Raw genomic sequence first — 54,685 nt, 5'->3', positions numbered from 1 at the left:
ATCGAGGTCGGCGGGCTGGTGGCCAAGCCGCAGGTGATCGACATCGAAACGATCATGCGCGACTACACGATGGAAGAGCGGGTCTACCGGATGCGCTGCGTCGAGGCCTGGTCGATGGTGATCCCATGGGCCGGTTTTCCGCTGTCTGCCCTTCTCGACAAGGTCGAGCCGCTCGGCTCGGCGAAATATGTCGCCTTCGAAACGCTGGTCCGGCCGGAGGAAATGCAGGGCCAGGCCGGCATTTTCCAGGCGCTCAACTGGCCCTATGTCGAGGGGCTTCGTCTTGACGAGGCCCGGCATCCGCTGACGCTCATGGCGACCGGCCTCTATGGCGAAACCCTGCCGAACCAGAACGGCGCGCCGATCCGGCTGGTGGTGCCGTGGAAATACGGCTTCAAGGGGATCAAGTCGATCGTCAAGATCACTCTGACCGAGCAAGAGCCACCGTCGACCTGGAACCAGTTGCAGGCTTCGGAATACGGGTTTTATGCCAACGTCAATCCGGCGGTCGACCATCCGCGCTGGAGCCAGGCGACCGAGCGGCGGATCGGCGAGGCCGATGGCCTGTTCGGCGGCGCGCGCGTCGATACCCTGCCCTTCAACGGCTATGCCGACGAGGTCGCCAGCCTCTATGCCGGCATGGACCTAACGAAGTTCTACTGACCATGGCAAGCCTTGCACTTCCGGCCCGTTACAAGCCGGCTTCGCTCTGGGCGCTCTATGCGCTCGGGCTGATGCCCGGTCTCTACGCCTTCTATCTCGGCATTTTCGGCGGCCTTGGCGCCGACCCGGTGCGCAGCTTCGAGCACCTGCTTGGGCTCTGGGCGCTCAGGTTCCTCTGTCTCGGACTGGCGGTCACGCCGATCCGCGACCTGTTAGGCTATAACCTTATTAGCTACAGGCGCGCGCTCGGACTTCTCGCCTTCTACTATGTGCTGGCGCATTTCACCGTCTACCTGACGCTGGACCGCGGCCTGATCCTCTCGTCGATCGCCGGCGACATCCTCAAGCGGCCGTATATCATGCTGGGCATGGCCGGACTGATCATGCTGATCCCGCTGGCAGCGACCTCGAACAAATGGTCGATCAAGCGGCTCGGGCCACGCTGGAACCAGCTGCATAAGCTTGCCTATGCGATCCTGTTCGTGGCAGTGCTGCACTATGCGCTATCGCTGAAGGCAATCACCGGCGAGCCGGCGTTTTATATTGCGGTGGTGACGATCTTGTTGGGTTATAGGTTGGTGCGGCCGAAGCTGATGGAGCGCAGGCGGGCGAAGCGGATGGCTGAGGCAGTTGAGGGCAGCCGGTAACGGACCCTGCAAGCCCCCCCCCGGCACCGCGCATCGGCGCGCAAGCATCACTCAGCGCGTTGCCTAAGTGTCAGCAGTTGCCGTTCGATCAGCGCGGCGGCGGCAATGCCGATCAGATAGGCCAGGATATTCCAGACCGAAAAAATCCGGCCAAGCAGCAGCGCACCCGCCAATGTCAGGCGGAATTCGTCGAGCCATGGCGCATGATAGAGGCGGCTGAATTCAGTGGCTGCGGCAATCACAGAGGCAATCATGGCAACCCGACCGAGCGGCTGACCGACGAACAGCACCGCGAGGAGCCAGAAGACCATCATGCCCCAGAGCAGCGAACCGCCGTATTTGACCAGCAGGAACGGCAGGCCGATCTCGTAGCCGGCAAGCCGCAGCACCAGGCCACAGACGATGACGAAAGCCGAGATCGCCAATCGGCGCCAGCGTATGGTTGTGCTTGCCTTGATTTTGTCCATGCCGTCTCTGTAGTTAAGCCGGACCAGAAGGCAACCGGAATCAGGCGGCGCAATCATGACGACAGCTTTCGACGGACAGGCCGGCTTTCTCGAAGCTCTCGACCGACGACTGATGGACAATGCGGCCTCACCCGCCCTGACCGGCATCCGGCGTTTCCTTGTCGAATTCCTGTTCTTCGGTATCAAGGAGGCGCGGGCCTGCCTATTTGCAGGCCTGTTCTTCATCTCGATCTTCGTGGTTCCGCGCGAAGGCCTTTTCGGCCTACCACGCTACGACATGCTGCTGGTGATCGCCATCATCATTCAGACGGCCATGGTCTGGACCAGGCTGGAGACCCTGGACGAATTGAAGGCGATCTGCCTCTTCCATCTGGTCGGTTTCGCGCTCGAGGTGTTCAAGACCTCGGGTAGCATACAGTCATGGTCCTACCCGGATTTCGCCTATACCAAACTTCTCGGCGTACCCCTGTTTTCCGGCTTCATGTACGCGGCCGTCGGCAGCTATATCATCCAGGCATGGCGTCTCTTCGATCTCAGGATCCGCCACCATCCGCCCTACTGGATGGCGACGGCGGTTGCGCTCGCCATCTATGTCAATTTCTTCACGCATCACTATATCGGCGACTATCGCTGGTATGTGGCGGCACTCGCCGTCGGCCTCTACGCCCGCACCACGGTAATCTTCCGTCCCTACGACCGCGACCGGCAGATGCCGATGCTACTCGCCTTCATCCTGATCGGCTTCTTCATCTGGATTGCCGAGAACATCAGCACCTTCTTTGCCATCTGGCACTATCCCAACCAGCTCGGCGCCTGGTCGACCGTGCATCTGGGGAAATGGAGCTCCTGGACGCTTCTGGTGATCATGACCTTCACCATCGTTGCGTCGCTCAAACACATTCGCGAAAAGATCCATATTCCGCAGTGAAGCTCAGCCAAGCAAAAGCCCGGATGATCGCTCACCCGGGCTTTTGCATCGTGAACCTATCTAGAACTGCTTCTTGAACAGCAGTCGATCAAGCGATACGCAGCCGCCGCCGAAAGCAGCAAACAGGAAGGCACCGCCGGTCCAGAAGAGCGAAGCGAGCTCTGCCTTTCCCTGAACCTGATGCAGGAACTTGGTACCGCCGTCGCCAAGCCTCGCCAGCGCTTCCGGCGTGAACAACTCGCCTCCTGCCTTCAGCGCATCGATACCGGCCTGGGTCAAGAAAGCATCCGGATAGGGGTTGCTGAAGTGATACCAGAGGGTAATCGCCAGCATAACGCCATTGGCGAGTGCGGCCGGCCGCGTGAAAAGGCCAAGCGCGATCAACAGGCCACCAAAGACCTGCAGGACGGCGAGCATCGGCGACCAGAGCCAGCCGGGATAGAAACCGAGATTCTCGACAAATCCGACCTGGGCCATCGGCGCCATGATCTTTGGCCACCCCTCGACGAGCAGCATCCCGCCGACAGCCAGACGGAAGAGGCTCCAGGCCATGGGCTGGGCGAGCCGGTCGTAAAAGCCGCTGAGCGGTGGAATGATGAGACGATCTTTATCGTTGCTGAAAATGGCTGCGTAAAACATGTGATGCCTCGTATTCATCGATATTGCGATGGATCGGAGGCTAGTGTCAGCGCGGTGAAACTGCTTGACGCAGGTCAAGCGAGCCAGCCTGCAGTCGCTGATTTCAGGATCGTTTCGTTCAACTTTTTGTGTGAGACGGAACAGGGCGAGAATTTGACGGTCCAACGCAAAAGAGCCGGGTGATCGCTCACCCGGCTCTTTTGTCATCCATCCCTTGCGGGAGATAAATATTATGCGGCTTCAGCAGCAGCTTCGGCGGCGACGCGGGCCTTGTCGGCTGCGCCCTTGGCATCGACGTCGCGCTCAACGAACTCGACAACGGCCATGGCGGCGTTGTCGCCGAGACGGTAGCCGGCCTTCATGATGCGCAGGTAGCCGCCGTTGCGGGTAGCGTAGCGGGTTGCGATCGCGTCGAACAGCTTGGCAACAACGGCCACGTCACGGATCTGCGAGATTGCCTGGCGGCGAGCGTGCAGGTCGCCCTTCTTGCCGAGGGTCACGAGCTTTTCTACGATCGGGCGAATTTCCTTCGCCTTCGGCAGAGTGGTGACGATCTGCTCATGCAGGATGAGCGAAGCAGCCATGTTGGCGAACATCGCCTTACGGTGGCTGGCGGTACGGTTCAGCTTGCGGCCGGCTTTCTGGTGGCGCATTGCTATTCTCCTTTAAGTGCAGGCTCTGTCTCAGAGGCTGCCGTTTCCTGACACATACAGGCATGCGCCTGCAGTTTGACGGGGAAAGGCAGATTTAGAGGCTGCCTTCACTGTTATTAATATTGGTCTTCGTAACGCTTTGCGAGATCTTCGATGTTCTCTGGCGGCCAGGCCGGTACTTCCATACCGAGGTGCAGGCCCATGGAAGCGAGAACTTCCTTGATTTCGTTCAGCGACTTGCGGCCAAAGTTCGGCGTGCGCAGCATTTCAGCCTCGGTCTTCTGGATCAGATCGCCGATGTACACGATGTTGTCGTTCTTCAGGCAGTTTGCCGAGCGGACAGACAGTTCGAGTTCATCGACCTTCTTGAGAAGAGCCGGGTTGAATGCCAGTTCGGTAACCGATTCCTCTTCGACTTCCTTCTGCGGTTCGTCGAAGTTGACGAAGACGCCGAGCTGGTCCTGAAGGATACGGGCGGCGAAGGCGACTGCGTCTTCACCGGTAACCGAACCGTCGGTCTCGATGGTCATGGACAGCTTGTCGTAGTCGAGAACCTGGCCTTCACGGGTGTTTTCCACCTTGTAGGACACTTTCTTGACCGGCGAGTAGAGGCTGTCGACCGGGATAAGGCCGATCGGTGCATCTTCTGCGCGGTTACGATCAGCCGGGACATAACCCTTGCCGTTGTTGACCGTGAACTCCATACGGATCTCGGCGCCCTCGTCGAGCGTGCAGATCACGTGGTTCGGGTTCAGGATCTCGATGTCGCCAACAGTCTGAATGTCACCGGCGGTAACGACGCCCGGACCCTGCTTGCGAACGACCATGCGCTTGGCATCGTCGCCGTCCATCTTGATGGCGATTTCCTTGATGTTCAAAACGATATCGGTCACGTCTTCGCGGACGCCCGGGATCGAAGAGAACTCATGCAGAACGCCGTCGATCTGAACAGCCGTAACAGCAGCACCGCGCAGCGACGACAAGAGAACGCGACGCAGAGCGTTGCCGAGCGTCAGGCCGAAGCCACGCTCGAGCGGTTCTGCAACCAGCGTTGCCTTGGTGCGGCCAGACGAGGTGAACTCCACCTTGTTCGGCTTGATCAGTTCCTGCCAATTCTTCTGGATCATGATTTTACCTTCCGTTCGTCGTCACCATCCAATCGTGACGACCGAGCATGAGAAGCACCGGGAACGCGGATGAAACGCGTTCCCGGCAAACGAATAATGATCAGACGCGACGCTTCTTGCGCGGACGGCAACCATTGTGCGGGATCGGCGTCACGTCGCGGATGGACGTGATCATGAAGCCGGCAGCCTGGAGGGCGCGCAGAGCGGATTCACGACCGGAACCCGGGCCGCAAACTTCCACTTCGAGAGACTTCATGCCGTGTTCCTGAGCCTTCTTGGCGCAGTCTTCAGCAGCGATCTGAGCAGCAAACGGGGTCGACTTGCGCGAACCCTTGAAGCCCTTCGCACCAGCAGACGACCAGGCAATTGCATTGCCCTGCGCGTCGGTGATGGTGATCATGGTGTTGTTGAAGGTCGAGTTGACGTGTGCGACACCCGACGAGATATTCTTGCGTTCGCGACGGCGAATGCGTGCGACTTCCTTGGCCATGGTATTCCTTTCGTTGATCTTAGCACCGCCGTAATTCCAGCGGCTCCACCAATCGAGCCAATAGGCCAAAGGCCTTCGGCAATAGAGATCTATCGCCCAAGGCCTTCAAACCGATCGGCTCGAAAATTACTTCTTCTTACCAGCGATCGCCTTCGCCGGACCCTTGCGGGTGCGGGCGTTGGTGTGCGTACGCTGACCGCGGACCGGAAGGCCGCGGCGATGACGCAGACCGCGGTAGCAGCCCAGGTCCATCAGACGCTTGATGTTCATCGAGTTTTCGCGACGCAGGTCACCTTCGACCTGGTAATCGCGGTCGATGGTTTCGCGGATTGCCAAAACTTCAGCATCCGTGAGCTGGTGAACGCGACGTTCAGCCGGAATACCGACCTTCTCGACGATCTCCTGTGCGAATTTCGTGCCGATCCCGTGAATATACGTCAGCGCAATAACTACGCGCTTCGCGGTCGGGATGTTGACGCCAGCGATACGTGCCACGCCTATTCTCCTTGCGTTCCAGTTGCCATCCGGCAAGTGGTGTCTCGTTACACGGCCCCCACGGAGCCGCAATTACAAATCCGGTTCTCAACAGTCAAAACGATCGAACCCGGTCTTCCGTCTTCTGGAAGAACGCGCCGATCGCTTCAATGTCGCGAGTTGGCGCGGTCTTTAGCGGAATCGGTCGACAAAAGCAACCGGCCCCGCGAAGATTCTTAATCTCTCAGGCCTTACAGGCCCGCGAGAATGGCGTCGATTTCCGCAGTCACGGTATCGATCTCAGCCATGCCGTCCACCGAATGCAGCTTGCCCTTGGCATAATAGTAACCAAGCAGCGGTGCCGTTTCCTTGTAATAGGCCGACATGCGCGTGCGCACGGTTTCGGCGTTATCGTCCGGACGACGCTTGAAGTGGGTGGAGCCGCACTTGTCGCAGACCCCCTCAACCTTCGGCTTCAGATTGGTGTCGTGGTAACCGGCGCCACAATTGGCACAGGTATAACGACCGGCAACGCGATCGGCCAGAACGACGTCATCCACCTTGATCTCGATGACCGCCGACAGGTCGAGGCCCTTGGCGCTCAGCATCGATTCGGTGGCATCGGCCTGCACCAGAGTGCGGGGAAAGCCATCGAGGATGAAACCCTTCGAACAATCCGGGGCGTCGATGCGCTCAGAGACGATCGCGATCACGATATCGTCGGAGACCAGCTTGCCGGCATCCATGACGGCCTTGGCGCGCTTTCCGACTTCCGTGCCTGCGGACACCGCCGCCCGCAGCATATCGCCCGTGGAGAGCTGCGGAATGCCATGCTTCTCCACGATCCGCTGGGCTTGGGTCCCCTTACCTGCGCCCGGCGGTCCTAATAGAATCAGTCTCATCGTCCCCTCTTTCCTCCACGCAACTTCGACTTCTTGATCAGGCCTTCATATTGCTGCGCGATCAGATGTCCCTGAATCTGTGCTACAGTATCAAGGGTGACGCTGACAACAATCAAAAGCGATGTACCACCAAGGGCTAATGGCACGCCGGTCTGCGCGACGAGGATTTCGGGAAGAATACAAACCACGACGAGGTAAAGCGCACCGACCACGGTGATCCGGGTCAGAACGTAGTCGATGTACTCAGCCGTACGGTCGCCAGGGCGAATGCCCGGAATGAAGCCGCCATGCTTCTTCAGGTTGTCGGCCGTGTCCTTCGGATTGAAGACGATGGCCGTGTAGAAGAAGGCGAAGAAGGCGATCAGGCCGGCATACATCATCATGTAGATCGGATGACCATGGGTCAGGGCAGCAACGATGGTCGTTGCCCAACCCGGAAGCTGGGCATTGCCGGCAAAGCCAGCAGCCGTTGCCGGCAGGAGCAGCAGCGAGGATGCGAAGATCGCCGGGATGACGCCTGCAGTGTTCAGCTTGAGCGGCAGGTGCGAGGTATCGCCCTGGAACATGCGGTTGCCGACCTGGCGCTTCGGATACTGGATCAGAAGGCGACGCTGGGCGCGCTCGACGAAGACGATCAGGGCGATCGCCGCGATCGCGACAACGATGACGGTCAGGATCAGCGCGGTCGACAGGGCGCCGGTGCGGCCAAGATCGAGCGTGTGGGCGAGAGCCGTCGGCAGACCGGCGGCAATGCCGGCGAAAATGATCAGCGAAATGCCGTTGCCGATACCGCGCGAGGTGATCTGTTCACCGAGCCACATCAGGAACATCGTGCCGCCGAGCAGCGTCAGGACCGTCGAAACGCGGAAGAACCAGCCCGCATCGGCAACAAGCCCCTGCCCGCTCTCGAGGCCGACGGCAATGCCGTAGGCCTGCAGAGCGCCGAGCAGCACCGTACCGTAACGGGTGTACTGGTTGATGATCTTGCGGCCCTGTTCACCCTCTTTCTTGAGGTTTTCCAGCGCCGGCACGACCGAGGTCATGAGCTGGACGATGATCGAGGCCGAGATGTAGGGCATGATCCCGAGGGCGAAGATCGCCATGCGCTCAACGGCGCCACCGGAAAACATGTTGAAGAGGCCGAGGATACCACCCGACTGGCCCTGGAAGGCCGCGGCATAGGCCTCCGGATTGAGGCCAGGCAGCGGAATATGCGTGCCAAGGCGATAGACCAGCAAGGCGGCCAGAGTGAACCAGAGGCGCTTCTTCAGATCTTCCGCCTTGGCGAAAGTCGAGAAGTTGAGGTTCGAGGCCAGTTGTTCCGCTGCAGAAGCCATAAAATTCTCCGCAAACCATGATCGGCAATGCTCATGCACCGACCGCAGGCTGTTCGTTCAAACTGCTTTTAAGAAAACAGGCGCGTGGGAGAAGTTGCCGAGCAACTGCATGCCTCACACTCTTGCCTTCCAGTACTTCCCGGAAGACGAAACAACGTCATTCCGTCCTGGGATCGTGAGGCTCACATATGGGAGCAAAATCGCCCGGTGTGAAGCACCCCGGGCGATTGTTTCGTCACTTATTCAGCGGCTTTTGCAGCTGCTTCGAGCAGCTTGATAGAACCGCCGGCCTTTTCGATCTTCTCGACAGCGACCTTGGACGCGCCGGCAACTTCGAAAGTTACCTTCGTCGTCAGTTCGCCACCAGACAGGATACGAACGCCGTCCTTCAGGCGACGGATAACACCGGCTGCTTTGAGGGATGCTGCGTCAACCGTTGCCTTCGCATCGAGCTTGCCGGCATCAATCGCCTGCTGAACGCGGCCGAGCGATACGGTCACATATTCAGATGCGAAGATGTTGTTGAAGCCACGCTTCGGCAGGCGACGGTAGATAGGCATCTGACCGCCTTCGAAGCCGTTGACGGCAACGCCAGAACGGGCCTTCTGACCCTTGACGCCGCGACCACCGGTCTTGCCCTTGCCAGAGCCGATACCGCGACCTACGCGGATACGGTCCTTGGTTGCGCCTTCGTTGTCTTTGATTTCATTCAGTTTCATGATGGTATCCTCCGTCTCACTTCTCGTCGACGACGCGAACGAGATGCTGGACAGCACGGATCATACCGCGAACCGAAGGAGTATCCTCCAGCGTGCGAACCCGGTGCATCTTGTTGAGGCCCAGACCGACCAGCGTCGCGCGCTGGACTGCCGGACGGCGAATTGGGCTGCCGATCTGTTCGACCGTAACCGTCTTTGCTTCAGTCTTCTTCGTAGCCTTGGCCATGGATCAGACTCCTCTTATTCTTCAGACGCATTGCCGGAAGCGGCACGGCGAGCCTGGAGCGTGGCGAATTTCAGGCCGCGCTGAGCTGCAATGTCCTTCGGATGCACCTGGTGCTTCAGGGCGTCGAATGTGGCGCGAACCATGTTGTACGGGTTCGAAGAGCCGGTCGACTTGGCGACGACGTCATGCATGCCGAGCGTTTCGAAGACAGCGCGCATCGGGCCGCCTGCGATGATGCCGGTACCAGCCTTGGCAGAGCGCAGCAAAACCTTGCCGGCGCCATGACGGCCGTTGACGTCGTGATGCAGCGTACGGCCGTCACGCAGCGGAACGAAGATCAGTTCGCGCTTGGCGGCTTCCGTTGCCTTGCGGATCGCTTCCGGCACTTCGCGTGCCTTGCCGTGGCCGAAACCAACGCGACCCTTCTGGTCACCAACGACGACGAGGGCTGCAAAACCGAAACGACGGCCGCCCTTCACTACCTTGGCGACGCGGTTGATTGCGACCAGCTTGTCAACAAACTCGCTATCGCGCTCTTCACGGTTCTGGCGATCATCGCGCGAACCACGCTTTTCTTGTGCCATTGTCCTTTTCCTTTTTCTTTTCCGGGTGCAATCGGCAGATTACTAAAATTCCACCCTGCCCTGTTCGGGCATGGGTGCGAATCCGGGAGTGACCGGCTTAAAGCCGGAAATCCGCCCGAGCACAAGCCCGGGCGGAGATTTCATTAGAAGTTCAGACCACCTTCGCGGGCTGCCTCGGCCAAAGCCTTGATGCGGCCGTGATAGATGAAGGCGCCGCGGTCGAATACGACATCCTTGACGCCAGCCTTGACAGCGCGTTCTGCAACGAGCTTGCCAACGGCGGCAGCTGCTGCAACATCGGCGCCGGTCTTCAGGCCGGTCTTCAGGCCGCCGTCGAGCGTCGAGGCAGCCGCGAGGGTCTTGCCAGCGACATCGTCGATGATCTGAGCGTAGATGTTCTTCGACGAGCGATGTACCGACAGACGCGGACGGCCATTGGCCACCGCCTTGATCTGACGCCGTACGCGGTTGGCACGACGAACAAGTGCTTCTTTTCTGCTTGCCATTTCGCGCGTTCCTTACTTCTTCTTGCCTTCTTTGCGGACAATCCGCTCTTCGGCATACTTAACACCCTTGCCCTTGTAAGGCTCGGGTCCGCGATATTCGCGGATTTCAGCGGCGACCTGGCCGACCTGCTGCTTGTTGATGCCGGAGATGACGATTTCAGTCGGCTTCGGAACAGCGATCGAGATACCGACCGGCGGTTCGTAGACAACGTCGTGGCTGAAGCCGAGCGCCAGCTGCAGGTTCTTGCCCTGCAGAGATGCGCGGTAACCAACGCCGTTGATCTCGAGCTTGCGCTCGTAACCGTCCTTGACGCCCTTGAAGATGTTTTCGATCATCGTGCGGGACATGCCCCACTTCGAACGAGCATCCTTGGACTGGTTGATCGGCTGGACGACAACAGCGTTGTCCTCGAGCGTCACGGAGACTTCGTCATTGGCGACGAAGAAGAGTTCGCCCTTGGGGCCCTTTGCAGTTACTTTCTGGCCTTCAACCGAGGCCGTGATCCCTGCAGGAACCTGAACGGGCTTTTTACCGATACGAGACATTTTAAAATCCTGTCTGTTCGCTAGGGAGATCCTTGCTCAGCCTTAGAAGACCGAGCAAAGAACCTCGCCACCAACATTCTGTTCGCGAGCCTGGTGATCGGCCATTACACCCTTCGGAGTCGAAAGGATCGTAATGCCGAGGCCGTTCGCGACCTGCGGGATGGACTTAACCGAGACATAAACTCGGCGGCCCGGCTTGGAGACACGGCCGATTTCGCGGATGACCGAAGCACCTTCGTAGTACTTCAGTTCAATCTGCAGCTCGGACTTGCCATTACCGTAATCGACCTGGGAATAGCCGCGGATGTAACCTTCGGCCTGCAGGACATCGAGAACGCGTGCGCGCAGGTTCGAGGCCGGTGTGTTCACCGAGCTCTTGCGGCGTGCGGCGCCATTGCGGATTCGGGTGAGCATATCGCCCAACGGATCAGTCATCGTCATTTGCCCGTCTCCTTACCAGCTCGACTTGACAATGCCCGGCACCTTGCCGGAATTGCCCAGTTCGCGAAGTGCGATACGCGACATACCAAGCTTGCGATAGAACGCACGCGGGCGGCCAGTCACTTCGCAACGGTTGCGAACGCGGGTCTTGGAGCCATCGCGCGGCAGATCCGCGAGCTTCAGTGTTGCCTTGAACCGATCTTCAATCGAGAGCGACTGGTTCATGATGATCGCCTTCAGCACGGCCCGCTTAGCGGCATGCTGACCGACCAACTTGCGGCGGCGCTTGTTCTTTTCAACTGCGCTTGTCTTCGCCATATGGAAGTTCCTCTTCTACGCTCGTCGTTACGGTTATGTACGGAACGGGAAGTTGAACTCTTTCAAAAGAGCCCGTGCTTCGTCGTCCGTCGGCGCCGTCGTGCAAACGATGATGTCCATGCCCCACATCTGATCAACCTTATCGTAGTTGATCTCAGGGAACACAATGTGCTCCTTGATGCCCATGGCGAAGTTGCCACGGCCGTCAAAGCTCTTCGGGTTCAAGCCCCGGAAGTCGCGAACGCGCGGAAGCGCGATATTGATCAGGCGGTCCAGGAATTCGTACATGCGGGCGCCACGAAGAGTGACCTTCGCGCCGATCGGCATGAATTCGCGAACCTTGAAGCCTGCGATGGAGTTGCGCGCCTTGGTGATGACCGGCTTCTGGCCGGCGATCGCTGCCAGGTCCGCAGCTGCCACTGATGGCTTCTTCGAATCGGCGGTTGCTTCACCAACGCCCATGTTGATGACGATCTTGTCCAGCTTGGGGATCATCATCTCGTTGCCGTAGGAGAACTGCTCCTGCATCGCTGCGCGAATGCGGGAAACGTATTCAGCCTTGAGCCGCGGCTCGTACTTGGACTCAGCCATCGATCACATCCCCCGAACGCTTGGCCACACGCACCTTCTTGCCGTCGACGACGGAGAAACCAACGCGGGTCGGCTTGCCGTCCTTGCCGACGATGGCAATGTTGGACAGGTGAATGGAGGCTTCCTTGTTGATGATGCCAGCTTCCTGCGTCTGAGACTGACGCTGGTGGCGCTTCACCATGTTGATACCACGCACAAATGCGCGATCTTCTTTCGGCAGAACCTGCAGGACTTCGCCAGTGCGGCCCTTGTCCTTGCCGGAGAGTACGACAACGCTGTCGCCTTTGCGGATCTTATTCATCGCTTCCCGCTCCTTACAGTACTTCTGGAGCCAGCGAGATGATCTTCATGTGGTTCTTGGCGCGAAGTTCGCGCGGAACCGGTCCGAAGATACGGGTGCCGATCGGCTCTTTCTTGTTGTCGATAAGAACAGCAGCGTTGTTATCGAATCGAATGACGCTGCCGTCAGCGCGACGGATGTCCTTGGCGGTACGAACAACAACCGCCTTCATCACGTCACCCTTTTTCACGCGGCCGCGCGGGATGGCTTCCTTGATCGAGACGACGATAATATCGCCGACCGAAGCGTACTTGCGCTTGGAGCCGCCCAGCACCTTGATGCACATGACACGACGTGCGCCGGAATTATCCGCGACGTCGAGGTTAGTCTGCATCTGAATCATGTCAGGTCGCCTTCTTGTTGTAACCGAGACGGTTGGGCGCGAGCCCCCTATTCCGGCTTATGGTAAATTTCGACTGTGCGCGGGAAGATAAATACAGGGTGGTTTCCCATACGGGACCTTCCGTGCGCTCAAAGCAAAAGAACGCCCGATTCCGAGCGTTCCTGCGCCAATGGCCTGCTTCATACAGAATTCTGCGCAAGGTGCAAGCCCCTGCGCAGAAACTCCGCAAATTAAGCCTGGGCGGCGATAACCGTCCAGGTCTTGTCCTTGGAGATCGGTGCGCATTCCTCGATGGAAACGACGTCACCGGTCTTGTACTGATTGTTCTCGTCATGCGCCTTGTACTTCTTCGACCGGCGAACGGTCTTCTGAAGCAGCGGATGGGCAAAACGACGCTCGACGCGGACCACGATGGTCTTGTCGTTCTTGTCGCTGACGACGACGCCCTGCAGAATGCGTTTAGGCATATTATTCTGGTCCTTTAGGCCTTGGCTTCTGCCGCCTTCTGGCGGGCAATGGTTTTCACGCGGGCGATGTCCTTCCGGACTTCGTTGACGCGGGAGGACTTTTCAAGCTGGCCGGTCGCCTTCTGGAAGCGCAGGTTGAACTGCTCCTTCTTCAGCTTGGCAAGCTCGTCATTCAATTGATCGGCGCTCATGGCGCGGACGTCTGCGGCTTTCATGAACCTGATCCTTACTCTGCAATGCGCTGAACGAAGCGCGTCTTGACCGAGAGCTTGGCAGAGCCGAGACGAAGCGCTTCGCGCGCGATTTCCTCGGATACACCGTCGATCTCGAACATCATACGGCCGGGCTTGACCTTGCAGGCCCAGTATTCAACCGAACCCTTACCCTTACCCATACGCACTTCGGTCGGCTTGGCAGTGACCGGAACGTCGGGGAATACCCGGATCCATACACGACCTGCGCGCTTCATGTAGCGGGTGATCGCACGACGAGCAGCTTCAATCTCGCGGGCGTTGACGCGGTTCGGCTCAAGAGACTTGAGACCGAACTCGCCGAATGCCAGGTCGAAACCGCCCTTGGCAACACCCTTGATGCGGCCCTTGAACTGCTTGCGGTACTTAGTACGCTTTGGCTGCAACATTTTCTTATTCTCCGAACTTATCTTTCGCCAGCGCTAATCAAGCGTTCTCGCGGCGACGGTCGCCACGTTCACGGCTTGCCGGACCCTGCGCATCGCCTTCCATCGCACGGCGCTCGGAGGCCATCGGATCGTGCTCAAGGATTTCGCCCTTGAAGATCCAGACCTTGACGCCGCAGATGCCGTATGCGGTTTCGGCTTCAGCCGTACCGTAATCGATGTCTGCACGCAGGGTATGAAGTGGCACGCGGCCTTCGCGGTACCATTCGGTACGCGCGATTTCCGCACCACCAAGACGGCCGGCGCAAGTGATCTTGATGCCTTCGGCACCGAGACGCATTGCCGACTGAACGGCGCGCTTCATAGCGCGACGGAATGCAATACGGCGCTCGAGCTGCTGGGTGATCGACTGGGCAACGAGCGTTGCGTCGACTTCCGGCTTGCGCACTTCAACGATGTTGAGATGCGTCTCGGAGTTCGTCATCGACGAGATCTTCTTGCGAAGCTTCTCGATGTCTGCACCCTTCTTGCCGATGATCAGACCCGGGCGAGCCGAGTGGATCGTGACGCGGCACTTCTTGTGCGGACGCTCGATGACGACCTTGGCGATACCAGCCTGCTTCAGCTCTTCCATCAGGTAAGCGCGGATCTTCAGGTCTTCGTGGAGCAGCTTGCCGTATTCGGCATTGTCGGCGAACCAACGGCTGTCCCAAGTGCGGTTAATGCCGAGGCGGAAACCGATTGGATTGATTTTCTGACCCATTATGCGGCCTCCACTTTGGCTTCGACTTCGCGCACCACGATGGTGAGGTGCGAGAACGGCTTTTCGATGCGCGATGCGCGGCCGCGGCCACGAGCGTGGAAACGCTTCATGACGATCGACTTGCCAACGTAGGCTTCGGCGACAACCAGCTGGTCGACGTCGAGGTCATGGTTGTTCTCGGCGTTTGCAATCGCAGATTCGAGCGTCTTCTTGACGGTCGCTGCGATACGCTTGCGGGAGAATTCCAGGTCAGCGAGAGCGCGCTCTACCTTCTTGCCGCGGATCAGCGCGGCAACCAGGTTGAGCTTCTGAGGGCTGACGCGCAGCGTACGTGCTACGGCCTGCGCCTCATTGTCCTTGAGCCGGCGTTCGGCTTTTGCCTTGCCCATGATTACTTCCTCTTCGCCTTCTTGTCCGCGCCGTGACCATAGTAGGTACGGGTCGGAGCGAATTCACCGAACTTGTGGCCGACCATGTCTTCGTTGACGTTGACCGGAATATGCTTGCTGCCGTTGTAAACACCGAAAGTGAGGCCCACGAACTGCGGCAAGATGGTGGAGCGACGGCTCCACATCTTGATAACTTCACTGCGGCCGCCTTCGCGAACCTTCTCAGCCTTCTTGAGAAGATAGCCGTCTACAAACGGGCCTTTCCATACTGAACGAGCCATTTCTGACTAACCTCTCTTACTTCTTCTTCAGGTGGCGCGAGCGCATGATGAACTTGTCGGTCGACTTGTTCGAACGAGTCCGCTTGCCCTTGGTCGGCTTGCCCCATGGGGATACCGGGTGACGACCACCGGACGTGCGGCCTTCACCACCGCCGTGCGGGTGGTCGACCGGGTTCATGACGACGCCGCGGTTATGCGGGGTCTTGCCGCGCCAGCGGGTGCGACCCGCCTTGCCATCGTTGATGTTGCCGTGGTCCGGGTTGGAAACGGCGCCGATGGTTGCCAGGCACGAGCCAGGCACCAGACGCTGTTCGCCGGAATTCAGGCGAAGGATTGCCATGCCGGCATCGCGGCCGACCAGCTGAACATAGGTGCCTGCAGAGCGGGCGATCTGACCGCCCTTGCCGGGCTTCATTTCGACGTTGTGCACGATCGAACCAACCGGGATCGACTGCAGCGGCATGGCGTTGCCAGGCTTGACGTCAACGGCCTTTTCAGACGCTATGACCTTGTCGCCGGCAGCAAGGCGCTGCGGAGCCAGGATGTAAGCCTGTTCGCCGTCGGTGTAGGTCACCAGGGCGATGAAGGCGGTGCGGTTCGGGTCGTATTCCAGACGCTCGACCGTGCCTTCAACTTCAAACTTGCGACGCTTGAAGTCGATCAGACGGTAGGTGCGCTTGTGACCGCCGCCGATGAAGCGGGCAGTGATACGGCCGAGGTTGTTACGACCGCCGCTCTTGGAGAGACCTTCGGTCAGAGCCTTTACCGGCTTGCCCTTGTGGAGGCCCGAGCGGTCGACGATGACCAGCTGGCGCTGGCTCGGCGTGGTCGGGTTAAAGCTTTTCAATGCCATTGTTCTTGTTCCCTAGCTCAGACGCCCGTCGACACGTCGATGGACTGACCTTCGGCAAGCGTGATGATCGCCTTCTTGACGTCCTTCTGCTTGCCGGCGAAGCCGCGGAAACGCTTGGTCTTGCCCTTGCGGAGCAGCGTATTGACGGCGGTAACCTTGACACCAAAGAGCGCTTCGACAGCAGCCTTGATTTCCGGCTTGCTGGCACCCTTGGCGACGTTGAAGACGACCTGGTTGAATTCGGAAACCGTGGTCGACTTTTCGGTGATCGACGGAGACACGATCACATCGTAGTGGCGAAGATCAGTCATTTGAACCGCTCCTCCAGAGCTTCAACCGCAGCCTTGGACAGCACGAGCTTGCCACGACGCAGGATGTCATAAACGTTGATGCCTTGAACCGGCAGAACATCGATGTTCGGGATGTTTGCGGCAGCGAGCTTGAAGTTGCTGTCGATTTCGGCGCCGCCGATGACGAGAGCATTGGTGAGGCCGAGCAGCTCGAAAGTGCCGACGAGCGTCTTGGTCTTTGCTTCAGCAGAGATCAGCTGATCGACGATGATCAGATCTTCCGACTTCAGCTTGGCCGAGAGGGCGTGACGCAGAGCAAGAGCACGAACCTTCTTCGGCAGGTCATGGGCGTGGCTGCGAACAACCGGGCCATGAGCCTTGCCACCGCCGCGGAACTGCGGGGCGCGAGCCGAATGGTGACGAGCACGACCGGTGCCCTTCTGCTTGTACATCTTGGCGCCGGTACGGGAAACTTCCGCACGGGTCTTTGCCTTGTGTGTGCCCTGACGCTTGTTGGCAAGCTGCCAACGGATCATGCGAGCAATGATATCCTCGCGCGGGTCGAGGCCGAAAATGTCGTCCGACAGAGAAACCTTGCCGGCGTCTTTGCCCTCGAGGGTCTTGACGTTCAATTCCATTGGTTTGGCTCCCTTACTTCGCCGACTTGACGGCGTCGCGCACGATGATCCAGGAACCCTTGGAACCGGGAACGGCGCCCTTCACAAGGATAAGACCGCGATCTTCATCGGTCGAAACGACTTCGAGATTCTGGGTGGTGACGCGGGTCTGACCCATGTGACCAGCCATGCGCTTGCCCTTCCAGACGCGGCCTGGATCCTGGTTGGAACCGGTCGAACCGTGCGAACGGTGCGATACGGACACGCCGTGCGTCGCACGCAGACCACCGAAGTTGTGGCGCTTCATGGCACCAGCAAAACCCTTACCGATGGTCGTGCCCGTGACGTCGACCAGCTGGCCGGCTTCAAAATGGCCTGCCGTGAGCTGTGCGCCAACGTCGATCATGTTGTCTTCCGACACGCGGAATTCAACGAGCTTAGCCTTCGGCTCGACGCTTGCTGCGGCGAAATGGCCGCGCAGGCCCTTCGACGTATTCTTGACCTTGGAGTTACCGGCACCGAGCTGAAGCGCTACGTAGCCGTTCTTTTCAACAGTGCGCTGAGCAACGACTTGTACGTTGTCCATACGCAGAACTGTTACCGGGATATGCTCGCCGGCGTCGTTGTAGACGCGCGTCATTCCCACTTTCTGTGCAATCACACCTGAACGCATTGGTTCATTCCTCTTGAGAGTCGCTTCAGGATCCTTTGAGAGATCCCTCGCCCGCCTCTTTGTTTAAGGATTCCACTCAAGCCCTTCCGAGCCATCGGGTTTCCCGTTTCGAGAAGTCGTTGGCAGGTCTTGCCACGTACCTTCCTTGTTATTTCGGCTCTCGCCGGAATTTCATCTTAGAGCTTGATCTCTACGTCGACGCCGGCAGCCAGGTCGAGCTTCATCAAAGCGTCAACGGTCTGCGGGGTAGGATCAACGATATCAAGCAGGCGCTTGTGAGTGCGCATCTCAAACTGTTCGCGGCTCTTCTTATCGACGTGCGGCGAACGGTTAACAGTGAATTTTTCAATTCGGGTCGGGAGCGGTACCGGACCGCGGACGCTTGCACCTGTGCGCTTTGCCGTCTGCACGATTTCGCGCGTGGAGGCATCGAGAACCCGGTGATCAAACGCTTTAAGGCGGATGCGGATATTCTGGCCGTTCATTCGACTTGTCCTTGTTTTTACTTGCGTCCCGCATGCGCAGAGACAGTGAATTACCAATTACGGCCGGCCCCTAATTTTCAAAAATCACAGGGACACCGTGAGGGTGTCCCTGTCACTTATCTACTGAGGTGCCCTGCCGCCCAAAACCATTTTCAGGTTTCGTGAATACAGCGCTAGAATCGCACGATGCAATCACCGTACGATTCTGATTGTGGTCGGCGACATACACCGTCGCCGACTATTCGTCAATCGATTACTCGATGATCGAGGCAACGATGCCGGCGCCGACGGTACGGCCGCCTTCGCGGATTGCGAAGCGCAGCTTTTCTTCCATCGCGATCGGAACGATCAGCTCAACCTGAACCGTGACGTTGTCGCCAGGCATAACCATTTCCGTGCCTTCCGGAAGCGACACGATGCCGGTCACGTCCGTCGTGCGGAAGTAGAACTGCGGACGGTAGTTCGTGAAGAACGGCGTATGACGGCCGCCTTCTTCCTTCGTCAGGATGTAGGCTTCTGCCATGAACTTCTTGTGCGGCTTGACCGAACCCGGCTTGCACAGGATCTGACCACGCTCGACGTCGTCACGCTGAATACCACGAACCAGCGCACCGATGTTGTCGCCAGCCTGGCCCTGATCGAGCAGCTTGCGGAACATTTCAACGCCCGTAACCGTCGTCTTCTTGGTGGCGCGGATGCCGACGAACTCGACTTCTTCACCAACCTTGACGATGCCACGCTCGACGCGGCCGGTCACAACCGTACCACGACCCGAGATCGAGAACACGTCTTCGATCGGCATCAGGAACGGCTGGTCGATCGGACGCTCAGGCGTCGGGATGTATTCGTCAACAGCCGCCATCAGCGCGCGCACGGCGTCTTCGCCGATCGTCTTGTTGCTGTCGTTCAGGGCGGCAAGAGCCGAACCCTTGACGAACGGAATGTCGTCGCCCGGGAAGTCGTAGGACGACAGAAGTTCGCGAACTTCCAGTTCGACCAGTTCCAGCAGTTCTTCGTCGTCGACCTGGTCAACCTTGTTGAGGAAGACAACGATCGCCGGAACGCCAACCTGACGGGCGAGCAGGATGTGCTCGCGGGTCTGCGGCATCGGGCCGTCGGCAGCCGAGCAAACCAGGATCGCGCCGTCCATCTGGGCAGCACCGGTGATCATGTTCTTGACGTAGTCGGCGTGGCCGGGGCAGTCAACGTGCGCGTAGTGGCGGTTCGGCGTCTCATACTCGACGTGTGCCGTCGAGATGGTGATGCCACGTGCCTTTTCTTCCGGAGCGGCGTCGATCTGATCGTAGGCCTTGAATTCACCGAAATACTTGGTGATCGCAGCCGTCAGAGACGTCTTGCCGTGGTCGACGTGGCCGATCGTGCCGATGTTGACGTGCGGCTTGTTGCGTTCAAACTTACTCTTTGCCATTTTCGGCTCTCCATTCTTGATCCCGTTAAGGGGAATTCTGTCTATTTCTTAAAGGCTTTGGTGTGTTCCGGTCACTTCTGACCGGAATACTTTGCCTGGATTTCTGCAGCAACGTTGCTCGGGACCGGCGAATAGTGGTCGAACACCATCGAGTACTGTGCACGGCCCTGCGACATGGAGCGCAGGTTGTCGACGTACTTGAACATGTTGGCGAGCGGTACGTGAGCGTTGATCACGATCGCAATGCCGCGCTGTTCCTGGCCCTGGATCTGGCCACGACGGGAGTTCAGGTCACCGATGACGTCACCGACGTAATCTTCCGGCGTTACAACTTCGACCTTCATCATCGGCTCGAGGAGCTGAGCGCCAGCCTTCTTGGCTGCTTCACGGAAGCAGGCACGCGAGGCGATTTCGAAGGCGAGAACCGAGGAGTCAACGTCGTGATAAGCGCCGTCGATCAGGGTTGCCTTGACGCCGAGCATCGGGAAGCCAGCGAGCGGACCCGAAGACAGAACGCTTTCGATACCCTTCTGAACGCCCGGGATGTATTCCTTCGGAACAGCACCGCCGACGATCTTGGATTCGAACTTGAATTCGTCGCCTTCCGGGTTCGGTTCGAACACGAGCTTGACGCGCGCGAACTGACCGGTACCACCGGACTGCTTCTTGTGCGTGTAGTCTTCTTCGTGCTGACGCGTGATGGTTTCACGGTAGGCAACCTGCGGAGCACCGACGTTGGCTTCAACCTTGAACTCGCGACGCATACGGTCAACGAGAATGTCGAGGTGAAGTTCGCCCATGCCGGCGATGATCGTCTGGCCGGATTCCTGATCGGTCTTGACGCGGAAGGACGGGTCTTCAGCAGCCAGGCGGTTGAGCGCGAGGCCCATCTTTTCCTGGTCGCCCTTGGACTTCGGCTCGATCGCGATCTGGATGACCGGTTCCGGGAATTCCATGCGCTCGAGGATAACCGGCTTCAGCGGATCGCAGAGCGTGTCGCCAGTGGTGGTTTCCTTGAGACCTGCCAGAGCAACGATGTCGCCTGCGAAGGCTTCTTCGATGTCTTCACGGGAGTTCGAGTGCATCTGCAGCATGCGGCCGACGCGCTCGCGCTTGTCCTTGACCGTGTTCATGACCGAGACGCCCTTTTCGAGCTTGCCGGAATAGATACGGGCGAAGGTCAGCGAACCGACGAAGGGGTCGTTCATGATCTTGAAGGCGAGCATAGCAAGCGGCTCGCTGTCATCGGCATGACGCTCGATTTCGGCTTCGGTCTTGAAGTCGATGCCCTTGATCGCCGGAATGTCCAGCGGCGAAGGCAGGTATTCAACGACGGCGTCGAGCAAAGGCTGAACGCCCTTGTTCTTGAACGCGGTGCCGCAGAACATCGGATGGAACTTGACGTCGATGGTGCCGCGGCGAACGAGCGCACGGATCTTGTCGTTGTCCGGCATGACGCCGTTCAGGTAGTCTTCCATCGCCTGTTCGTCGATTTCGACAACCGTCTCGATCAGCTTTTCGCGATATTCGGCAGCCTTGTCCTTCAGGTCGTCCGGGATCTCGACAACATCCCAGGCAGCGCCGAGGGATTCATCGCGCCAGACGAGAGCGTTCATCTCGATCAGATCGACAACGCCCTTGAACTCGGTTTCTGCGCCGATCGGGAGCTGCATGACAACTGCGGTGGCGCCGAGACGGGTCTTGATCATCTCTACCGAGCGGTAGAAGTCCGCGCCGGTCTTGTCCATCTTGTTGCAGAAGATCATCCGCGGAACGTTGTACTTCTCAGCCTGACGCCAGACGGTTTCCGTCTGCGGCTCTACGCCGGCGTTGGCATCGAGAAGAGCAACCGCACCGTCGAGCACGCGCAGCGAGCGTTCGACTTCGATGGTGAAGTCAACGTGGCCGGGGGTGTCGATGATGTTGAAGCGACGCATCTTGCCGTCGCGACCCTTCCAGAAGGTCGTCGTGGCAGCAGACGTGATGGTGATACCGCGTTCCTGCTCCTGCTCCATCCAGTCCATCGTAGCAGCGCCGTCATGGACTTCGCCGATCTTGTGAGACTTACCGGTGTAGTAGAGGATGCGTTCGGTGGTCGTGGTCTTACCGGCGTCGATATGCGCCATGATACCGAAGTTGCGGTAGTCTTCGATTTTATATTCGCGAGCCATAATGGACTGCCTTTCAATATTCGATCGGTTCAGATTACCAACGGTAATGCGAGAAGGCGCGGTTTGCGTCGGCCATCTTGTGGGTGTCTTCGCGCTTCTTGACAGCGGAGCCACGGTTGTTGGACGCGTCCATCAGTTCGCCCGACAGGCGGTCGATCATGGTGGTCTCGTTGCGCTTGCGAGCGGCAGCGATCAGCCAACGGATGGCGAGGGCCTGACGGCGCTCCGGACGAACGTCAACGGGAACCTGGTAGGTTGCACCACCAACGCGGCGCGAACGCACTTCAACATGCGGCGCGACGTTGTCGAGCGCCTGATGGAAGATAGCGATCGGCTCTGCCTTGGCCTTGGCCTGGACCGCATCAAAAGCACCGTAAACGATGTTTTCAGCGACCGACTTCTTGCCGTGAAGCATGATGGCGTTCATGAACTTGGTGACGACGAGATCGCCGAACTTCGGGTCCGGATTGATTTCGCGCTTTTCTGCACTATGGCGACGGGACATACTAGTTTGTCTCTCAACGGTTAGGACGCTTTACCACGCGGAGAACCTCGCGCAGCGCCGTTAAATCTATAAGGCCGAATTACTTCGGACGCTTCGCACCGTACTTGGAACGACGCTGCTTACGGTTCTTGACACCCTGGGTATCGAGAACGCCGCGGATGATGTGGTAACGAACGCCCGGCAAGTCCTTTACACGACCGCCACGGATCATGACGACGGAGTGTTCCTGCAGGTTGTGACCTTCACCCGGAATGTAGCCGATGACTTCAAAGCCATTGGTCAGACGGATCTTGGCGACCTTACGCAGAGCCGAGTTCGGCTTCTTCGGGGTCGTCGTATAAACGCGGGTGCAAACGCCGCGCTTCTGTGGGTTTTCCTGCAGAGCAGGCACCTTGTTGCGCTTTACCTGTGCCTGACGCGGCTTGCGGATCAGCTGGTTTACGGTAGGCATATAACCATCCCTTGCAAATTTAGTCTCTCAAGCCCTTGCGAGCCCACGGTTTTGCCGTTTCCGGCGGCGGCCGCACATTTTCTTCATGCGCAAAATGTGGCCCGATCCGTTTCAAGCGGATGGACCACAAAAGACAGAGGACGCATTTCGAGAAACGCGTCTTGCGTGCAGCATTCGTGTCGTCAACGTGCGTAAAGAACCTTGTTTGAGACGAACTTCAGGACGCGGCGTCCCAAAAAACCCGGCCTCACATGGGCTCTGATGGCCGGGGGAATACTGTTTTCCCCCTCTTGCGTCAAGTCTCAATCGAAAATTAATGGCCGAAGCGCCTGCAGAGCAGGCCATTGGCGGTCATCCGCACGGGAAAAACGGCGGCGCATGTCGAATTGGCTTGGCTTGATCCGGGAAACTTCTAGATAAGGGGTTGGGCAAGGTCAATTCACCCTACCCTGCCCCCGGACGATTCGATCCTCAGAGAATCGTGACACTCGAACAAGAAGACCAGACGCCATGATCACCAGTCCCGACAACGACAACAATCGCGACGAGCCGATGGTGTTCATCATCATCGCAAAGGCATACGAAACCGAAGGCGGCGAGCCGATCGATCTGCATGTGCTGTTGACGGCGCCGGATGACGATTCGGCCGTGCGGCTGGCACTCAATGCCCTGTCGGAGGAAGGTTTCCTCGAAGCCGACCTCGACCAGATCGGCATGATCACCGGCGAACCCGATGAAGAGCCGCATGCATCCGCATACCAGGGTGCGCTCGAAGGCGAAGTGGCGATCATCCGCTTCAACTGACCGAGCCGTGCTTTGCTGACGTCGACAAGGCCATCCGGTTGCTTCCGGGTGGCCTTTTTACATTGATCACCAAGCGCAGCGGATCACAGCGAGAGAAACTCATCGCTTCGACGTGAAATTGCATCCCTTTCCGGCGGCAGGACGGGATCGGCGCCTTCTTGCAAATGGCCGGCGGGCGTGTACCGGAATGCCACGGTCAGGGTGACGTCGCCCCCTGCAATCCCCACCTCCCCAAGCTTTGTCATGACCATGTCCGCCTGGAGCCGATTCCATACCTTGACGGAATGGACATATGATGCCGGCGCTACGGGCCAGAAGAATGGAAAAAGGCGCCCGGGAGACCCGGGCGCCTTTGATTTGTCAATCTGGCGGATGCGACATGGTCGCACCCGGCCATTTGCAGCTTACTCGGCAGCAGGTGCTGCTTCGCCAGCCAGGTTCTGCAGCATCGGTGTTGCGATGTCTGCGCCTGTGCCCTTCTTGCGTTCCTCGATGATGAGGTCGTCGCGCGAGGTGGCGATGCGGCGGATCTGCGTCATGGTGCCGCCGGTACCGGCCGGGATCAGGCGGCCGACGATGACGTTTTCCTTCAGACCCTGCAGCGTGTCGGTCTTGCCGGCGATCGCAGCTTCCGTGAGAACCTTGGTGGTTTCCTGGAAGGATGCGGCCGAGATGAACGACGGCGTCTGCAGCGATGCCTTGGTGATACCGAGAAGGACCGGATCGCCGTAAGCCGGCTTCTTGCCTTCCTGGATCAGGCGCTCGTTGTTGTCATCCATTTCGATCCGGTCGACATTGTCGCCGACGATGTAATGGCTGTCGCCAGCATCGGTGATCTCGACCTTCTGCAGCATCTGGCGAACGATCACCTCGATGTGCTTGTCGTTGATGACAACGCCCTGCAGACGGTAGACTTCCTGGATTTCGTTGACCAGGTAGGAAGCGAGTGCTTCCACGCCCTTGATCGCCAGGATGTCGTGCGGTGCCGGGTTACCGTCGAGGATGTAGTCACCCTTTTCGATATAGTCGCCGTCCTGAAGGTGGAAGGGCTTGCCCTTCGGGATCAGGTACTCGACCGGCTCGACACCGTCTTCCGCCGGCTCGATGATGACGCGACGCTTGTTCTTGTAGTCGCGGCCGAGGCGGATCGTACCATCGATCTCTGCGATGATGGCATGGTCCTTCGGACGACGGGCTTCGAACAGTTCGGCAACACGCGGCAGACCACCGGTGATGTCCTTGGTCTTGGCGCTTTCCAGCGGCGAACGTGCAAGCACGTCACCCTGGGAGACCTTGGTACCAGGTTCAACCGACAGGATCGCATCCACCGAGAGGAAGAAGCGAGCTTCGCTGCCGCGGGACATCTTCAGGACATTGCCTGCAGCGTCCTTGATGACGATGGCCGGCTTCAGATCCGCACCGCGCGGGGTCGAACGCCAGTCGATAACCTGACGCTTGGTGATGCCGGTGGATTCGTCGGTTGCTTCGAGAACCGAGAGACCGTCGATGACGTCCTCGAAATGCACGATACCTTCGACTTCCGTCATCATCGGGCGTGTGTACGGATCCCACTCGGCCAGACGCTGGCCGCGCTTCACCTTGTCGCCGTCATCGACGAAGACCTTCGAACCGTAGGCCACGCGCTGCGAGGACCGCTCGACACCGCGTTCGTCAAGAATGGTGACAGCCAGGCTGCGGCCCATGGCAATCAGATTGCCATCGGAATTGCGCAGCATGTTGCGGTTCTTGATCTGCACGGTGCCTTCATACGAGGCTTCGAGGAACGACTGGTCGACCACGGTCGCAGTGCCACCAAGGTGGAACGTACGCATGGTGAGCTGGGTTCCCGGTTCACCGATCGACTGCGCCGCGATGACGCCGACGGCTTCGCCCATGTTGACGGGCGTACCGCGGGCCAGATCTCGGCCGTAGCAGATCGAGCAAACGCCGGTCTGAACTTCGCAGGTCAGGGCCGAACGGATACGGATCGACTGGATGCCAGCCTTTTCGATCTCGATGACATCGGGCTCGAGGATCATCTTGCCGGCATCGACGATACGTTCACCCGTGAGCGGATGATCGATGTCGTCAAGCGCCGTACGTCCGAGGACGCGAACGCCGATGGAAGCCACGACCTGACCGGCATCGATGATCGCCGTCATGGTCAGGCCCTTGTCGGTGCCGCAATCCACGAGGTTGACGATGCAATCCTGCGCGACGTCAACGAGACGACGGGTCAGGTAACCGGAGTTCGCGGTCTTCAGAGCCGTGTCTGCGAGACCCTTACGGGCACCGTGGGTCGAGTTGAAGTACTCGTTAACGGTCAGACCTTCCTTGAAGTTCGAGATGATCGGCGTCTCGATGATTTCACCCGACGGCTTGGCCATCAAGCCGCGCATGCCGCCCAGCTGACGCATCTGGTTCGGAGAACCACGTGCACCCGAGTGTGACATCATGTAGATCGCGTTCATCTGCTTCTGGCGACCCGTCTTCGGATCGAACTCGACAGCCTTAATGCGGGCCATCATGTCCTCGGCGACCTTTTCGGTTGCCTTGCCCCAAGCATCAACGACCTTGTTGTACTTTTCGCCCTGGGTGATCAGGCCGTCATTGTACTGCTGCTCGTATTCCTTCACCAGATTTTCGGTGTCGCCGACGATCTTGGCCTTGGTTTCCGGAATGACCATGTCGTCCTTGCCGAACGAGATGCCGGCCTTGCACGCATGGCTGAAGCCGAGCTGCATGATCCGGTCGCAGAAGATGACCGTGTCTTTCTGGCCGCAGTGACGGTAGACCGTGTCGATCATCTTGGAGATGTTCTTCTTGGTCATTTCCTGGTTGCAGGTGTCGAAAGGCACCTTGAAGTTCTTCGGCAGAAGTTCGCCGATGAGCATACGACCAGGCGTCGTTTCGAAAATCTGCGACACCGGGTTGCCAGCTTCGTCAACCGTCTTGAAACGGCCGCGGATCTTGGCATGCAGGGTGACGACCTTGTTTTCCAGCGCGTGATGCAGTTCGCCGATGTCGGAGAAGGCCATGCCTTCGCCCGGCTCGTTCTGGTTCATGATCGACAGGTAGTAGAGACCCAGAACCATGTCCTGCGACGGAACGATGATCGGTGCACCGTTGGCCGGGTGCAGGATGTTGTTCGTCGACATCATCAGAACGCGGGCTTCAAGCTGGGCTTCGAGCGACAGCGGCACGTGAACGGCCATCTGGTCGCCGTCGAAGTCGGCGTTGAAGGCCGTGCAGACGAGCGGATGCAGCTGGATAGCCTTGCCTTCGACCAGCGTGGGTTCGAAGGCCTGGATGCCCAGGCGGTGCAGCGTCGGTGCGCGGTTGAGCAGAACCGGATGCTCGCGGATGACCTCGTCGAGGATATCCCAGACTTCCGGCTTTTCCTTTTCAACCAGCTTCTTGGCCTGCTTGACGGTCGAGGAGTAACCCTTGGCGTCGAGACGGGCGTAGATGAACGGCTTGAACAGCTCGAGCGCCATCTTCTTCGGCAGGCCGCACTGATGCAGCTTCAGTTCCGGACCGGTCACGATAACCGAACGGCCGGAATAGTCGACGCGCTTGCCGAGAAGGTTCTGGCGGAAGCGGCCCTGCTTGCCCTTCAGCATGTCGGACAGCGACTTCAGCGGGCGCTTGTTGGCGCCGGTGATGACGCGGCCACGACGGCCGTTGTCGAAGAGCGCGTCTACAGATTCCTGCAGCATGCGCTTTTCGTTGCGGATGATGATGCCCGGCGCGCGCAGTTCGATCAGGCGCTTCAGACGGTTGTTACGGTTGATGACGCGGCGGTACAGATCGTTGAGGTCAGACGTCGCGAAACGGCCGCCGTCCAGAGGAACGAGCGGGCGCAGATCCGGCGGGATCACCGGAACGACCTTCATGATCATCCATTCCGGACGGTTGCCGGATTCCATGAAGTTCTCGACGATCTTCAGGCGCTTCATCAACTTCTTCTGCTTGAGATCCGAAGTGGTCTCAGCCAGATCAGCACGCAGGTCGCCGGCGATCTTCTCGAGGTTCATCGAGGCCAGCATCTCGTAGATGGCTTCAGCGCCGATCATGGCGGTGAACTGATCCTCGCCGAACTCGTCGACGGCAATCATGTATTCTTCTTCGGAAAGAAGCTGATTTTCCTTGAGCGACGTCAGGCCCGGCTCGGTGACGATGTAGTTTTCGAAGTAGAGAACGCGCTCTACATCCTTCAACGTCATGTCGAGAAGGGTCGAGATGCGCGACGGAAGCGACTTCAGGAACCAGATATGGGCAACCGGAGCGGCGAGCTCGATATGGCCCATGCGCTCACGGCGAACGCGCGACAACGTTACTTCGACGCCGCACTTTTCGCAGATGATGCCCTTGTACTTCATGCGCTTGTACTTGCCGCACAAGCATTCGTAGTCCTTGATCGGTCCGAAGATACGCGCGCAGAAAAGACCGTCACGCTCAGGCTTGAACGTACGATAGTTGATGGTTTCCGGCTTCTTGATTTCGCCGTAGGACCACGAAAGAATCTTTTCCGGGCTGGCAATCGAAATCCGGATGGAATCGAAGTGCTGCGCCGGTACCGACGGGTTGAAAAGGTTCATGACCTCTTGGTTCATGCCTGTCTCCTTCACGGGGCAAAAGAGCCCTCAATTGGGTATCGGTTTCAGCAAATTCCCGGGATGCTGGACCGAACCCTTAAATGACAATAACCGCCAAATGCGGCAAAACTTCCCGTCCCTGTCCGGACCCGGCCAGGGAGGGAATGGCGTGCGAGACGAGCCCGCACGCCTTTGTCAACTTTTACTCTGCCGCGTCGGGCAGCTGGCCGGCTGCCGCGTCGTCGAGCTTGGAATTCTCCAGTTCGACGCTGAGGCCCAGCGAGCGCATTTCCTTGACGAGAACGTTGAAGCTCTCGGGAATGCCCGCTTCGAAGGTATCGTCGCCACGGACGATCGCTTCGTAGACCTTGGTACGGCCGGCCACGTCGTCCGACTTCACCGTCAGCATTTCCTGCAGGGTGTAGGCGGCGCCGTAGGCTTCCAGCGCCCAGACTTCCATTTCCCCGAAGCGCTGACCGCCGAACTGCGCCTTACCACCGAGCGGCTGCTGGGTGACGAGCGAGTAAGGACCGATCGAACGGGCGTGGATCTTGTCGTCGACCAAGTGGTTCAGCTTGATCATGTACATGTAGCCGACGGTGACCTTGCGGTCGAAGGCTTCACCGGTACGACCATCATACAGAACCGACTGGCCCGACGGATCGAGACCCGCACGCGTCAGCATCTCGGAGACGTCACTCTCGTGCGCACCGTCGAAAACCGGGGTCGCGATCGAAACGCCGCGCTTGGCTTCCTCGGCAAGACGCACCAGCGACTCGTCGTTGAAGTGAGCGACTTCGTCATGCGATTCACTCGCATAGAGTTCGGTCAGCTCGTTGCGCAGATCGCTGATGTCCATGTGCTTGCGATAGTCTTCAAGCATCTGGCCGATCTTCTTGCCCATGCCGGCGCAAGCCCAGGCAAGGTGGGTTTCGAGAATCTGACCGACGTTCATGCGCGAAGGCACGCCGAGCGGGTTCAAGACGATGTCGACATGCGTGCCGTCTTCGAGGAACGGCATGTCTTCGACAGGCACGATACGCGAGACAACACCCTTGTTGCCGTGACGGCCGGCCATCTTGTCGCCTGGCTGGATCTTGCGCTTCACAGCGACAAAGACCTTGACCATCTTCATGACGCCCGGAGGCATTTCGTCGCCGCGCTGAACCTTTTCGACCTTGTCCATGAAGCGCTGTTCAAGGCGCGACTTGGATTCGTCATACTGACCGCGAAGCGCTTCGAGTTCGGCCTGGGCCTTCTCGTCCTCGACGGCGAACATCCACCACTGCGAGCGGGGATATTCGGAGATGACTGCGTTCGAAAGTTCGCCACCCTTCTTGTACCCCTTCGGGCCAGCAATCGAGACGTGGCCACGCAGCATGTCGAGCAGACGGCCGTAGACGTTACGGTCGAGGATCGCCTGTTCGTCGTCACGGTCCTTGGCGAGGCGTTCGATTTCCTCGCGCTCGATCGCCATCGCACGTTCGTCCTTCTCAACGCCGTGGCGATTGAAGACGCGAACTTCGACGACGGTGCCGAACGTGCCCGGAGGCATGCGCATGGACGTGTCGCGGACGTCGGAAGCCTTTTCGCCGAAGATGGCGCGCAGAAGCTTTTCTTCCGGCGTCATCGGGCTTTCGCCCTTCGGCGTGATCTTGCCGACGAGGATGTCACCCGGCTGAACCTCGGCACCGATATACACGATACCGGCTTCGTCGAGATTGCGCAGCGCTTCTTCCGAAACGTTCGGAATGTCGCGGGTGATTTCTTCCGGACCAAGCTTGGTGTCACGGGCCATGACTTCGAATTCCTCGATATGGATCGAGGTGAAGACGTCTTCCGAGACGATGCGCTCCGACATGAGGATCGAGTCCTCATAGTTGTAGCCGTTCCACGGCATGAACGCGACGAGCGCGTTGCGGCCGAGAGCCAGATCGCCGAGGTCGGTCGACGGACCGTCCGCGATGATGTCGCCCTTGTTCAGAACGTCACCGACGGTGACCAGCGGACGCTGGTTGACGCAGGTGTTCTGGTTGGAACGCTGGAACTTCTGCAGGCGATAGATATCAACGCCAGACTTCGACGGATCGAGGTCTTCGGTGGCGCGGATAACGATACGCGTCGCATCGACCTGGTCGACCACGCCGCCGCGACGGGCACCGATGGCGGCGCCGGAGTCACGGGCCACGATCGGCTCCATGCCGGTGCCGACGAACGGGGCTTCGGCACGCAGGAGCGGCACGGCCTGACGCTGCATGTTCGAGCCCATGAGAGCGCGGTTGGCGTCGTCGTTTTCCAGGAACGGGATGAGCGCTGCCGCAACAGACACGAGCTGCTTCGGCGAAACGTCCATCAGGTTGATGGTGTCGCGCGGCGACAGCATAACTTCGCCGGCATGACGGCAAACGACGAACTCTTCGACGAACACGCCGTCCGAGGTCAGCTCGGAATTGGCCTGGGCGACGTAGTACTTCGCTTCTTCCATTGCCGACAGGTAGACCACGTCCTTGGTGACCTTGCCGTCGATGATCTTACGGTACGGGCTTTCGATGAAGCCGTACTTGTTGACGCGGGCAAAGGTGGCCAGCGAGTTGATCAGACCGATGTTCGGGCCTTCCGGCGTCTCGATCGGGCAAATACGGCCGTAATGGGTCGGATGAACGTCGCGGACTTCGAAGCCTGCGCGCTCGCGGGTCAGACCACCCGGTCCAAGAGCCGAGAGACGGCGCTTGTGGGTGATTTCCGAAAGCGGGTTCACCTGGTCCATGAACTGCGACAGCTGCGACGAGCCGAAGAATTCGCGAACGGCAGCTGCCGCCGGCTTGGCATTGATCAGGTCCTGCGGCATGACGGTGTCGATTTCGATCGACGACATGCGTTCCTTGATGGCGCGTTCCATGCGCAGCAGACCCAGACGATACTGGTTCTCCATCAATTCACCGACCGAGCGAACGCGGCGGTTGCCGAGGTTGTCGATGTCGTCGATTTCGCCCTTGCCGTCGCGCAGCTCGACCAGCATCTTGACCACGGCCAGGATGTCGTCCTTGCGCAGGACACGAACGGTGTCTTCGACGTCGAGGTCGAGGCGCATGTTCATCTTGACGCGGCCAACGGCGGACAGGTCATAACGCTCGCTGTCGAAGAACAGCGAGTTGAACATGGCTTCGGCCGAATCCATCGTCGGCGGCTCGCCCGGGCGCATGACGCGGTAGATGTCGAACAGAGCGTCCTGACGGTTCTCGTTCTTGTCTGCGGCCAGCGTGTTGCGGATGTAGGCACCCACGTTGATGTGGTCGATGCCGAGAACCGGGATTTCGTCGAAACCGGTTTCCAGGATCTGCGGCAGCGTCTTCTCGTCGATTTCCGCGCCGGCTTCCATGTAGATTTCGCCGGTCGCCATATTGACCAGGTCTTCAGCGAGGAAGTTGCCGTACAGGTCTTCGTCGGCCGCGCGCAGAGCCTTCAGGCCCTTTTCGGTCAGCTGGCGGAGAAGGCGCGGGGTCAGCTTCTTGCCACCTTCGACCACGACTTCGCCGGTGTCGGCGTCGATCATGTCGGTGATGGTCTTCGCGCCCTTCAGCGTTTCCGGGGTGAACGGAATGCGCCAGCCCTTGCCGTCGCGAACGTAGTTCGACTTGGTGTAGAACGTCGACAGGATTTCTTCGCCATCCATGCCGAGCGCCATCAGCAGCGAGGTCACAGGGATCTTGCGGCGACGGTCGATACGGGCGTGGACGATGTCCTTGGCGTCGAATTCGATGTCGAGCCAGGAACCGCGATAGGGGATCACGCGGGCAGCAAACAAGAGCTTGCCCGACGAATGGCTCTTGCCCTTGTCGTGGTCGAAGAACACGCCCGGCGAACGGTGCATCTGAGACACGATGACGCGCTCGGTACCGTTGACGATGAACGTGCCGTTGTTGGTCATGAGCGGCATGTCGCCCATGTAGACGGACTGTTCCTTGATGTCCTTGATCGAGCGAGCGCCCGTATCCTCATCAATATCGAACACGATCAGGCGCAGCGTGACCTTGAGCGGTGCAGCATAGGTCAGGTCGCGCTGACGGCATTCGTCAACGTCGAACTTCGGTTGTTCGAATTCGTAGGACACGAATTCCAGCATCGATGCACCGGAAAAATCGGTGATCGGGAATACGGACCTGAAAACGGCATTCAGCCCCTCGTCGGGACGGCCACCTTCCGGCTCGTCAACCATGAGGAACTGGTCATAAGATGCCTTCTGAACCTCAATAAGGTTCGGCATTTCTGCGACTTCTGGAATTTTTCCGAAAAACTTGCGTACGCGCCTGCGACCGTTAAAGGTAAGGGTCTGAGCCATCGTCGCTCCTTGTCAGTTTGCACCCGGGCCTGCAACAGACGGTGACCGCTGGCCAGGCGGCTCCGTCAAAAAATGGATCACTCAATCTCGTCTCGAGATCCGGGCGGCCGGCCGGTTTGCCGGGTGCGCGGGTCGAGACCATCCTCTTGAGAACCCATTACCCAGGGACCGTTTTCATACGGTTCCTGGGTAATATGTTCGGAGGAAACCGGCGAGAGAAGGAAACCTTCCCTCGCCGCATTCCGATATTACTTAACGTCGACCTTAGCGCCGGCGTCTTCAAGCTTCTTCTTGAGGTCGGCAGCTTCAGCCTTCGAAACGCCTTCCTTGACAGCCTTCGGAGCGCCTTCGACGAGGTCCTTGGCTTCCTTCAGGCCGAGACCTGTGATAGCGCGGACTTCCTTGATGACGTTGATCTTGTTTGCGCCGGCATCCGTGAGGACGACGTCAAACTCGGTCTTTTCTTCTTCAACAGCAGCAGCAGCGCCGCCGCCAGCAGCAGCTACAGCTACAGGAGCAGCTGCAGAAACGCCCCACTTTTCTTCGAGAAGCTTGGAAAGCTCAGCAGCTTCCAGAACGGTCAGAGCCGAGAGGTCGTCTACGATCTTTGCGAGATCAGCCATTTTACTATTTCCTTATAGATGTTCGGTTCGAAACGAACGAGTTAGGGTATGAACAGCGAAAAACCGCCTTACGCGGCTTCGTCCTTCTTTGCATAGGCCGCAAACACGCGGGCAAGCTGAGCTGCCGGTGCCTGTACCACACCTGCGATACGGGTAGCCGGTGTCTGGATCATGCCCAGCAGCTTCGCACGCAGCTCGTCCAGCGAAGGCAGGGTCGCAAGCGACTTGACTGCATCGGCGGTGAGCGTGGTTGTTCCCATGGCGCCACCGAGAACAACGATCTTGTCGTTGGTCTTGGCGAAATCCATGACGACCTTCGGAGCCGTGATCGGATCATTGCTGAATGCAATCAGCGTCTGACCCTTGAAGAGATCGGTGATCCCTTCGGCTTCCGTGCCCTGAAGAGCGATCTTGGCCAGGCGGTTCTTCGCGACTTTGACGGTGCCGCCAGCAGCGCGCATCTTCGAACGAAAATCGTTCATCTGCGCAACCGTGACACCAGCATAGTGGGCCACAACAACCGAACCGGAAGCCTTGAAGACTTCGTTCAGTTCTGTGACGAATTCGCGTTTTTCCGCTCTTTCCACTGTCTGTCTCCAGTTGATGAGACCGCAATCCTGCAGGCCTCACCGGGTTTGCCTTTTGCCTCAAGGGATCCAAATCAATCAGATCCCGAGCGACGCTTGAGGATCCTGCCCCCTCGCACCGAAGCTTTGCTTCAATGCCAAGGCGAATAAGGCTCGAACCGAACTTCAAGACGTCTACAGACGTTTAAAATCGGGTCTTACCCCGTCTCATGCAGGTGAATATTAAGGCCCTGGGGCCACCCACAATCTCGGACAGGAGTGTCTGGTTTTGAGGCCAGACATTTCCGGCCCCGAAAGGCCGGAAACTTGGTTGGCCGGAGCGCGAAGCCCCGGCCGAAATGGATTAAACCGTAACCGTCGACGGATCGATCTTGACGCCCGGCCCCATGGTCGAGGAGATCGCTACGCGCTTGACGTAGTTACCCTTGGCGCCAGCCGGCTTTGCCTTGACGACGGCGTCAGCAAAGGCCTTGATGTTTTCTTCGAGCGCCTTGGCGTCGAAGGAAGCCTTGCCGATACCGGCATGGATGATACCAGCCTTCTCGACGCGGAACTCGACAGCACCGCCCTTGGATGCCTTGACGGCGCCAGCGACGTCCATGGTCACGGTACCGACCTTCGGGTTCGGCATCATGCCACGCGGGCCGAGAACCTTACCGAGACGACCGACGAGCGGCATCATGTCCGGGGTCGCGATGCAACGATCGAAGTCGATCTTGCCGCCCTGGACGATTTCGACGAGGTCTTCGGCGCCGACGATGTCTGCGCCTGCGGCCTTGGCTTCGTCAGCCTTGGCGCCACGTGCGAAAACAGCAACGCGAACGTCACGGCCGGTGCCGTTCGGCAGGTTGACAACGCCACGAACCATCTGGTCGGCATGACGCGGGTCAACACCGAGGTTCATTGCGATTTCGACGGTTTCGTCGAACTTGGCAACCGCACGTTCCTTGACCATCGAGATGGCTTCGGAAAGAGCAACGAGTTTGGTCGGATCTACGCCTTCGCGGATCTTCTGAATACGCTTTGCAAGCTTTGCCATGTTAAGCCACCACTTCCAGGCCCATGGAGCGGGCAGAGCCCTCGACCATTGCCATTGCGCCGTCGACGTCGGCTGCGTTCAGATCCTTCATCTTACCTTCGGCGATCGCACGGACCTGAGCCTTGGTGATGGTACCGACCTTCGCACCCTTGCCCGGCGTCTTGGAACCGGAGGTGATCTTTGCTTCCTTCTTCAGCCAGTAGGTAACCGGCGGCTGCTTCATGACGAAGGTGAAGGACTTGTCCTGGTAATAGGTGATGACGACCGGGATCGGCATACCCTTTTCCATTTCCTGCGTGGCGGCATTGAACGCCTTGCAGAATTCCATGATGTTAACGCCACGCTGACCAAGCGCCGGGCCAATTGGCGGGGACGGGTTAGCCGATCCTGCCTTGACCTGAAGCTTGAGCTGGCCTGCAACTTTCTTAGCCATATCTCTCTGCCTTTCATAAGGAACCGATTGCGCGGCTCCGGTGTGCCGGTGTTATCCGGCGGCTGCGGTTGCGTGGTGCGTCTGGTCAGTCCGGCTTAGAGACTGCCATCCTCCCACGCGGTTCGGGGAGTTTCCTCCCCTGCTCCACTCAGACCTTTTCGACCTGAGCGTATTCCAGTTCGACAGGGGTCGCGCGACCGAAGATGGAGACCTCCACCTTGAGACGCGAACGCTCTTCATCGACATCCTGAACAACGCCGTTGAACGACGCGAACGGACCATCGGAGACGCGAACCTGTTCGCCGATCTCGAAGGTAACGGAAGACTTCGGACGCTCAACACCCTCCTGGACCTGGCCCAGGATGCGCTCGGCTTCGAAATCAGGGATCGGAACCGGCTTGTTGTCGGATCCGAGGAAACCCGTAACCTTCGGGGTATTCTTGATCAGGTGATAGGCTTCGTCCGTCAGATTCGCCCGGACCATGACATAGCCCGGGAAGAACTTGCGTTCGCTATCAACCTTGCGGCCGCGACGAACCTCGACGACCTTTTCGGTCGGGACGAGGATCTTTTCGAACAAGTGAGTGAGACCCTTCTGACGGGCCTTGTTCTCAATGTCCTCAGCGACCTTCTTTTCAAAATTCGAGTATGCGTGGACGATATACCAACGTGCCGCCATGTCCGTCTCCGTCCGTTTTTTAGTTGCCGAGGCTCAGCACAAGGCTGAGAAGCCAGCCGATGAGCTGGTCAGCGCCGAAGAAAAACAGCGCGGCGAAAACGACCATCGCCAGAACCATGAGCGTCGAAATCACCGTCTCGCGACGCGAGGGCCACGTGACTTTGGACGTCTCGGAGCGCACCTGCTGCAGAAACGCGAATGGATTAGACTTGGATGCCATTTAATGCCCACGCATTTACGGCGCGTAAAGCTGAATATCTCAGCCCCACGCACCGCGTGTCTGTTTGAACCCTACATAAAGGCCGATTCCCTTTTTCACAAGAGGGAAACAGACCTTCAGCAACTTTTTGGCTTATGCCATCAATCATCGAACGTCGCGAAGCAAAGCGCGCCGTACTGAAAATGGCAGGGGCAGCCGGGCTTGAACCGACGACCTGCGGTTTTGGAGACCGCCGCTCTACCAACTGAGCTATACCCCTAAGCCGTCCTGCGGATTGAACATAACCGTTCTGTCCGAGGCATGGCGCACCCTTTAAGGCGGCAAACCCGGATTGGCAAGAGCCTTTTTATTCCTTTTTGCCAAAGCCGCCAACTTCGCGCACGATCCACCTCAAAGAATCCAGTCTGCAAGGCGCGACAGCCAAACGCACACCCAACATCCACATCCATGGCGTGACTGGGGCCACTACAGATCACCCGGCAGGCCTGCGACTTTCGCCAGTTCACGCATCGGGCAGCCCCTTCTTGATTCGACCCTGATACTGAAGGTCGCCCATGATGGAAAGGGAGCCTCACGGCGCCTGAATTCGCGCTCGATCGCCACATCGCGCACCTTCGACGCCACTCCCGCGCCACCCCAAAACCCATGCCACCAAGGGGCTAGCGGATAGCTGTTTCATGCATTCACTTATTCACTAATTTCCTAAGTTACTAATTATTTCAGCGAGCAGGGTCCTCGCCTCTCCAACTTCCGCGCCTGTCGGAAGGGCAAACATGAGGCTCGCTTGCCTGCACGGCGCAATTGGCGAATAGTGAAGCCATCAGACGTCCAGTTGCCTTCGTTGGGAGACTTCATGATTCGTATCCACAATGCCGCCCTGCCCGCCTCTGAATTCGAAGACGCCAACCTCAGCGGGTCGCGGTTCATCGACGTCAATCTGGAAGAAGCCGTGTTCAGCGACGTCAACCTCGACAATGTGCTGATCAGCGATGCGCGAGCCTATCATGCGACATTCCGCAAGACTTCGATGGAAAGCGCCACATTCGAGAATATAGACATGCGCTCGGTGGCGCTGCGGCATGTCGACCTCGACGGTGCTTCCATCCGCTTCGCCAGCCTGGTCAATCTGTCGATCGCCGAATGTGACCTGCGGGGCATGAGCATCAACGGCTATCTCGTGACGGATCTGCTGAAGCTGGTGGAGATGCCGCACTCCAACGAGGAGATGGAGGAATAAATGCTGCTGAACGACATCCGGGCTTGACCAGAAGGCTATGGAACATCAGCCATAACCCTAGGACAGCGCGCGTCCAGCGGCACAGCAAAGCTGCTCACCGCAATACGCAAAAAAGCCCCGCCGTTTCCGGCGAGGCTCTTCATTCATAGACTCAATCGATTACTCGATGATCGAGGCAACGATGCCGGCGCCGACGGTACGGCCGCCTTCGCGGATTGCGAAGCGCAGCTTTTCTTCCATCGCGATCGGAACGATCAGCTCAACCTGAACCGTGACGTTGTCGCCAGGCATAACCATTTCCGTGCCTTCCGGAAGCGACACGATGCCGGTCACGTCCGTCGTGCGGAAGTAGAACTGCGGACGGTAGTTCGTGAAGAACGGCGTATGACGGCCGCCTTCTTCCTTCGTCAGGATGTAGGCTTCTGCCATGAACTTCTTGTGCGGCTTGACCGAACCCGGCTTGCACAGGATCTGACCACGCTCGACGTCGTCACGCTGAATACCACGAACCAGCGCACCGATGTTGTCGCCAGCCTGGCCCTGATCGAGCAGCTTGCGGAACATTTCAACGCCCGTAACCGTCGTCTTCTTGGTGGCGCGGATGCCGACGAACTCGACTTCTTCACCAACCTTGACGATGCCACGCTCGACGCGGCCGGTCACAACCGTACCACGACCCGAGATCGAGAACACGTCTTCGATCGGCATCAGGAACGGCTGGTCGATCGGACGCTCAGGCGTCGGGATGTATTCGTCAACAGCCGCCATCAGCGCGCGCACGGCGTCTTCGCCGATCGTCTTGTTGCTGTCGTTCAGGGCGGCAAGAGCCGAACCCTTGACGAACGGAATGTCGTCGCCCGGGAAGTCGTAGGACGACAGAAGTTCGCGAACTTCCAGTTCGACCAGTTCCAGCAGTTCTTCGTCGTCGACCTGGTCAACCTTGTTGAGGAAGACAACGATCGCCGGAACGCCAACCTGACGGGCGAGCAGGATGTGCTCGCGGGTCTGCGGCATCGGGCCGTCGGCAGCCGAGCAAACCAGGATCGCGCCGTCCATCTGGGCTGCACCGGTGATCATGTTCTTGACGTAGTCGGCGTGGCCGGGGCAGTCAACGTGGGCGTAGTGGCGGTTCGGCGTCTCATACTCGACGTGTGCCGTCGAAATGGTGATGCCACGTGCCTTTTCTTCCGGAGCGGCGTCGATCTGATCGTAGGCCTTGAATTCACCGAAATACTTGGTGATCGCAGCCGTCAGAGACGTCTTGCCGTGGTCGACGTGGCCGATCGTGCCGATGTTGACGTGCGGCTTGTTGCGCTCAAACTTACTCTTTGCCATTTGAATGCTTCCTATGAACGAAAAGAGGTTGCCCCGGGCGAACCGGTTTGGTCCCGCCGTTTAAGGGTTTCGAGAGGATTGCGCAAGCGTTAAATGCTGGCCGGGAACGGGGGCAAAAATGCGGCCCGCAGACGCGCCCAGAGAAACAAGGCACCAAAGATCCCGTAACGGAAAGCTGTTGGTTAAAATCGTTTTATTTCAAGCTGCTGCGTAAAAAACTTGGAGCGGGTAACGGGAATCGAACCCGTGTATTCAGCTTGGAAGGCTGCTGCTCTACCATTGAGCTATACCCGCAGTATGTGATCCGAGGACGAATGGTGGAGAGAGTTGGATTTGAACCAACGTAGGCTGAGCCAACGGATTTACAGTCCGTCCCCTTTAACCACTCGGGCATCTCTCCAGTTTTTCGTCCGGATCAAAGCGACCAAGCTTTTCATTCCAGACCGGTGGAGCGGCGCCCCCTCGGTCTGCGGCGGGTATATGACTGCCCAATTCCCTGATGTCAACACAATGACATAGGAAAAATTTCGAAAAATTTCGGAGCCCCAGAAATGCGCGGTTTTCGCGTCGGGTCTATCCCCAGATGCATCGGAGCGTTATAAGGCTGCATGGCTAAAGACACTCCCGACGACAAATCCTCCCGCGACACCCACTATGCTACGCTGCGCCGCCAGGTGCGCGATGCAAAGCGCGAGCGTGGCGAAATTCCAACCCCGCAGCCGCAGAAGCGACGCAAGAGCAATGCCGACTGGACGCCGCCGCCGATAGCGCCCGACCAGGTGCATCTCTACGGCCTGCATACCGTGCGTGCCGCCCTCGACAATCCCGAGCGCAAGCTGATCAAGCTGTCGGCAACGCAGAACGCGCTGGTTCGGCTCGAAATCGAATCGGTGGCGGCCCTCGGCTTCCCGGTCGAGATGGTCACGCCGCAGGATCTGGACAAGATCCTCGGGCCGGAAGCCATTCATCAGGGCGTCATGCTCGAAACCCGTCCCCTGCCCGTGCGCCGGCTGGAAGCGCTTAAGGAAAGCCCGCTGCTTCTGGTGCTCGACCAGGTTACCGATCCGCACAATGTCGGCGCGATCATGCGTTCGGCGGTCGCGTTCGGCGCCGGCGCCGTGATCACCACCATGCGGCACAGCCCGACCGAATCCGGCGTGCTGGCAAAATCGGCATCGGGGGCGCTCGAAATGATCCCCTATATCCAGATCACCAATCTATCGGATGCACTGGCTGAACTGCACAAGCTCGGCTTCTTTTCCATCGGCCTTGATTCGGACGGCCCGCAACCGATGGAGAGTAGCCTGACCGGTGACAAGATCGCCCTGGTCCTGGGCTCCGAAGGCAAGGGCCTCAGGCAGAAGACGCGCGATACGGTTTCGGCACTGGCCCGTCTCGACATGCCGGGAGAAATCAAGTCGCTCAACGTCTCCAATGCGGCGGCGATCGCGCTCTATGCCACGCGCCAGCATCTGGCAAAATAACCGTCACCTTTGCCGGTATCGACGGAACGCTGCGCAATCGTGACAGCCGTTCCCTCGAGCCGGCAAAGACGCAATCACGTTCGCCGGCGGGCGCGGTATTCTTCCCATTTCAGCGCGGGTCATTTTTCACACGACTATCGTGACGCGCCGGAAGCGGGCGCAAGCGCCCGGCCCCGGCCATCCTTGGCCGCGCGACGAAGCGACGCTCAGAACCGCGACCGCAACCCTGCCGCCAATCCTGGGCGAAAGCGGATCGTCGCCAGATAACCAAGACCGAGAAATGCGACCAGCACCAGCCCTTGCGCAATGGCAAAGGGCGGCTCCGAGCCGTTGGGCGCCAGGGCGTTCAGCGTCGGCACCTTGAGGAAGGCCTGCACGACGAGAACGAAGGTGTTGAGATAGAGCGAGACCACCGAACAGATGACGAAGGCCGGCCGCCAGTAACCGGACAGGCGCCCGCGATAGAGCGCATAGACGGCGACGATCAGAAATACCGAGGTGATGATGCCAACGCCGATGGCCGGCGTGAACACAGTGTAGGGAAAGAGAAATCCGGTCACCACCGTCGCAATCGTGGTGCCGAGGAACAACGCCGTCCAGCCGGGACGCAGTTCCGACCTGAGCCAGCCCTGCAGCGCGACGAAGCCCGCCGCGATGCCGATCAAACTGAGAAAAACGTGAAAGAACGTAAAAGGCGCCATACCGAAGACCATCATCAAGCTCCATCGCAAGATTGCCGCTGCTGCATTACGCACGCAATCTTGACGATTGTCTATTGCAGGACTTCACCTTCATCCGCGCAGCGGCATCGTACACGCTTCACGGCTGCGTTCAGGCCTTGCTGAAGGTCATACCTCCCTGAAGATCGGGCCTTCCTAAAGATCAGGCCTTCTTGAGAAACTCGGTGCGCAGCACCAGGCCCCTGATCTTGGCATGGCGGCATTCGACTTCGTCTTCATTGTCGGTCAGGTGAATGCCCTTGATCATCGTGCCGCGCTTCAGCGTATCGGACGTGCCCTTGACCTTGAGATCCTTGATCAGCGTGACGTTATCACCCTCATTGAGAACCGTTCCATTTGAATCGCGGACTTCCATCAGCCTTGCTCCTGTACGAGAAAGCCGGGCTCTAGCATGCCGGTTTGCGCGACGTATATGACAATCGTCAAGGGATTGGCCGGTGACGATCTGAAGCGCAGGCTGTACTCGTGCCGGCGCGATTGCGGTCGCCACGCCCTGTCAAATTTCATTCAAAGATTTATGGTTAACATTTGGTCAACCGAATGCGGCGTAGACAGGGAACCGGGTGCGGCATGTCGTCGTTTCTGCAAGACCCTGGAGGATACATCATGCTGGCATTGCTCACCTCATTGCGCATCGTCGAACGCGCCGTCGCCACGACCGGCCCGGACACCGGAACCTATGCCGATGGTGCGGCGCGGCCGGCGGTGATCGAGTTGCAGGCCCAGGGGCGCAGCCAGAAAGCGTTTGCCCGCGACTATGGCGCCAATCGCCAGATTGCCCCAGAATTCATCGGCTACGCCTGATCCGTCGACCCATGACAGCCGCCACGTGGTGACAGCGTGGGGGCTTAAAACTGCATTGAGAAGCCGATCAGCGGACCGTGCTGGGTCACATCCCACTTGAACTTGTTGCTGCCGGTGAAATCGTCCGTCTCGAAATCCTGCGAGGTGACCCGGTAGCCGAGGCGCAATACTGTCGGATGGTCGAGGACATAGGTACGGTAGCCCAAGAAGGCCTGGGCGCTGTAGGCGATCTTCGACCCGATATCGAAACCGCCGATGTCGGCCTCCGTCCAGACGTTCCAGCGCTCGTCGAGATCCGCGTTCAATCTGACGCCGACAAAGGGATCGGTCCAGTTCGCCTGCTTGGTCGTCGTCAGGCCGAGGGCCTGGACGCTTGCCTCCAGCTTCGTCCAGCGCAGACCAACCGTCGGCTCGATGGCAAGAACGCGGGGCGCGTTGAACACCGTCCGGCCGCCAAGGTCGAGTTCGTAGGCGCGATAGAATGCGCCAACCGCCAGCGTCGTCGTGGTTATGCCGATTGCCAGCTCGTTCGAGAGCAGTTCCTCCTCCTGGCTCGTCTCGGCATACTGGCCGTCGAAGTAGAAACCGAATCGCCCATTGGTGACTTCGACATTGCCCATGATCGCCAGATCGAGGTGTTTCAGCGTCTCGGAGAACGGTACATCGACATGCGTATCGAAACCGGCCAGCGAGGCATCGCCATCCAGCGACAAAGCCCAGACATAGGGACTGACGATCAGTTTCCAGTCTCCGGGCAGAACCGAGGCTTTGTCCGCTTCGCCGGCGGTACCGGCAGTATTCTCCTGCGCTCCAGCCTGCTGCCCGAATACAAGCAGGGCCGCACCGAAGACGAGCACACGGGATAAGTTGCCACCGGACCCAAGCACGCGACACTTGAACACGAACCCCATCTCCCGCCGACATCAGGGCCCGCACGGATGCGCAGCCGATCTGGTTGATATTAGCCACGATCCTGATTGATAACTCGAAAAAATCAATCGCACGGACAACAGAATACAGATGCGAATAACCATCCATTTTTGACAATGTTCAGAATAGAGCGACAAATATATTCGGTCATTTATTTCATTGAAGGCGAATTGAAACTTGATATCATGCCGCAATATCGGATTTGTTCATTTTCCATAGAGGTATCGACATGCCTGTACGCTTTGGGCGCAAATACAGAAAGCTGATCGAACCCGATACCTGCAAATGCTGCGACCCAAGTCTGCAGGCCCTTACAAACCGGATGAACGCTGATCTGTCACGACGCGGCTTCTTCGTGGGCGCCGGCGCGGTCTTTGCCGCGGCCGGGCTGTCGAGCATTTCCGGCCCTGCCAAGGCCCAGACAAGCCAGACGGCTCAATCCCCGGGCATTCTGTTCGAGAATGTGCGCATCTTCGACGGGGTATCGGCGAGCTTGTCGGCGCCATCCAGCGTGCTTGTCGTCGGCAATACGATCAAGACGATCGCAAGCGCCGACATACCGGTGCCTGCCGATATCGCGATCACCCGGATTGCCGGTGGCGGTCGAACCCTGATGCCCGGACTGATCGATGCCCATACCCACATCATGTTCGCCTCGGTTCCGCAGATTGCGATCCTGACATCCGATATCGGCTTCATCAACGTCGCGGCGGTCAAGGAAGCCAATGACACACTGATGCGCGGCTTCACGTCGATCCGCGATATGGGCGGACCGTCGTTCGGCCTCAAACGCGGCATTGACGCCGGACTGGCCACGGGACCACGCATCTGGCCGTCAGGCGCCTTCATATCCCAGACCGGCGGGCACGGCGATTTCCGCCTGCCGAACGAATTGCCCGCGCCGCCCGGCGACTTTTCGTTCAGCGAAAGGACCGGGGCTGCGGCCATTGCCGACGACCCTTCCGTCGTCCGGAAGCGCGCACGCGAACAACTGGCGCTCGGTGCATCGCAGATCAAGCTGATGGCCGGCGGCGGCGTCTCATCTTCCTATGACCCGCTCGACGTGACCCAATTCACGCTGGAGGAGATGCAGGCAGGCGTCATCGCGGCGGAAAACTGGGGCACCTATGCAACGGTGCATGCCTACACGCCGAAAGCGGTGCAGCAGGCCATCAATGCCGGTGTGCGCTGTATCGAACACGGCAACCTGTTGGATGATGCGACCGTCGCACTGATGGCGGAAAAAGGCCTATGGTGGTGCCTGCAACCTTTCCTCGACGATCAGGATGCGACGCCGTTTCCGGAAGGGTCCGCCAACAGGAAAAAGCAGATCGAAATGTTCAGCGGCACGGACAATGCCTATGAACTTGCGAAGAAATACAAGATCAAGACGGGATGGGGCAGCGATACGCTTTTCGACGCCAAGGTGGCAAGTCGCCAGGGCGCGCAGCTGGCCAAGCTGACCCGCTGGTACAAGCCCGCCGAGGTCCTCAAAATGGCGACCGCCGACAATGGCGAACTGCTGGCCCTGTCAGGGCTGCGCAGCCCGTACGAGGGTAAACTCGGCGTCGTTCAGGAAGGTGCGCTCGCCGACCTGCTGCTGGTCGATGGCGACCCACTCGACAATATCAGCTTGATCGAGGATCCGGCGCAAAACTTCGTCATCATCGTCAAGGATGGCAGGATCCACAAGAACACGATCGGCTAGATCGACAGCCGGCAGATCTCAGCCGAGCCGTCAACGCGATTGCGGTTGACATGCGGGCTCTGGGAAGAAGATGCGGCCAGGAAAACGCCGCATATGCGGCTCTCAGCGTGCGCGAATGAATTCGTCCATGCTTGCAAAAGCACATGGAACCAAACATCCAGCCACGCTGAAGTGAAAAAGTGGTGCCCCCGACAAGGTTCGAACTCGTGACCCCCTGATTACAAATCAGGTGCTCTACCAACTGAGCTACAAGGGCAGTGAGGCCGTCAATAAGGGCAAAATGATTTGCCGTAAAGCAAAAAATTGCAGGATGGTTAGAAGAATTGGTTAGCGGGCGGGATTGCCGGGCCAACGTCAAAAGCCAGTCGGGAGAACCGTTTGACAGCGCAAATGGCTTGTCGTTCCAATGCTTTGTCATGTACCACTGGCGCCTGATTAAAAGGGTCTGCCATGTCTCGATCGTTCCGGTCACTGTCGTTCATCGCCTCCAATACGGATGAAGCGCAGGCTTCGCGCGACGAACTGATTCGCATCTATGGCCATGTCGCACCAACCGAAGCTGATGTCATCGTGGCGCTCGGCGGAGACGGCTTCATGCTGCAGACGCTGCATGACACGATGAACAGCGGCAAGATGATCTACGGGATGAACCGCGGCTCGGTCGGTTTCCTGATGAATGACTTTTCCACAGAACGGCTGCATGAGCGCATCGCGCAGGCGGTGGAGAATGATTTCCACCCGCTGCAGATGACCACCAGCAATGCCGACGGCTCGATTTCCTATGCATTGGCCATCAACGAGGTCTCGCTGTTCAGACAATCCTACCAGGCGGCCAAGCTTCGCGTCGTGATCGATGGCCAGGTTCGACTTGAGGAACTGATCTGCGATGGACTGATGGTGGCGACCCCGGTCGGGTCGACGGCCTACAATCTCTCGGCCCATGGGCCGATCCTGCCGCTGGAGGCGCCGCTCCTTGCGCTGACGCCGGTCAGCGCCTTCCGGCCCAGGCGCTGGCGCGGCGCGCTTTTGCCAAACAAGGCAAAGGTGGTGCTGGAAGTGCTGGAGCCGGAAAAGCGGCCGGTGAATGCGGTTGCCGATCACACCGAGGTCAAGTCCGTGCTCAGGGTGGAAGTGGAACAGTCGGAGGACACCACGGCTCACATCCTGTCGGATCCCGATCGCTCCTGGTCGGACAGAATTCTCGCCGAACAGTTTGCCAATTGATGGTGCCGATTTATGGTGGTCGTATGAAAGTCTCTGTGTTCGCCCAAAGCTGCGTGCTTGCGCTGTTGCTGTCCGCATCGCTTACGGCACCCGCGCAGGCAGACGACATCGGCCAGTTGCCGGTAACGGCGACATTCGTGGTCAGCGGTGGCTTCTGGATTACCGGACCTCAAGGGGCAGCGGTTGCAGAAGCAGACGCGGACAATGCGTCCAGCGCTGAGGGCGCGCGCGGCTATTACAAGCTTGTGGCGATCCGCCAACCCGATCGCACTGCAAAGATTTATCTGCAGACGATTGCTGCGGAAGAGGCCGGCCCGCGGCTGGTACAGAGCGTCGAACTGGAAGAATTCACCGCCCTTCGTCCCTATGTAACCGGCATCATGCCAGAGAGCATGACCGGCGTCGGCGAGGAACCGGGCTTTATGGCTACCGTCTACCTGAAGACCAGCCCGCAGGCCGACAGGGCCGAAGAATGGACTGTCCTGATCGATGACCTGGGCGATATCCGCGTCGAACGCGCCAGCAACTGATCCGGCTCCTTCCACGGCAAAAGACCGCGCCCGACAATCAATGGGCAGCAATCAACGGATAGCAATCAGCCTGTGCGATAGCCTTGGGCTATCGGCGCCTGGCGAAGGCGCGCAGGAAGGTCCTGACGGCATTGCGCGCCAGGCCATCCAGCTCGGTCTCCGGGATCGGAATGCCCAATTGCAGGTCTGAGCGCACATCAGACATGATCAGCGCCATGAACTGGCGGGCAGCAAGCGACGGGTCCTCCACATCCAGATATCCGGCATGGGCCAGCTGGGCAAAACGGGCCGCCATCGCGGGGTGCTTGCGGCCCGGCCCGTATTCGCGCCATGAGGTGAACAGTTCGGGATGACGCCCGCCCTCCAGCGACAGCAGGCGCAGAAGCCAGCGACCATTGGGCTCGCAGACTGCAACGCGCAGCAGGCGCGCGGCGAACCCGACCAGATCATCCTCCAGATGGGTCGGCTGGTCGGGAAAGGTCTCCAGCACCGAGAAGAAGCCGGCACTGGACCGCTGCGTCACCTCGGCGACCACAGCCTTGAAGACTTTTTCCTTGTCGCCGATCTGGTTGTAGACCGTCTGGCGAGACACATCGGCCCGCACCGCAATCGCGTCGATGCTGGCGCTCTGATATCCGCTTTCGGAAAAAATCGCCGCGGCCGCATCGATGATGGCATCGCGCTTGGTGCGTGGGCCGCTTTCCGGTGCGGACAGGTTCGGGGCATGCGTTCTTGTATCCATGGCTTAGCATAGAGGCGCTTGACAGATTGGACAATTGTGTCCAATATTTTTTACATAGCGTTCCGACATATTCGCGGACGGCGCTACGTCCTGCTCAACACCATACCCCTTTCCGTTTATGATCCTCCCCCGACGCTCCCTGACCGGGTGACGCAAAGGCTATTTCCTGATGTCTGAAAAAACAACTGCTTCGCTGCCGATCGTGCTCGGTCTCCTGACCGCAGTCGGCCTCTTTGCCATCGACATGTACCTGCCCTCGCTGCCGGAAATCGGCAAAGCGCTAAATGCCGACGACAGCGCCGTGCAGGCCAGCCTGATTTCCTTCTTCGTCGCCATGGGCCTGTCGCAGCTGATCTACGGACCCGTGTCCGACATGATCGGCCGCAAGAAGCCACTCTATTTCGGGCTGGCACTGTTTGCTCTCGCCGGTGTCGGCTGCGCGCTTGCGCCGAGCATCGAATGGCTGATTGCCTTCCGCGCCCTGCAGGGCGTCGGCGCCTGCGCCGGTGCCGTGCTGTGTCGGGCCATCGTGCGCGACCTGCTGACCGGGGTCGCCGCCGCACATCTGATGTCGCGGCTTATGCTGGTGTTCAGCGTCTCGCCGATCCTCGCCCCGCTTGCCGGCAGCCTGGTGACGACGGTCGGAAGCTGGCGGGCGATCTTCTGGGTGATGGTCGCAGCGGCCGGTCTCGGCATCGTGCTGGTGGCGACGCTCCTGCCCGAAACACGCTCAGCGGAGGCACGTAGCCAGAGCAGCTTCAAAAGCGCGATTGCCAGCTACGGGACGCTTTTGCGCGACCCGCACTATCTCGGGCTGGTATTCATCGCCTCCTTCGGCATGTCGAGCTACATGATCTATGTCGCCAACTCGTCCTTCGTGCTGATCGACCACTACGGCCTGTCGCCCAGGCTCTACAGCGTGGTCTTCTCGATGAACGCGATCTCGTTCATCGGCGCCTCGCAGATGAACGGCCGGCTGTCGCGGCGGTTTGGGCTCAAACGCTTGATCCGGACGGCGGTTGCCGGCTTCGCGCTGGCCTCGCTGACCTTGTTTGCGCTGTTCCAGCTGGGCCTCGGCAGCCTGCCACTGATGTGCGTCCTGCTGTTCGTCGCCTATGGCTTCCTCGGCATGGTCATCCCAACCTCCGCCGTCCTGGCACTCGACGGTCACGGCAAGATCGCCGGCACGGCCTCTGCCCTGATGGGCACGCTGCAATTCGTCACGGCATCAAGCGTGATCGGGATTGCCACCGTCTTCGCCGACGGCACGGCGCTGCCGATGGTCACCACGGTCGCCGCTTGCGCCGTGGCGGTGCTTCTGCTTGCAACATTTACGCTGCGGGAAAAGCCGGCGCCAGCGCCAGCGCCTGAGGCAATTAGCGAATATCCTTAGCGATTTGCTGCAAGCCAAAAAAAAGAGCGGCGGGGTGAAGACCCCGCCGCTCTTTTTGTTTGACCCGGTGACCTTCCAGTCAAGCCGATCAGTCGATATCGGAGACCGCATCCGCCTTGCCGCTGATGCGGTGGGCGAGCGCTGCTTCCATGAATTCGTTCAGGCCACCATTCAGGACATAGTCCGGATCCGTGCTTTCAACGCCGGTGCGCAGGTCCTTGACCAGCTGGTAGGGCTGCAGGACGTAGGACCGAATCTGGTGACCCCAGCCGATATCCGTCTTCGAAGCGGCTTCGACATTGGCCGCATCTTCGCGCTTCTTCAACTCGGCTTCGTACATGCGGGCACGCAGCATGTCCCAGGCCTTGGCCTTGTTCTTGTGCTGAGAGCGTTCCTGCTGGCACTGCACGACGATACCGGTCGGGATATGCGTGATGCGCACGGCCGAGTCGGTGGTGTTGACGTGCTGGCCGCCGGCGCCGGACGAACGATAGGTGTCGATACGGCAGTCGCTTTCATTGATGTCGATCTGGATCGAATCATCGACAACCGGATAGACCCAAACGCTCGAGAACGAGGTGTGGCGGCGGGCATTCGAATCGTAGGGCGAGATGCGCACCAGGCGATGCACACCCGATTCGGTCTTCATCCAGCCATAGGCGTTGTGGCCCTTGATATGTACCGTCGCCGACTTGATGCCGGCTTCTTCGCCGTCATGCACTTCGAGAACCTCGACCTTGAAGCCCTGCTTTTCGGCCCAGCGGATATACATGCGCAACAGCATGTTGGCCCAGTCCTGCGACTCGGTGCCGCCGGCGCCGGAATGCACTTCGATATAGGTGTCGTTGCTGTCGGCTTCGCCAGACAGCATGGCCTCGACCTGACGGCGCGCGGCTTCGGTCTTGAGCAGCTTCAGCTGGTCCTCGGCATCCTTGACGATGCTTTCGTCGCCCTCTTCCTCGCCCATTTCGATCAGCTCGATATTGTCTTTCATCTGCTGTTCGAAACGTCGGACGCCATTGATGCTGTCCTCCAGCTGCTGGCGCTCGCGCATCAGCTTCTGGGCTTCCTGGGCATCGTTCCAGAGGTTTGGATCCTCCGACTTGTTGTTCAACCAGTCCAGTCGTCTTACCGCCTGATCCCAGTCAAAGATGCCTCCTCAGCAGGCTTATGGCCTGCTTGATTTCGTCGACTACATTCTCGATTTCATTACGCATAGATGTGGTTCTCAACCTCGAAAGAAACGGCTCCGATGGGGAACGGGTGGAAAAACGTGGCCCTCGAATAGTTGCGCCCGGCCTTCCTGTAAAGAGCCGGGCGCAAGCATCCAGGGACAATGGGTCAGAACAGGCCGCCGGATCCGGACGTCACGGCCTGGTTTGCCTGCGGCGAAGCCTTGAGGATTTCTTCCGGCGGCGCGTAACCGTCCATACCGATGACGGACAGGGTGTCGGCCGGGCCGGTGCCGGGCTTGAAGGCTTCCATGATCGTGTCCGGCTCGCCTTCCATCGCAAACATGCCAGTCGTGCGGTTGACGGCGATGATGCTCATGCCCTCGGGAACGAGGAACTTGCCCGCCGGCTTGCCGGCAACGGCGGCCTGCATGAAATCATTGAAGATCGGCGCTGCCAGCGATCCGCCGGTCGAGCCGCGTCCGAGCGGTGCCGGCGTATCGAAGCCGATGAACACGCCGGCAACGAGGTCAGGCGTATAGCCGACGAACCAGGCGTCCTTTTCATCGTTCGATGTGCCGGTCTTGCCGGCAACCGGACGGTCGAGCTTGATCTTGCCGGCAGCCGTGCCACGGGTGACGACGCCCTCAAGCATCGAGGTGATCTGATAGGCGGTCATCGGATCGAGAACCTGCTCGCGGTTGTCGACGATATTGGGCTCTTGCTGGCCGCCGAAGCTATCGGCGTTGCAGCCCTCGCAAATGCGATCCTCGTGCCGGAAAATCGTCTTGCCGTGGCGGTCCTGAATACGGTCGATGAGGGTCGGCTTGATCTGCTTGCCGCCATTGGCAAACACGGCATAGGCCGAGACCATACGCAGCACGGTCGTCTCCCCCGAACCGAGAGACATGGCCAGAACCGGGTTCATCTTGTCGTAGACACCGAAACGCTCGGCATATTCGGCGACTAGGTTCATGCCCATGTCATTGGCAAGACGAACGGTCATCAGGTTACGCGACTTTTCGATGCCCATGCGCAGGGTCTGCGGGCCGGCGGAGCCACCGCCGTAGTTCTGCGGGCGCCAGACCTGGCCGCCCGAGACGAATTCGATCGGCGCATCGAGGATGACCGAGGCCGGCGTGTAACCGGTATCAAGGGCTGCAGCGTAGACGAACGGCTTGAAGGACGAACCGGGCTGGCGCATCGCCTGGGTGGCGCGGTTGAATTCGGACTGCGCATAGGAGAAGCCGCCAACCAGAGCCAGGACACGGCCGGTATGCGGATCCATGGCGACCAAGCCACCCTGCACCTTGGGTGGCTGGCGCAGGCGATAGCGATTGCTTTCACCTGCGACCGGCTCGACGTAAACGACATCGCCAACCGACAGCACACCCTGCGGCGACTTTGCCGACTTGCGGTCCGCCGAGGCCGAGCGGTAGGCCCATTCCATATCGTCCGGTTCGATGCGGCCGCGGGTCCGCTCCGCAACGACCTTGCCGCCGCCTTCCTTGGCGGGCTGCAGGCCGATGTCGACGCCATCTGTAGATGAATCGAGCACAATCGCGATTTTCCACTCGGGAACGTCCGCAAGCCCTGGGACATCCGCCAGAGGCACGCCCCAATCACCTTCGACCGGGATCTGCTTGATCGGACCGCGGAAACCGCGACGCTGGTCGTAGGTCAGAAGCGCCGACTGCAGGGCCTTGCGCGCCTGGATCTGCATTTCCGGATCAAGCGATGTACGGATCGACAGGCCGCCTTCGTAGAGCGACTTGTCGCCGAACCGCTCGATGATCTGGCGGCGCACTTCCTCGGAGAAATAGTCGGATGCGAACAGCGACGAACCGGAGCGGCGCAGATTGACGCCGAGCGGCTGCTTCTTCGCCTCGTCGCCTTCCTCGCGGGTCACGAAACCATTTTCGACCATGCGGTCGATCACCCAGTTGCGGCGCTCGATGGCCGCATCCGCACGGCGGAAGGGATGATAGTTGTTCGGTCCCTTGGGCAGCGCTGCGAGATAAGCCGTCTCGGCGATGGTCAGTTCGGTGACCGACTTGTCGAAATAGGTAAGCGCGGCGCCGGCAATGCCATAGGCATTGAGGCCGAAGAAGATCTCGTTGAGATAGAGCTCAAGGATCTTGTCCTTGGAATAGGCCTGCTCGATGCGGAACGACAGAATGGCTTCCTTGATCTTGCGGTCCATCGTCTGGTCGGACGAGAGAAGGAAGTTCTTGGCGACCTGCTGGGTGATCGTCGACGCGCCCACCGGACGGCGCCCGGAGCCGAAGTTCTGCAGATTGACCAGAATGGCGCGGCCGAGACCATAGATATCGACGCCCGGATGATTGTAGAAATTCTTGTCTTCCGCCGACAGAAAAGCCGCCTTGACCCGGTCCGGGATTGCCTGGATCGGCAGGAAGAGGCGCCGTTCGCGGGCGTATTCCGCCATCAGCGCGCCGTTGCCGGCATGAATGCGTGTCGTCACAGGCGGTGCGTAGCTTGCCAGAACCTCATAGTTTGGAAGGTCCTTGGTCATCCCGTTCAGATAGATGGCAACGCCGCCGGCCACAATAAGGGCCAGCACGGATGCCAATCCGAAGAGATATCCAATCAGTCTGATCATGTTTTCGCTACCGGCTTTTGCTTCGGGTTCAGCGCGCCGCGAAAAGCTTCGCACACCCCGTGGCGTTTTGCACGTCGAGCGATGCTTGGCAAGACATGCGAGGCTCCTGCGCGGGCCGGACGATTCGCAGATCGGTCCAGGCGCGCGTATTCGATTTCGAGTAACGGCGGGAATGTGAGGAAAATAGGGCCGTTAGCGAGACTTTGTCATGGCCTGCACCGCCGTCCACAGCCAGCTCCTCACCCGCCGTTGGCCAGAACAGGCGCCCGATAGCGCCGGATCGCCTCGACCATCAGCCCGGCGACCTTGTCGCGCCAGGCCGGATCGAGCAACAGTTTCTCGTCTTCCTTGTTGGACAGGAAACCGAGTTCCAACAGGATCGAAGGCACATCATGGGCCTGAAGCACGCGGAAGCCGGCATAACGGTGCGGATTGTTGATCAGGCCGATCTGACCTTCAAAGGAGCCGACAACCGCCTGAGCCATGGAAATCGAAAAGGCCTGCGTCTCGCGGCGGGTAAGATCGAGCAGGATGTCGGTGACTTCGGACGGTTCGTCCGAATGGGCGACACCACCAATGGCATCGGAGAAGTTCTCGCGCTCGGCCAGCTGTGCCGCCATGTGGTCGGATGCCTTGTCGGAGATCGTGTATACGGTCGCACCACGGATATCGCCCTGGCGCAGGGTGTCCGCATGCAGCGAGATCAACAGATCCGCGCCTTTCTGACGGGCCAGCACGACACGCTGGGACAAAGACAGAAACTGATCGCCGTCACGCGTCATCACGGGATGGATGCCCGGCTCTTTCTGCAGCTTCTCCAGCAAGATCCGGGCAAAGGCGAGCGTGATGTCCTTTTCCGGCGTCTTGGTAGTCGCACCCGCCGCGCCGGCATCGATCCCGCCATGGCCGGCATCGATGGCGATGACATATTCGTCCGCAACCGACCCTATGGCTGCAACCTCGTCCGCAACGATCGCGGTCGGCTGCGTCTGAGAATCCCAGGCCTGCTCCTTGACCAGGCGGTCAAAATCCTGCTGCGGGATCAACTCGGCATCAAGCACGAGGCGAAACCCCTTGCCGTCCTCATTGGCGAGGACCTCGGCAGACACCAGCTTGGCAGGACGCTGGGCCGTGAGAACAAGGCGCGCGGAACTTGCATCCATGGAGCCGTAGCGGATGTCGCGAAACAGGCCGGTGGCCTTCAGGTCACTTTCGTCAAACGCAAAGGCCGTTGCCGGCAAGTCAACAACAATGCGATCGGGATTGGCGATGTAGCGGGCTTCGAACGTGGGGCGGGTATCGAAATCGAGCACGACACGGGTGCGGGCATCGTCTCCGGCAACACGCGCGGCATAGGCGACCATCAGCGCGGACGGCGCCTGCGCGGAAACGGCGGCTGCCGGTTGCACCCCTGCCCCGAATGCGGCGCCGAACATCAAAACGAAGCCCGCGATTCGTCCGAAACGCGCGGCACTCTCCGCAGCTAAATGCACAAATGCTGAAATCAAGCCTGCTCCCCAGGTTGGCGGCCGCCGGGAGTGACGTCCGTCACAGAGGCGCGATCGCTTCTTTTTACGCTGACCACAACCCGCAACCCTCCATTCATGATGAATTCACGACACAAAATACGAATAAAAGGCCACTTTCGAACGGGAATCGCAGTACGCGAGCGAATTGATCTAATTGACTGCCATTATGGCATAAATCCGTTTGCTCTTGCTATTGTGACACAGAAAACATACAAGTCACGTGAGGGAAAAAGTGCAAACGGGATAGAAATTCCGCCACGGCTGCCAACCTCTGACAATGGAATTGGCGCCTGTTTAGCCGGACGTTCATCTGCCGTCTCCGCATTTGTTCCTGAAACTGGTTTAACAACGCCGGCACGGCCGGCAAACATCGGTGGCTCCCCACCAAAGGCTCTTGAATGAGCATCCATCGGATCCCGAGGGGTCCATATCATTGTCGTTGACGTACGGTTTTTGATGTTTTTGCAACAGGTTGACATAACCACGAACGGACCGGGATCGACAGATTACCCGATGCCCGTTCGGATGTTGCAGACCCGGTCCTCCGTGCGTACACATTCATATCCGGCGCACAGTCCGCTTGGTTCCAGCCGCTTCCCAGTTCAGCGCGCGGATGGACCACCGACCGAGGGCGCCGAGGAGCACAGCTTAAATGGCAGACAAAATGCTTATCGACGCGTCTCACGAAGAAGAGACGCGGGTTGTCGTCGTACGCGGTAACCGCATTGAAGAATTCGATTTCGAATCCCAGCACAAGAAACAAATTCGCGGCAACATCTATCTGGCAAAAGTAACCAGGGTCGAGCCTTCGCTGCAGGCCGCCTTTGTCGATTACGGCGGCAACCGCCATGGCTTCCTCGCCTTTGCCGAAATCCATCCCGACTACTACCAGATCCCGCTTGCTGATCGCCAGGCTCTGCTTCGTGCCGAAGCCGAAGAGCATCGCAAGGAAAACGATGT

The 54,685-nt window shown here is 59.1% G+C and carries 62 protein-coding genes and 4 tRNA genes (2 of these 66 running past the window's edge); 12 read left to right on the top strand and 54 right to left on the bottom strand.

Translation table 11 applies throughout. The annotated features are described in order from the left end of the window. Together msrP and msrQ are read left to right on the top strand one after the other, a co-directional pair. On the top strand, positions 1 to 663 hold the 3' portion of the coding sequence (msrP, locus tag IM739_RS10940; RefSeq protein ID WP_237367803.1) for a protein-methionine-sulfoxide reductase catalytic subunit MsrP. 285 nt of this gene lie to the left of the window's left edge; the window shows 663 of its 948 coding nt (coding positions 286-948); its start codon lies beyond the left edge, outside the window; it ends in the stop codon at positions 661 to 663. Positions 664 to 665: 2 nt separating this feature from the next. After that, a complete protein-coding gene (gene msrQ, locus IM739_RS10935; protein ID WP_237367802.1) occupies positions 666 to 1,310 on the top strand; it encodes a protein-methionine-sulfoxide reductase heme-binding subunit MsrQ in 645 nt (214 codons plus the stop codon). Between the two features lie 47 nt (positions 1,311 to 1,357). On the opposite strand, the gene IM739_RS10930 is transcribed toward msrQ, so the two are convergent. After that, positions 1,358 to 1,777, bottom strand: coding sequence for a ribosomal maturation YjgA family protein (locus tag IM739_RS10930; RefSeq protein WP_237367801.1), 420 nt, complete (start codon positions 1,775 to 1,777; stop codon positions 1,358 to 1,360). 55 nt (positions 1,778 to 1,832) lie between these two features. On the opposite strand from IM739_RS10930, the gene IM739_RS10925 reads away from it, so the two are divergent. Then, complete coding sequence (locus tag IM739_RS10925; RefSeq protein ID WP_442981039.1) at positions 1,833 to 2,705, top strand: DUF817 domain-containing protein; 873 nt, start codon at positions 1,833 to 1,835, stop codon at positions 2,703 to 2,705. A 60-nt stretch (positions 2,706 to 2,765) separates the two neighbouring features. Here IM739_RS10925 and IM739_RS10920 read toward each other — a convergent pair whose 3' ends face one another. The 32 genes from IM739_RS10920 to rpsL all read right to left on the bottom strand — a co-directional run bounded on the left by IM739_RS10920 (position 2,766) and on the right by rpsL (position 22,952). Further along, entirely contained in the window at positions 2,766 to 3,344 is a 579-nt protein-coding gene (locus IM739_RS10920; protein WP_237367800.1) for a DoxX family protein, read from the bottom strand. A gap of 230 nt (positions 3,345 to 3,574) precedes the next feature. Continuing rightward, the gene (rplQ, locus tag IM739_RS10915) at positions 3,575 to 3,997 is read right to left on the bottom strand and encodes a 50S ribosomal protein L17 (protein ID WP_237367799.1); all 423 of its coding nucleotides are present in this window, start codon (positions 3,995 to 3,997) and stop codon (positions 3,575 to 3,577) included. A gap of 116 nt (positions 3,998 to 4,113) precedes the next feature. Next, positions 4,114 to 5,124 carry a DNA-directed RNA polymerase subunit alpha gene (locus tag IM739_RS10910; protein ID WP_007598337.1) on the bottom strand — a complete coding sequence of 337 codons (1,011 nt, stop codon included), beginning with the start codon at positions 5,122 to 5,124 and terminating at the stop codon, positions 4,114 to 4,116. Positions 5,125 to 5,224: 100 nt separating this feature from the next. Further along, positions 5,225 to 5,614 (bottom strand): 30S ribosomal protein S11, encoded by a 390-nt coding sequence (gene rpsK, locus IM739_RS10905; protein WP_237367798.1) that lies wholly within the window; start codon positions 5,612 to 5,614, stop codon positions 5,225 to 5,227. A gap of 126 nt (positions 5,615 to 5,740) precedes the next feature. Next, positions 5,741 to 6,109 (bottom strand): 30S ribosomal protein S13, encoded by a 369-nt coding sequence (gene rpsM / locus IM739_RS10900; RefSeq protein WP_007598340.1) that lies wholly within the window; start codon positions 6,107 to 6,109, stop codon positions 5,741 to 5,743. Positions 6,110 to 6,339: 230 nt separating this feature from the next. After that, positions 6,340 to 6,990, bottom strand: a complete 651-nt coding sequence (locus IM739_RS10895; RefSeq protein ID WP_237367797.1) for an adenylate kinase — start codon at positions 6,988 to 6,990, stop codon at positions 6,340 to 6,342. Next, complete coding sequence (gene secY / locus IM739_RS10890; RefSeq protein WP_237367796.1) at positions 6,987 to 8,327, bottom strand: preprotein translocase subunit SecY; 1,341 nt, start codon at positions 8,325 to 8,327, stop codon at positions 6,987 to 6,989. Before secY ends, IM739_RS10895 begins: the two co-directional genes overlap by 4 nt. Before the next feature lie 239 nt (positions 8,328 to 8,566). Continuing rightward, on the bottom strand, positions 8,567 to 9,046 hold the full coding sequence (rplO, locus tag IM739_RS10885) for a 50S ribosomal protein L15 (RefSeq protein ID WP_237367795.1): 480 nt from the start codon (positions 9,044 to 9,046) through the stop codon (positions 8,567 to 8,569). Between the two features lie 16 nt (positions 9,047 to 9,062). Continuing rightward, a complete protein-coding gene (gene rpmD, locus IM739_RS10880) occupies positions 9,063 to 9,272 on the bottom strand; it encodes a 50S ribosomal protein L30 (protein ID WP_007598359.1) in 210 nt (69 codons plus the stop codon). Between the two features lie 14 nt (positions 9,273 to 9,286). Next, positions 9,287 to 9,856 carry a 30S ribosomal protein S5 gene (gene rpsE, locus IM739_RS10875; RefSeq protein ID WP_154720134.1) on the bottom strand — a complete coding sequence of 190 codons (570 nt, stop codon included), beginning with the start codon at positions 9,854 to 9,856 and terminating at the stop codon, positions 9,287 to 9,289. A gap of 143 nt (positions 9,857 to 9,999) precedes the next feature. Continuing rightward, a complete protein-coding gene (rplR, locus tag IM739_RS10870; RefSeq protein WP_007598363.1) occupies positions 10,000 to 10,362 on the bottom strand; it encodes a 50S ribosomal protein L18 in 363 nt (120 codons plus the stop codon). A 12-nt stretch (positions 10,363 to 10,374) separates the two neighbouring features. After that, positions 10,375 to 10,908: a 50S ribosomal protein L6 gene (gene rplF / locus IM739_RS10865; protein ID WP_237367794.1), complete on the bottom strand. Its 534-nt coding sequence runs from the start codon at positions 10,906 to 10,908 to the stop codon at positions 10,375 to 10,377. A 42-nt stretch (positions 10,909 to 10,950) separates the two neighbouring features. Beyond that, the gene (gene rpsH / locus IM739_RS10860; protein ID WP_007598367.1) at positions 10,951 to 11,349 is read right to left on the bottom strand and encodes a 30S ribosomal protein S8; all 399 of its coding nucleotides are present in this window, start codon (positions 11,347 to 11,349) and stop codon (positions 10,951 to 10,953) included. A gap of 12 nt (positions 11,350 to 11,361) precedes the next feature. Continuing rightward, on the bottom strand, positions 11,362 to 11,667 hold the full coding sequence (rpsN, locus tag IM739_RS10855; RefSeq protein ID WP_237367793.1) for a 30S ribosomal protein S14: 306 nt from the start codon (positions 11,665 to 11,667) through the stop codon (positions 11,362 to 11,364). A 33-nt stretch (positions 11,668 to 11,700) separates the two neighbouring features. Further along, a complete protein-coding gene (gene rplE, locus IM739_RS10850; RefSeq protein ID WP_237367792.1) occupies positions 11,701 to 12,258 on the bottom strand; it encodes a 50S ribosomal protein L5 in 558 nt (185 codons plus the stop codon). Beyond that, positions 12,251 to 12,559: a 50S ribosomal protein L24 gene (rplX, locus tag IM739_RS10845; RefSeq protein ID WP_237367791.1), complete on the bottom strand. Its 309-nt coding sequence runs from the start codon at positions 12,557 to 12,559 to the stop codon at positions 12,251 to 12,253. The genes rplE and rplX overlap by 8 nt, the downstream gene beginning before the upstream one ends. A gap of 13 nt (positions 12,560 to 12,572) precedes the next feature. Next, positions 12,573 to 12,941: a 50S ribosomal protein L14 gene (gene rplN / locus IM739_RS10840; RefSeq protein WP_003495199.1), complete on the bottom strand. Its 369-nt coding sequence runs from the start codon at positions 12,939 to 12,941 to the stop codon at positions 12,573 to 12,575. 230 nt (positions 12,942 to 13,171) lie between these two features. Next, entirely contained in the window at positions 13,172 to 13,408 is a 237-nt protein-coding gene (rpsQ, locus tag IM739_RS10835; RefSeq protein ID WP_009109530.1) for a 30S ribosomal protein S17, read from the bottom strand. A 14-nt stretch (positions 13,409 to 13,422) separates the two neighbouring features. Next, entirely contained in the window at positions 13,423 to 13,623 is a 201-nt protein-coding gene (gene rpmC / locus IM739_RS10830; protein WP_009109531.1) for a 50S ribosomal protein L29, read from the bottom strand. A gap of 11 nt (positions 13,624 to 13,634) precedes the next feature. Further along, positions 13,635 to 14,048, bottom strand: coding sequence for a 50S ribosomal protein L16 (gene rplP, locus IM739_RS10825; protein WP_009109534.1), 414 nt, complete (start codon positions 14,046 to 14,048; stop codon positions 13,635 to 13,637). A 37-nt stretch (positions 14,049 to 14,085) separates the two neighbouring features. Further along, positions 14,086 to 14,808, bottom strand: a complete 723-nt coding sequence (gene rpsC, locus IM739_RS10820) for a 30S ribosomal protein S3 (protein ID WP_009109536.1) — start codon at positions 14,806 to 14,808, stop codon at positions 14,086 to 14,088. Continuing rightward, the gene (gene rplV, locus IM739_RS10815; RefSeq protein ID WP_009109538.1) at positions 14,808 to 15,197 is read right to left on the bottom strand and encodes a 50S ribosomal protein L22; all 390 of its coding nucleotides are present in this window, start codon (positions 15,195 to 15,197) and stop codon (positions 14,808 to 14,810) included. Before rplV ends, rpsC begins: the two co-directional genes overlap by 1 nt. A gap of 2 nt (positions 15,198 to 15,199) precedes the next feature. Further along, positions 15,200 to 15,478, bottom strand: coding sequence for a 30S ribosomal protein S19 (gene rpsS / locus IM739_RS10810; protein WP_054158102.1), 279 nt, complete (start codon positions 15,476 to 15,478; stop codon positions 15,200 to 15,202). A gap of 16 nt (positions 15,479 to 15,494) precedes the next feature. Then, the gene (gene rplB / locus IM739_RS10805; protein ID WP_237367790.1) at positions 15,495 to 16,331 is read right to left on the bottom strand and encodes a 50S ribosomal protein L2; all 837 of its coding nucleotides are present in this window, start codon (positions 16,329 to 16,331) and stop codon (positions 15,495 to 15,497) included. A gap of 17 nt (positions 16,332 to 16,348) precedes the next feature. After that, positions 16,349 to 16,642 carry a 50S ribosomal protein L23 gene (locus IM739_RS10800; protein ID WP_237367789.1) on the bottom strand — a complete coding sequence of 98 codons (294 nt, stop codon included), beginning with the start codon at positions 16,640 to 16,642 and terminating at the stop codon, positions 16,349 to 16,351. Next, complete coding sequence (gene rplD, locus IM739_RS10795; protein WP_237367788.1) at positions 16,639 to 17,259, bottom strand: 50S ribosomal protein L4; 621 nt, start codon at positions 17,257 to 17,259, stop codon at positions 16,639 to 16,641. Before rplD ends, IM739_RS10800 begins: the two co-directional genes overlap by 4 nt. A gap of 13 nt (positions 17,260 to 17,272) precedes the next feature. Next, complete coding sequence (gene rplC / locus IM739_RS10790) at positions 17,273 to 17,911, bottom strand: 50S ribosomal protein L3 (protein ID WP_009109909.1); 639 nt, start codon at positions 17,909 to 17,911, stop codon at positions 17,273 to 17,275. Positions 17,912 to 18,087: 176 nt separating this feature from the next. After that, positions 18,088 to 18,396: a 30S ribosomal protein S10 gene (gene rpsJ / locus IM739_RS10785; protein WP_009109911.1), complete on the bottom strand. Its 309-nt coding sequence runs from the start codon at positions 18,394 to 18,396 to the stop codon at positions 18,088 to 18,090. A gap of 253 nt (positions 18,397 to 18,649) precedes the next feature. Beyond that, positions 18,650 to 19,825, bottom strand: coding sequence for an elongation factor Tu (gene tuf / locus IM739_RS10780; protein ID WP_237367781.1), 1,176 nt, complete (start codon positions 19,823 to 19,825; stop codon positions 18,650 to 18,652). Between the two features lie 71 nt (positions 19,826 to 19,896). Beyond that, positions 19,897 to 21,996 (bottom strand): elongation factor G, encoded by a 2,100-nt coding sequence (gene fusA / locus IM739_RS10775; protein WP_237367787.1) that lies wholly within the window; start codon positions 21,994 to 21,996, stop codon positions 19,897 to 19,899. Between the two features lie 34 nt (positions 21,997 to 22,030). After that, positions 22,031 to 22,501 (bottom strand): 30S ribosomal protein S7, encoded by a 471-nt coding sequence (rpsG, locus tag IM739_RS10770; RefSeq protein WP_113144305.1) that lies wholly within the window; start codon positions 22,499 to 22,501, stop codon positions 22,031 to 22,033. Positions 22,502 to 22,580: 79 nt separating this feature from the next. Next, complete coding sequence (gene rpsL, locus IM739_RS10765) at positions 22,581 to 22,952, bottom strand: 30S ribosomal protein S12 (RefSeq protein WP_003507760.1); 372 nt, start codon at positions 22,950 to 22,952, stop codon at positions 22,581 to 22,583. 510 nt (positions 22,953 to 23,462) lie between these two features. Between rpsL and IM739_RS10760 the strand changes: the two genes are divergently transcribed. Continuing rightward, the gene (locus IM739_RS10760) at positions 23,463 to 23,756 is read left to right on the top strand and encodes a transcriptional regulator (RefSeq protein ID WP_159951513.1); all 294 of its coding nucleotides are present in this window, start codon (positions 23,463 to 23,465) and stop codon (positions 23,754 to 23,756) included. A gap of 83 nt (positions 23,757 to 23,839) precedes the next feature. Here the strand turns inward: IM739_RS10760 and IM739_RS10755 are convergent, their stop codons facing one another. The 10 genes from IM739_RS10755 to IM739_RS10710 all read right to left on the bottom strand — a co-directional run bounded on the left by IM739_RS10755 (position 23,840) and on the right by IM739_RS10710 (position 36,533). Continuing rightward, entirely contained in the window at positions 23,840 to 24,001 is a 162-nt protein-coding gene (locus IM739_RS10755) for a hypothetical protein (RefSeq protein ID WP_237367786.1), read from the bottom strand. Between the two features lie 159 nt (positions 24,002 to 24,160). Beyond that, positions 24,161 to 28,372, bottom strand: a complete 4,212-nt coding sequence (gene rpoC / locus IM739_RS10750) for a DNA-directed RNA polymerase subunit beta' (RefSeq protein ID WP_237367785.1) — start codon at positions 28,370 to 28,372, stop codon at positions 24,161 to 24,163. A 184-nt stretch (positions 28,373 to 28,556) separates the two neighbouring features. Then, on the bottom strand, positions 28,557 to 32,693 hold the full coding sequence (rpoB, locus tag IM739_RS10745) for a DNA-directed RNA polymerase subunit beta (RefSeq protein ID WP_237367784.1): 4,137 nt from the start codon (positions 32,691 to 32,693) through the stop codon (positions 28,557 to 28,559). A gap of 248 nt (positions 32,694 to 32,941) precedes the next feature. Then, on the bottom strand, positions 32,942 to 33,316 hold the full coding sequence (gene rplL / locus IM739_RS10740; protein ID WP_007608729.1) for a 50S ribosomal protein L7/L12: 375 nt from the start codon (positions 33,314 to 33,316) through the stop codon (positions 32,942 to 32,944). A 68-nt stretch (positions 33,317 to 33,384) separates the two neighbouring features. Further along, entirely contained in the window at positions 33,385 to 33,903 is a 519-nt protein-coding gene (rplJ, locus tag IM739_RS10735) for a 50S ribosomal protein L10 (RefSeq protein ID WP_054160245.1), read from the bottom strand. A gap of 343 nt (positions 33,904 to 34,246) precedes the next feature. After that, positions 34,247 to 34,942: a 50S ribosomal protein L1 gene (gene rplA / locus IM739_RS10730; RefSeq protein ID WP_237367783.1), complete on the bottom strand. Its 696-nt coding sequence runs from the start codon at positions 34,940 to 34,942 to the stop codon at positions 34,247 to 34,249. Between the two features lies 1 nt (position 34,943). Continuing rightward, positions 34,944 to 35,375 carry a 50S ribosomal protein L11 gene (gene rplK / locus IM739_RS10725; RefSeq protein ID WP_007608734.1) on the bottom strand — a complete coding sequence of 144 codons (432 nt, stop codon included), beginning with the start codon at positions 35,373 to 35,375 and terminating at the stop codon, positions 34,944 to 34,946. Positions 35,376 to 35,523: 148 nt separating this feature from the next. After that, positions 35,524 to 36,054, bottom strand: a complete 531-nt coding sequence (nusG, locus tag IM739_RS10720) for a transcription termination/antitermination protein NusG (RefSeq protein WP_007608736.1) — start codon at positions 36,052 to 36,054, stop codon at positions 35,524 to 35,526. Positions 36,055 to 36,073: 19 nt separating this feature from the next. Next, on the bottom strand, positions 36,074 to 36,274 hold the full coding sequence (secE, locus tag IM739_RS10715; protein ID WP_007608742.1) for a preprotein translocase subunit SecE: 201 nt from the start codon (positions 36,272 to 36,274) through the stop codon (positions 36,074 to 36,076). A 183-nt stretch (positions 36,275 to 36,457) separates the two neighbouring features. After that, positions 36,458 to 36,533 (bottom strand) — tRNA-Trp (locus IM739_RS10710). A gap of 594 nt (positions 36,534 to 37,127) precedes the next feature. On the opposite strand from IM739_RS10710, the gene IM739_RS10705 reads away from it, so the two are divergent. Further along, on the top strand, positions 37,128 to 37,511 hold the full coding sequence (locus IM739_RS10705) for a pentapeptide repeat-containing protein (RefSeq protein ID WP_237367782.1): 384 nt from the start codon (positions 37,128 to 37,130) through the stop codon (positions 37,509 to 37,511). Positions 37,512 to 37,670: 159 nt separating this feature from the next. On the opposite strand, the gene tuf (IM739_RS10700) is transcribed toward IM739_RS10705, so the two are convergent. From tuf (IM739_RS10700) to IM739_RS10690, 3 genes are all read right to left on the bottom strand, one after another. After that, a complete protein-coding gene (tuf, locus tag IM739_RS10700) occupies positions 37,671 to 38,846 on the bottom strand; it encodes an elongation factor Tu (RefSeq protein ID WP_237367781.1) in 1,176 nt (391 codons plus the stop codon). Positions 38,847 to 39,066: 220 nt separating this feature from the next. Further along, positions 39,067 to 39,140, bottom strand: a tRNA-Gly gene (locus IM739_RS10695). A 21-nt stretch (positions 39,141 to 39,161) separates the two neighbouring features. Continuing rightward, positions 39,162 to 39,246: transfer RNA gene (locus IM739_RS10690), tRNA-Tyr, on the bottom strand. Between the two features lie 208 nt (positions 39,247 to 39,454). Here IM739_RS10690 and rlmB point away from each other — a divergent pair. Next, positions 39,455 to 40,330 carry a 23S rRNA (guanosine(2251)-2'-O)-methyltransferase RlmB gene (gene rlmB / locus IM739_RS10685; protein WP_237367780.1) on the top strand — a complete coding sequence of 292 codons (876 nt, stop codon included), beginning with the start codon at positions 39,455 to 39,457 and terminating at the stop codon, positions 40,328 to 40,330. A 206-nt stretch (positions 40,331 to 40,536) separates the two neighbouring features. Here the strand turns inward: rlmB and IM739_RS10680 are convergent, their stop codons facing one another. Then, positions 40,537 to 41,043, bottom strand: coding sequence for a hypothetical protein (locus IM739_RS10680; RefSeq protein ID WP_237371038.1), 507 nt, complete (start codon positions 41,041 to 41,043; stop codon positions 40,537 to 40,539). 169 nt (positions 41,044 to 41,212) lie between these two features. Further along, positions 41,213 to 41,425, bottom strand: a complete 213-nt coding sequence (locus IM739_RS10675) for an alkylphosphonate utilization protein (protein WP_237367779.1) — start codon at positions 41,423 to 41,425, stop codon at positions 41,213 to 41,215. 251 nt (positions 41,426 to 41,676) lie between these two features. On the opposite strand from IM739_RS10675, the gene IM739_RS10670 reads away from it, so the two are divergent. After that, a complete protein-coding gene (locus IM739_RS10670; RefSeq protein ID WP_237367778.1) occupies positions 41,677 to 41,874 on the top strand; it encodes a hypothetical protein in 198 nt (65 codons plus the stop codon). A gap of 44 nt (positions 41,875 to 41,918) precedes the next feature. Here IM739_RS10670 and IM739_RS10665 read toward each other — a convergent pair whose 3' ends face one another. Continuing rightward, entirely contained in the window at positions 41,919 to 42,776 is an 858-nt protein-coding gene (locus tag IM739_RS10665; protein WP_237367777.1) for a hypothetical protein, read from the bottom strand. A 257-nt stretch (positions 42,777 to 43,033) separates the two neighbouring features. Between IM739_RS10665 and IM739_RS10660 the strand changes: the two genes are divergently transcribed. Further along, positions 43,034 to 44,512 (top strand): metal-dependent hydrolase family protein, encoded by a 1,479-nt coding sequence (locus tag IM739_RS10660; RefSeq protein WP_237367776.1) that lies wholly within the window; start codon positions 43,034 to 43,036, stop codon positions 44,510 to 44,512. A 180-nt stretch (positions 44,513 to 44,692) separates the two neighbouring features. Here IM739_RS10660 and IM739_RS10655 read toward each other — a convergent pair. After that, positions 44,693 to 44,768, bottom strand: a tRNA-Thr gene (locus tag IM739_RS10655). A 194-nt stretch (positions 44,769 to 44,962) separates the two neighbouring features. Between IM739_RS10655 and IM739_RS10650 the strand changes: the two genes are divergently transcribed. Then, positions 44,963 to 45,736, top strand: coding sequence for an NAD kinase (locus IM739_RS10650; protein WP_237367775.1), 774 nt, complete (start codon positions 44,963 to 44,965; stop codon positions 45,734 to 45,736). 23 nt (positions 45,737 to 45,759) lie between these two features. Further along, the gene (locus tag IM739_RS10645; protein ID WP_237367774.1) at positions 45,760 to 46,266 is read left to right on the top strand and encodes a hypothetical protein; all 507 of its coding nucleotides are present in this window, start codon (positions 45,760 to 45,762) and stop codon (positions 46,264 to 46,266) included. Between the two features lie 88 nt (positions 46,267 to 46,354). On the opposite strand, the gene IM739_RS10640 is transcribed toward IM739_RS10645, so the two are convergent. Beyond that, complete coding sequence (locus IM739_RS10640) at positions 46,355 to 47,008, bottom strand: TetR/AcrR family transcriptional regulator (RefSeq protein WP_237367773.1); 654 nt, start codon at positions 47,006 to 47,008, stop codon at positions 46,355 to 46,357. 169 nt (positions 47,009 to 47,177) lie between these two features. Between IM739_RS10640 and IM739_RS10635 the strand changes: the two genes are divergently transcribed. After that, entirely contained in the window at positions 47,178 to 48,401 is a 1,224-nt protein-coding gene (locus IM739_RS10635) for a multidrug effflux MFS transporter (protein ID WP_237367772.1), read from the top strand. Positions 48,402 to 48,489: 88 nt separating this feature from the next. Here IM739_RS10635 and prfB read toward each other — a convergent pair. The 3 genes from prfB to IM739_RS10620 all read right to left on the bottom strand — a co-directional run bounded on the left by prfB (position 48,490) and on the right by IM739_RS10620 (position 53,632). Continuing rightward, positions 48,490 to 49,618 (bottom strand): peptide chain release factor 2 gene (gene prfB, locus IM739_RS10630; protein ID WP_237367771.1). Its coding sequence is split into 2 segments (ribosomal slippage): positions 48,490 to 49,548 and positions 49,550 to 49,618, totalling 1,128 coding nucleotides; the frame shifts between segments, so codons are not numbered across the junction. Between the two features lie 124 nt (positions 49,619 to 49,742). After that, complete coding sequence (locus IM739_RS10625; RefSeq protein WP_237367770.1) at positions 49,743 to 52,196, bottom strand: penicillin-binding protein 1A; 2,454 nt, start codon at positions 52,194 to 52,196, stop codon at positions 49,743 to 49,745. Between the two features lie 239 nt (positions 52,197 to 52,435). Then, on the bottom strand, positions 52,436 to 53,632 hold the full coding sequence (locus IM739_RS10620) for an N-acetylmuramoyl-L-alanine amidase (protein WP_237367769.1): 1,197 nt from the start codon (positions 53,630 to 53,632) through the stop codon (positions 52,436 to 52,438). A 745-nt stretch (positions 53,633 to 54,377) separates the two neighbouring features. Here IM739_RS10620 and IM739_RS10615 point away from each other — a divergent pair. Then, positions 54,378 to 54,685: the beginning of an Rne/Rng family ribonuclease gene (locus IM739_RS10615; protein ID WP_237367768.1), read on the top strand. 2,623 nt of this gene lie beyond the right edge of the window; the window shows 308 of its 2,931 coding nt (coding positions 1-308); the start codon lies at positions 54,378 to 54,380; its stop codon lies off the right edge, out of view.

The sequence above is a fragment of the Rhizobium sp. SL42 genome, assembly GCF_021729845.1.
GTDB lineage: Bacteria > Pseudomonadota > Alphaproteobacteria > Rhizobiales > Rhizobiaceae > Allorhizobium.
This window is presented reverse-complemented; position numbering and strand designations above follow the sequence as displayed.

Coding starts and splice junctions, on each gene's coding strand:
- IM739_RS10670 (WP_237367778.1), top strand. CDS start 41,677: ATGCTGGCATTGCTCACCTCATTGCGCATCGTCGAACGCGCCGTCGCC.
- rplL (WP_007608729.1), bottom strand. CDS start 33,316: ATGGCTGATCTCGCAAAGATCGTAGACGACCTCTCGGCTCTGACCGTT.
- rplB (WP_237367790.1), bottom strand. CDS start 16,331: ATGGCATTGAAAAGCTTTAACCCGACCACGCCGAGCCAGCGCCAGCTG.
- rpsG (WP_113144305.1), bottom strand. CDS start 22,501: ATGTCCCGTCGCCATAGTGCAGAAAAGCGCGAAATCAATCCGGACCCG.
- rplO (WP_237367795.1), bottom strand. CDS start 9,046: ATGAAACTGAATGAAATCAAAGACAACGAAGGCGCAACCAAGGACCGT.
- IM739_RS10640 (WP_237367773.1), bottom strand. CDS start 47,008: ATGGATACAAGAACGCATGCCCCGAACCTGTCCGCACCGGAAAGCGGC.
- IM739_RS10920 (WP_237367800.1), bottom strand. CDS start 3,344: ATGTTTTACGCAGCCATTTTCAGCAACGATAAAGATCGTCTCATCATT.
- rpsQ (WP_009109530.1), bottom strand. CDS start 13,408: ATGCCTAAACGCATTCTGCAGGGCGTCGTCGTCAGCGACAAGAACGAC.
- rpsJ (WP_009109911.1), bottom strand. CDS start 18,396: ATGAACGGCCAGAATATCCGCATCCGCCTTAAAGCGTTTGATCACCGG.
- IM739_RS10755 (WP_237367786.1), bottom strand. CDS start 24,001: ATGACAAAGCTTGGGGAGGTGGGGATTGCAGGGGGCGACGTCACCCTG.
- fusA (WP_237367787.1), bottom strand. CDS start 21,996: ATGGCTCGCGAATATAAAATCGAAGACTACCGCAACTTCGGTATCATG.
- rpsH (WP_007598367.1), bottom strand. CDS start 11,349: ATGACGATGACTGATCCGTTGGGCGATATGCTCACCCGAATCCGCAAT.
- IM739_RS10635 (WP_237367772.1), top strand. CDS start 47,178: ATGTCTGAAAAAACAACTGCTTCGCTGCCGATCGTGCTCGGTCTCCTG.
- msrQ (WP_237367802.1), top strand. CDS start 666: ATGGCAAGCCTTGCACTTCCGGCCCGTTACAAGCCGGCTTCGCTCTGG.
- rplF (WP_237367794.1), bottom strand. CDS start 10,908: ATGTCTCGTATCGGTAAAAAGCCCGTTCAGGTTCCTGCAGGGATCACG.
- rpmD (WP_007598359.1), bottom strand. CDS start 9,272: ATGGCCAAGGCTACGAAGAAGACTGAAGCAAAGACGGTTACGGTCGAA.
- rplV (WP_009109538.1), bottom strand. CDS start 15,197: ATGGGCAAGGCAAAAGCCGAACGCCGGCTCAAGGACAATGAGGCGCAG.
- IM739_RS10650 (WP_237367775.1), top strand. CDS start 44,963: ATGTCTCGATCGTTCCGGTCACTGTCGTTCATCGCCTCCAATACGGAT.
- IM739_RS10645 (WP_237367774.1), top strand. CDS start 45,760: ATGAAAGTCTCTGTGTTCGCCCAAAGCTGCGTGCTTGCGCTGTTGCTG.
- IM739_RS10680 (WP_237371038.1), bottom strand. CDS start 41,043: ATGGTCTTCGGTATGGCGCCTTTTACGTTCTTTCACGTTTTTCTCAGT.
- rpsK (WP_237367798.1), bottom strand. CDS start 5,614: ATGGCCAAGGAAGTCGCACGCATTCGCCGTCGCGAACGCAAGAATATC.
- rpsE (WP_154720134.1), bottom strand. CDS start 9,856: ATGGCACAAGAAAAGCGTGGTTCGCGCGATGATCGCCAGAACCGTGAA.
- IM739_RS10675 (WP_237367779.1), bottom strand. CDS start 41,425: ATGGAAGTCCGCGATTCAAATGGAACGGTTCTCAATGAGGGTGATAAC.
- rlmB (WP_237367780.1), top strand. CDS start 39,455: ATGGCTAAAGACACTCCCGACGACAAATCCTCCCGCGACACCCACTAT.
- IM739_RS10895 (WP_237367797.1), bottom strand. CDS start 6,990: ATGAGACTGATTCTATTAGGACCGCCGGGCGCAGGTAAGGGGACCCAA.
- rplX (WP_237367791.1), bottom strand. CDS start 12,559: ATGAATAAGATCCGCAAAGGCGACAGCGTTGTCGTACTCTCCGGCAAG.
- rplQ (WP_237367799.1), bottom strand. CDS start 3,997: ATGCGCCACCAGAAAGCCGGCCGCAAGCTGAACCGTACCGCCAGCCAC.
- nusG (WP_007608736.1), bottom strand. CDS start 36,054: ATGGCGGCACGTTGGTATATCGTCCACGCATACTCGAATTTTGAAAAG.
- rplA (WP_237367783.1), bottom strand. CDS start 34,942: ATGGCAAAGCTTGCAAAGCGTATTCAGAAGATCCGCGAAGGCGTAGAT.
- rpoB (WP_237367784.1), bottom strand. CDS start 32,693: ATGGCTCAGACCCTTACCTTTAACGGTCGCAGGCGCGTACGCAAGTTT.
- IM739_RS10625 (WP_237367770.1), bottom strand. CDS start 52,196: ATGATCAGACTGATTGGATATCTCTTCGGATTGGCATCCGTGCTGGCC.
- rpoC (WP_237367785.1), bottom strand. CDS start 28,372: ATGAACCAAGAGGTCATGAACCTTTTCAACCCGTCGGTACCGGCGCAG.
- secY (WP_237367796.1), bottom strand. CDS start 8,327: ATGGCTTCTGCAGCGGAACAACTGGCCTCGAACCTCAACTTCTCGACT.
- IM739_RS10760 (WP_159951513.1), top strand. CDS start 23,463: ATGATCACCAGTCCCGACAACGACAACAATCGCGACGAGCCGATGGTG.
- rpsN (WP_237367793.1), bottom strand. CDS start 11,667: ATGGCGAAGACAAGCGCAGTTGAAAAGAACAAGCGCCGCCGCAAGTTG.
- rplN (WP_003495199.1), bottom strand. CDS start 12,941: ATGATTCAGATGCAGACTAACCTCGACGTCGCGGATAATTCCGGCGCA.
- IM739_RS10620 (WP_237367769.1), bottom strand. CDS start 53,632: ATGTTCGGCGCCGCATTCGGGGCAGGGGTGCAACCGGCAGCCGCCGTT.
- rpsL (WP_003507760.1), bottom strand. CDS start 22,952: ATGCCTACCGTAAACCAGCTGATCCGCAAGCCGCGTCAGGCACAGGTA.
- tuf (WP_237367781.1), bottom strand. CDS start 19,825: ATGGCAAAGAGTAAGTTTGAACGCAACAAGCCGCACGTCAACATCGGC.
- rpmC (WP_009109531.1), bottom strand. CDS start 13,623: ATGAAAGCCGCAGACGTCCGCGCCATGAGCGCCGATCAATTGAATGAC.
- secE (WP_007608742.1), bottom strand. CDS start 36,274: ATGGCATCCAAGTCTAATCCATTCGCGTTTCTGCAGCAGGTGCGCTCC.
- IM739_RS10705 (WP_237367782.1), top strand. CDS start 37,128: ATGATTCGTATCCACAATGCCGCCCTGCCCGCCTCTGAATTCGAAGAC.
- rpsC (WP_009109536.1), bottom strand. CDS start 14,808: ATGGGTCAGAAAATCAATCCAATCGGTTTCCGCCTCGGCATTAACCGC.
- rplD (WP_237367788.1), bottom strand. CDS start 17,259: ATGGAATTGAACGTCAAGACCCTCGAGGGCAAAGACGCCGGCAAGGTT.
- IM739_RS10930 (WP_237367801.1), bottom strand. CDS start 1,777: ATGGACAAAATCAAGGCAAGCACAACCATACGCTGGCGCCGATTGGCG.
- rplP (WP_009109534.1), bottom strand. CDS start 14,048: ATGTTGCAGCCAAAGCGTACTAAGTACCGCAAGCAGTTCAAGGGCCGC.
- rplK (WP_007608734.1), bottom strand. CDS start 35,375: ATGGCTAAGAAAGTTGCAGGCCAGCTCAAGCTTCAGGTCAAGGCAGGA.
- rplC (WP_009109909.1), bottom strand. CDS start 17,911: ATGCGTTCAGGTGTGATTGCACAGAAAGTGGGAATGACGCGCGTCTAC.
- IM739_RS10910 (WP_007598337.1), bottom strand. CDS start 5,124: ATGATCCAGAAGAATTGGCAGGAACTGATCAAGCCGAACAAGGTGGAG.
- IM739_RS10925 (WP_442981039.1), top strand. CDS start 1,833: ATGACGACAGCTTTCGACGGACAGGCCGGCTTTCTCGAAGCTCTCGAC.
- IM739_RS10660 (WP_237367776.1), top strand. CDS start 43,034: ATGCCTGTACGCTTTGGGCGCAAATACAGAAAGCTGATCGAACCCGAT.
- tuf (WP_237367781.1), bottom strand. CDS start 38,846: ATGGCAAAGAGTAAGTTTGAGCGCAACAAGCCGCACGTCAACATCGGC.
- IM739_RS10800 (WP_237367789.1), bottom strand. CDS start 16,642: ATGACTGATCTTCGCCACTACGATGTGATCGTGTCTCCGTCGATCACC.
- rplE (WP_237367792.1), bottom strand. CDS start 12,258: ATGGCTGAGTCCAAGTACGAGCCGCGGCTCAAGGCTGAATACGTTTCC.
- rpsS (WP_054158102.1), bottom strand. CDS start 15,478: ATGGCTCGTTCAGTATGGAAAGGCCCGTTTGTAGACGGCTATCTTCTC.
- rplR (WP_007598363.1), bottom strand. CDS start 10,362: ATGGCAAGCAGAAAAGAAGCACTTGTTCGTCGTGCCAACCGCGTACGG.